Annotated in this window: 54 protein-coding genes and 4 pseudogenes (1 of these 58 only partly in view); 34 read left to right on the top strand and 24 right to left on the bottom strand. The window is 71.5% G+C overall.

Features of this window, described 5'->3' with window-relative positions; translation table 11 throughout:
- Positions 1-683 precede the first annotated feature (683 nt).
- The 4 genes from LNK82_RS36665 (at position 684) to LNK82_RS36680 (ending at position 6,010) form a co-directional block, all read left to right on the top strand.
- A complete protein-coding gene (locus LNK82_RS36665; RefSeq protein WP_230571533.1) occupies positions 684-2,519 on the top strand; it encodes a rhamnogalacturonan lyase in 1,836 nt (611 codons plus the stop codon).
- A 58-nt stretch (positions 2,520-2,577) separates the two neighbouring features.
- Positions 2,578-3,897, top strand: coding sequence for an RICIN domain-containing protein (locus LNK82_RS36670; protein WP_230571534.1), 1,320 nt, complete (start codon positions 2,578-2,580; stop codon positions 3,895-3,897).
- A gap of 224 nt (positions 3,898-4,121) precedes the next feature.
- Positions 4,122-5,513 carry an RICIN domain-containing protein gene (locus tag LNK82_RS36675; RefSeq protein ID WP_230571535.1) on the top strand — a complete coding sequence of 464 codons (1,392 nt, stop codon included), beginning with the start codon at positions 4,122-4,124 and terminating at the stop codon, positions 5,511-5,513.
- Between the two features lie 164 nt (positions 5,514-5,677).
- Positions 5,678-6,010: a prenyltransferase/squalene oxidase repeat-containing protein gene (locus LNK82_RS36680; RefSeq protein ID WP_230571536.1), complete on the top strand. Its 333-nt coding sequence runs from the start codon at positions 5,678-5,680 to the stop codon at positions 6,008-6,010.
- Between the two features lie 1,382 nt (positions 6,011-7,392).
- On the opposite strand, the gene LNK82_RS36685 is transcribed toward LNK82_RS36680, so the two are convergent.
- Positions 7,393-8,010: a hypothetical protein gene (locus tag LNK82_RS36685; protein ID WP_230571537.1), complete on the bottom strand. Its 618-nt coding sequence runs from the start codon at positions 8,008-8,010 to the stop codon at positions 7,393-7,395.
- 628 nt (positions 8,011-8,638) lie between these two features.
- Here LNK82_RS36685 and LNK82_RS36690 point away from each other — a divergent pair.
- Complete coding sequence (locus LNK82_RS36690; RefSeq protein WP_230571538.1) at positions 8,639-9,532, top strand: fibronectin type III domain-containing protein; 894 nt, start codon at positions 8,639-8,641, stop codon at positions 9,530-9,532.
- Between the two features lie 284 nt (positions 9,533-9,816).
- Here the strand turns inward: LNK82_RS36690 and LNK82_RS36695 are convergent, their stop codons facing one another.
- Positions 9,817-11,169 carry a cellulase family glycosylhydrolase gene (locus LNK82_RS36695; protein ID WP_230569108.1) on the bottom strand — a complete coding sequence of 451 codons (1,353 nt, stop codon included), beginning with the start codon at positions 11,167-11,169 and terminating at the stop codon, positions 9,817-9,819.
- A gap of 584 nt (positions 11,170-11,753) precedes the next feature.
- Between LNK82_RS36695 and LNK82_RS36700 the strand changes: the two genes are divergently transcribed.
- The 3 genes and pseudogenes from LNK82_RS36700 (at position 11,754) to LNK82_RS36705 (ending at position 13,442) form a co-directional block, all read left to right on the top strand.
- A complete protein-coding gene (locus LNK82_RS36700) occupies positions 11,754-12,887 on the top strand; it encodes an ROK family transcriptional regulator (RefSeq protein WP_230569107.1) in 1,134 nt (377 codons plus the stop codon).
- 30 nt (positions 12,888-12,917) lie between these two features.
- Positions 12,918-13,025, top strand: a pseudogene (locus LNK82_RS48660) (alpha-amylase family glycosyl hydrolase); the annotation flags it as partial.
- Positions 13,026-13,028: 3 nt separating this feature from the next.
- Positions 13,029-13,442: an alpha-amylase family protein gene (locus tag LNK82_RS36705; RefSeq protein ID WP_230569106.1), complete on the top strand. Its 414-nt coding sequence runs from the start codon at positions 13,029-13,031 to the stop codon at positions 13,440-13,442.
- Between the two features lie 11 nt (positions 13,443-13,453).
- Here LNK82_RS36705 and LNK82_RS36710 read toward each other — a convergent pair whose 3' ends face one another.
- Positions 13,454-14,425, bottom strand: coding sequence for an aldo/keto reductase (locus LNK82_RS36710; protein ID WP_230569105.1), 972 nt, complete (start codon positions 14,423-14,425; stop codon positions 13,454-13,456).
- A gap of 681 nt (positions 14,426-15,106) precedes the next feature.
- Between LNK82_RS36710 and LNK82_RS36715 the strand changes: the two genes are divergently transcribed.
- Both LNK82_RS36715 and LNK82_RS36720 read left to right on the top strand, forming a co-directional pair.
- Positions 15,107-15,934, top strand: a complete 828-nt coding sequence (locus LNK82_RS36715) for a DUF4097 family beta strand repeat-containing protein (RefSeq protein ID WP_230569104.1) — start codon at positions 15,107-15,109, stop codon at positions 15,932-15,934.
- A gap of 30 nt (positions 15,935-15,964) precedes the next feature.
- Positions 15,965-17,188 (top strand): serine hydrolase domain-containing protein, encoded by a 1,224-nt coding sequence (locus tag LNK82_RS36720; RefSeq protein WP_230569103.1) that lies wholly within the window; start codon positions 15,965-15,967, stop codon positions 17,186-17,188.
- Positions 17,189-17,338: 150 nt separating this feature from the next.
- Here the strand turns inward: LNK82_RS36720 and LNK82_RS36725 are convergent, their stop codons facing one another.
- The gene (locus tag LNK82_RS36725) at positions 17,339-17,815 is read right to left on the bottom strand and encodes a S8 family serine peptidase (protein ID WP_230569102.1); all 477 of its coding nucleotides are present in this window, start codon (positions 17,813-17,815) and stop codon (positions 17,339-17,341) included.
- Between the two features lie 130 nt (positions 17,816-17,945).
- Between LNK82_RS36725 and LNK82_RS36730 the strand changes: the two genes are divergently transcribed.
- Positions 17,946-19,847 carry a S9 family peptidase gene (locus LNK82_RS36730; RefSeq protein ID WP_230569101.1) on the top strand — a complete coding sequence of 634 codons (1,902 nt, stop codon included), beginning with the start codon at positions 17,946-17,948 and terminating at the stop codon, positions 19,845-19,847.
- 33 nt (positions 19,848-19,880) lie between these two features.
- On the opposite strand, the gene LNK82_RS47975 is transcribed toward LNK82_RS36730, so the two are convergent.
- Together LNK82_RS47975 and LNK82_RS36735 are read right to left on the bottom strand one after the other, a co-directional pair.
- Positions 19,881-20,243 carry an undecaprenyl diphosphate synthase family protein gene (locus LNK82_RS47975; protein WP_308257254.1) on the bottom strand — a complete coding sequence of 121 codons (363 nt, stop codon included), beginning with the start codon at positions 20,241-20,243 and terminating at the stop codon, positions 19,881-19,883.
- Complete coding sequence (locus tag LNK82_RS36735) at positions 20,149-20,706, bottom strand: undecaprenyl diphosphate synthase family protein (RefSeq protein ID WP_308257424.1); 558 nt, start codon at positions 20,704-20,706, stop codon at positions 20,149-20,151. Before LNK82_RS36735 ends, LNK82_RS47975 begins: the two co-directional genes overlap by 95 nt.
- 63 nt (positions 20,707-20,769) lie before the next feature.
- Here LNK82_RS36735 and LNK82_RS36740 point away from each other — a divergent pair, with 63 nt between their 5' ends.
- A complete protein-coding gene (locus tag LNK82_RS36740) occupies positions 20,770-21,723 on the top strand; it encodes a hypothetical protein (RefSeq protein WP_230569100.1) in 954 nt (317 codons plus the stop codon).
- Between the two features lie 98 nt (positions 21,724-21,821).
- On the opposite strand, the gene LNK82_RS47980 is transcribed toward LNK82_RS36740, so the two are convergent.
- Positions 21,822-22,031 (bottom strand): acyl carrier protein, encoded by a 210-nt coding sequence (locus LNK82_RS47980; RefSeq protein WP_230569099.1) that lies wholly within the window; start codon positions 22,029-22,031, stop codon positions 21,822-21,824.
- Between the two features lie 287 nt (positions 22,032-22,318).
- Between LNK82_RS47980 and LNK82_RS36750 the strand changes: the two genes are divergently transcribed.
- A complete protein-coding gene (locus LNK82_RS36750) occupies positions 22,319-23,020 on the top strand; it encodes a hypothetical protein (protein WP_230569098.1) in 702 nt (233 codons plus the stop codon).
- A 120-nt stretch (positions 23,021-23,140) separates the two neighbouring features.
- On the top strand, positions 23,141-23,611 hold the full coding sequence (locus LNK82_RS36755) for a cupin domain-containing protein (protein ID WP_230569097.1): 471 nt from the start codon (positions 23,141-23,143) through the stop codon (positions 23,609-23,611).
- A gap of 62 nt (positions 23,612-23,673) precedes the next feature.
- On the opposite strand, the gene LNK82_RS36760 is transcribed toward LNK82_RS36755, so the two are convergent.
- On the bottom strand, positions 23,674-24,804 hold the full coding sequence (locus tag LNK82_RS36760) for a CapA family protein (protein ID WP_308257253.1): 1,131 nt from the start codon (positions 24,802-24,804) through the stop codon (positions 23,674-23,676).
- A 312-nt stretch (positions 24,805-25,116) separates the two neighbouring features.
- On the opposite strand from LNK82_RS36760, the gene LNK82_RS36765 reads away from it, so the two are divergent.
- From LNK82_RS36765 to LNK82_RS47210, 8 genes are all read left to right on the top strand, one after another.
- A complete protein-coding gene (locus LNK82_RS36765; protein WP_230569096.1) occupies positions 25,117-25,326 on the top strand; it encodes a hypothetical protein in 210 nt (69 codons plus the stop codon).
- Positions 25,327-25,456: 130 nt separating this feature from the next.
- Positions 25,457-25,651, top strand: a complete 195-nt coding sequence (locus tag LNK82_RS36770) for a DUF1918 domain-containing protein (protein ID WP_230569095.1) — start codon at positions 25,457-25,459, stop codon at positions 25,649-25,651.
- 517 nt (positions 25,652-26,168) lie between these two features.
- Positions 26,169-27,482, top strand: a complete 1,314-nt coding sequence (locus LNK82_RS36775) for an extracellular catalytic domain type 1 short-chain-length polyhydroxyalkanoate depolymerase (RefSeq protein ID WP_230569094.1) — start codon at positions 26,169-26,171, stop codon at positions 27,480-27,482.
- Positions 27,483-27,609: 127 nt separating this feature from the next.
- Entirely contained in the window at positions 27,610-28,200 is a 591-nt protein-coding gene (locus tag LNK82_RS36780; RefSeq protein WP_230569093.1) for a hypothetical protein, read from the top strand.
- On the top strand, positions 28,197-28,577 hold the full coding sequence (locus tag LNK82_RS36785) for a hypothetical protein (RefSeq protein WP_230569092.1): 381 nt from the start codon (positions 28,197-28,199) through the stop codon (positions 28,575-28,577). The genes LNK82_RS36780 and LNK82_RS36785 overlap by 4 nt, the downstream gene beginning before the upstream one ends.
- Before the next feature lie 6 nt (positions 28,578-28,583).
- Positions 28,584-29,375, top strand: a complete 792-nt coding sequence (locus tag LNK82_RS36790; RefSeq protein ID WP_268996905.1) for a PrsW family glutamic-type intramembrane protease — start codon at positions 28,584-28,586, stop codon at positions 29,373-29,375.
- Positions 29,376-29,603: 228 nt separating this feature from the next.
- Entirely contained in the window at positions 29,604-30,650 is a 1,047-nt protein-coding gene (locus tag LNK82_RS36795) for a TerC/Alx family metal homeostasis membrane protein (RefSeq protein ID WP_268996904.1), read from the top strand.
- A 2-nt stretch (positions 30,651-30,652) separates the two neighbouring features.
- Positions 30,653-30,784 (top strand): hypothetical protein, encoded by a 132-nt coding sequence (locus tag LNK82_RS47210; protein ID WP_268996870.1) that lies wholly within the window; start codon positions 30,653-30,655, stop codon positions 30,782-30,784.
- A 24-nt stretch (positions 30,785-30,808) separates the two neighbouring features.
- Here LNK82_RS47210 and LNK82_RS36800 read toward each other — a convergent pair whose 3' ends face one another.
- The gene (locus LNK82_RS36800; protein WP_230569089.1) at positions 30,809-31,843 is read right to left on the bottom strand and encodes a family 43 glycosylhydrolase; all 1,035 of its coding nucleotides are present in this window, start codon (positions 31,841-31,843) and stop codon (positions 30,809-30,811) included.
- Positions 31,844-31,966: 123 nt separating this feature from the next.
- Here LNK82_RS36800 and LNK82_RS36805 point away from each other — a divergent pair, with 123 nt between their 5' ends.
- On the top strand, positions 31,967-33,112 hold the full coding sequence (locus LNK82_RS36805) for an acyl-CoA dehydrogenase family protein (RefSeq protein WP_230569088.1): 1,146 nt from the start codon (positions 31,967-31,969) through the stop codon (positions 33,110-33,112).
- Between the two features lie 56 nt (positions 33,113-33,168).
- Here LNK82_RS36805 and larE read toward each other — a convergent pair whose 3' ends face one another.
- The 8 genes from larE to LNK82_RS36845 are packed head-to-tail and all read right to left on the bottom strand — an operon-like array spanning position 33,169 to position 40,217.
- The gene (gene larE, locus LNK82_RS36810) at positions 33,169-33,978 is read right to left on the bottom strand and encodes an ATP-dependent sacrificial sulfur transferase LarE (protein WP_230569087.1); all 810 of its coding nucleotides are present in this window, start codon (positions 33,976-33,978) and stop codon (positions 33,169-33,171) included.
- Positions 33,978-35,126 (bottom strand): nickel pincer cofactor biosynthesis protein LarC, encoded by a 1,149-nt coding sequence (gene larC, locus LNK82_RS36815; RefSeq protein ID WP_230569086.1) that lies wholly within the window; start codon positions 35,124-35,126, stop codon positions 33,978-33,980. Before larC ends, larE begins: the two co-directional genes overlap by 1 nt.
- A complete protein-coding gene (gene larB / locus LNK82_RS36820) occupies positions 35,123-35,806 on the bottom strand; it encodes a nickel pincer cofactor biosynthesis protein LarB (RefSeq protein WP_230569085.1) in 684 nt (227 codons plus the stop codon). The genes larC and larB overlap by 4 nt, the downstream gene beginning before the upstream one ends.
- Positions 35,803-36,945 (bottom strand): glycerate kinase, encoded by a 1,143-nt coding sequence (locus LNK82_RS36825; protein ID WP_230569084.1) that lies wholly within the window; start codon positions 36,943-36,945, stop codon positions 35,803-35,805. Before LNK82_RS36825 ends, larB begins: the two co-directional genes overlap by 4 nt.
- Positions 36,942-38,225 carry a nickel-dependent lactate racemase gene (gene larA, locus LNK82_RS36830; protein WP_230569083.1) on the bottom strand — a complete coding sequence of 428 codons (1,284 nt, stop codon included), beginning with the start codon at positions 38,223-38,225 and terminating at the stop codon, positions 36,942-36,944. The genes LNK82_RS36825 and larA overlap by 4 nt, the downstream gene beginning before the upstream one ends.
- Entirely contained in the window at positions 38,225-39,073 is an 849-nt protein-coding gene (locus tag LNK82_RS36835; RefSeq protein WP_372470586.1) for an amidohydrolase family protein, read from the bottom strand. The genes larA and LNK82_RS36835 overlap by 1 nt, the downstream gene beginning before the upstream one ends.
- Positions 39,073-39,483, bottom strand: coding sequence for an aldo/keto reductase (locus LNK82_RS36840; RefSeq protein WP_230569081.1), 411 nt, complete (start codon positions 39,481-39,483; stop codon positions 39,073-39,075). The genes LNK82_RS36835 and LNK82_RS36840 overlap by 1 nt, the downstream gene beginning before the upstream one ends.
- 29 nt (positions 39,484-39,512) lie before the next feature.
- Complete coding sequence (locus LNK82_RS36845; RefSeq protein WP_230569080.1) at positions 39,513-40,217, bottom strand: FadR/GntR family transcriptional regulator; 705 nt, start codon at positions 40,215-40,217, stop codon at positions 39,513-39,515.
- Between the two features lie 269 nt (positions 40,218-40,486).
- On the opposite strand from LNK82_RS36845, the gene LNK82_RS36850 reads away from it, so the two are divergent.
- From LNK82_RS36850 to LNK82_RS36865, 4 genes are all read left to right on the top strand, one after another.
- On the top strand, positions 40,487-41,542 hold the full coding sequence (locus LNK82_RS36850) for a sugar ABC transporter substrate-binding protein (protein WP_230569079.1): 1,056 nt from the start codon (positions 40,487-40,489) through the stop codon (positions 41,540-41,542).
- Positions 41,543-41,561: 19 nt separating this feature from the next.
- The gene (locus LNK82_RS36855; protein ID WP_230569078.1) at positions 41,562-43,067 is read left to right on the top strand and encodes a sugar ABC transporter ATP-binding protein; all 1,506 of its coding nucleotides are present in this window, start codon (positions 41,562-41,564) and stop codon (positions 43,065-43,067) included.
- Positions 43,060-44,103 (top strand): ABC transporter permease, encoded by a 1,044-nt coding sequence (locus tag LNK82_RS36860; protein WP_230569077.1) that lies wholly within the window; start codon positions 43,060-43,062, stop codon positions 44,101-44,103. Before LNK82_RS36855 ends, LNK82_RS36860 begins: the two co-directional genes overlap by 8 nt.
- Positions 44,104-44,273: 170 nt before the next feature.
- Positions 44,274-45,092, top strand: a complete 819-nt coding sequence (locus tag LNK82_RS36865; protein ID WP_230569076.1) for a lipase family protein — start codon at positions 44,274-44,276, stop codon at positions 45,090-45,092.
- On the opposite strand, the gene LNK82_RS36870 is transcribed toward LNK82_RS36865, so the two are convergent.
- Complete coding sequence (locus tag LNK82_RS36870; RefSeq protein ID WP_230569075.1) at positions 45,049-46,647, bottom strand: M20/M25/M40 family metallo-hydrolase; 1,599 nt, start codon at positions 46,645-46,647, stop codon at positions 45,049-45,051. The genes LNK82_RS36865 and LNK82_RS36870 overlap by 44 nt on opposite strands.
- A gap of 65 nt (positions 46,648-46,712) precedes the next feature.
- Between LNK82_RS36870 and LNK82_RS36875 the strand changes: the two genes are divergently transcribed.
- The 3 genes from LNK82_RS36875 to LNK82_RS36885 all read left to right on the top strand — a co-directional run bounded on the left by LNK82_RS36875 (position 46,713) and on the right by LNK82_RS36885 (position 50,395).
- Positions 46,713-47,858 carry a YehQ family protein gene (locus tag LNK82_RS36875; protein ID WP_230569074.1) on the top strand — a complete coding sequence of 382 codons (1,146 nt, stop codon included), beginning with the start codon at positions 46,713-46,715 and terminating at the stop codon, positions 47,856-47,858.
- Between the two features lie 49 nt (positions 47,859-47,907).
- Entirely contained in the window at positions 47,908-48,348 is a 441-nt protein-coding gene (locus tag LNK82_RS36880) for a hypothetical protein (RefSeq protein WP_230569073.1), read from the top strand.
- A 214-nt stretch (positions 48,349-48,562) separates the two neighbouring features.
- Positions 48,563-50,395 carry a LamG-like jellyroll fold domain-containing protein gene (locus tag LNK82_RS36885; RefSeq protein WP_230569072.1) on the top strand — a complete coding sequence of 611 codons (1,833 nt, stop codon included), beginning with the start codon at positions 48,563-48,565 and terminating at the stop codon, positions 50,393-50,395.
- Positions 50,396-50,526: 131 nt separating this feature from the next.
- Here LNK82_RS36885 and LNK82_RS36890 read toward each other — a convergent pair whose 3' ends face one another.
- The 6 genes and pseudogenes from LNK82_RS36890 to LNK82_RS36905 all read right to left on the bottom strand — a co-directional run bounded on the left by LNK82_RS36890 (position 50,527) and on the right by LNK82_RS36905 (position 53,030).
- Positions 50,527-50,745, bottom strand: a complete 219-nt coding sequence (locus LNK82_RS36890; protein WP_230569112.1) for a DUF6071 family protein — start codon at positions 50,743-50,745, stop codon at positions 50,527-50,529.
- Positions 50,746-50,770: 25 nt separating this feature from the next.
- Positions 50,771-50,965: pseudogene (locus LNK82_RS48450) on the bottom strand (DUF6071 family protein); the annotation flags it as partial.
- 79 nt (positions 50,966-51,044) lie between these two features.
- Entirely contained in the window at positions 51,045-51,215 is a 171-nt protein-coding gene (locus LNK82_RS47215) for a carbamoyltransferase C-terminal domain-containing protein (RefSeq protein WP_308257252.1), read from the bottom strand.
- A gap of 118 nt (positions 51,216-51,333) precedes the next feature.
- Positions 51,334-51,519, bottom strand: a pseudogene (locus LNK82_RS48455) (carbamoyltransferase C-terminal domain-containing protein); the annotation flags it as partial.
- A 103-nt stretch (positions 51,520-51,622) separates the two neighbouring features.
- A pseudogene (locus LNK82_RS48460) lies at positions 51,623-52,060 on the bottom strand (carbamoyltransferase N-terminal domain-containing protein); the annotation flags it as partial.
- A gap of 88 nt (positions 52,061-52,148) precedes the next feature.
- Positions 52,149-53,030, bottom strand: coding sequence for a glycosyltransferase family 2 protein (locus LNK82_RS36905; RefSeq protein ID WP_504947827.1), 882 nt, complete (start codon positions 53,028-53,030; stop codon positions 52,149-52,151).
- A 324-nt stretch (positions 53,031-53,354) separates the two neighbouring features.
- Between LNK82_RS36905 and LNK82_RS36910 the strand changes: the two genes are divergently transcribed.
- The 4 genes from LNK82_RS36910 to LNK82_RS36925 form a co-directional block, all read left to right on the top strand.
- Positions 53,355-54,461 carry an S-adenosylmethionine:tRNA ribosyltransferase-isomerase gene (locus LNK82_RS36910; protein ID WP_230569070.1) on the top strand — a complete coding sequence of 369 codons (1,107 nt, stop codon included), beginning with the start codon at positions 53,355-53,357 and terminating at the stop codon, positions 54,459-54,461.
- A 22-nt stretch (positions 54,462-54,483) separates the two neighbouring features.
- Positions 54,484-55,584, top strand: a complete 1,101-nt coding sequence (locus LNK82_RS36915) for a hypothetical protein (protein WP_230569069.1) — start codon at positions 54,484-54,486, stop codon at positions 55,582-55,584.
- The gene (locus tag LNK82_RS36920) at positions 55,581-56,630 is read left to right on the top strand and encodes a polysaccharide pyruvyl transferase family protein (protein ID WP_230569068.1); all 1,050 of its coding nucleotides are present in this window, start codon (positions 55,581-55,583) and stop codon (positions 56,628-56,630) included. The genes LNK82_RS36915 and LNK82_RS36920 overlap by 4 nt, the downstream gene beginning before the upstream one ends.
- A 177-nt stretch (positions 56,631-56,807) precedes the next feature.
- On the top strand, positions 56,808-57,171 hold the 5' end (the start) of the coding sequence (locus LNK82_RS36925; RefSeq protein ID WP_230569067.1) for an ABC transporter ATP-binding protein. 407 nt of this gene lie beyond the right edge of the window; the window shows 364 of its 771 coding nt (coding positions 1-364); it begins with the start codon at positions 56,808-56,810; the stop codon falls past the right edge of the window.

The following is a 57,171-nucleotide window of genomic DNA, read 5'->3' on the forward strand; positions in this document are numbered from 1 at the left end:
GCTCGAACGATTCGCCCGGCAGCGCTCCCACGCGGGAAAGCGCTATCCAGTGGGTGGCCGTCCGACCGCCCCGGCCGCTCACGCGACCTGCTCAGATGATTGGGTCTGTTGGCACCGCTGACGTTCCGGCCACAAGCGGTGCTGGAGCCGACCGTACGAACGCGGCCGACCCGCTGTCAACAACCTCGGCGAAACAGTTTCGCGAGCAGGCAGGGCATCCCTCGAATGGCCCCTCGTCGAACGTTCGACGAACTACGCCGTTCGCCGTGGCGCCGCTCTGCCGTATGGCGCACCTCGCGGGAACGTGCACAGCGGCGTTCTCCTGTGGTGGCAACGAAATTGACGTGTTTACATATGTGATGCGGCCGGATACTGTGCACGTTCACAGTGCCTCTGGCGGCTGTCCCTGCCGCACCTCCCCCGGTCCCTGCCTGACAAGGAGCGCACCGCAGATGCCATGGAACCATCACGCCCCCGCCGATGGGCGACGCCGGGGCCGACCGGTCGGCAAGCCGAAGCCGGAGTCCAATCGAGACGGACACACCTCGACCTGAACCCTCGCCCTCCGCCCTCCGCCCTCCGCCCTCCGCCCTCCGCCCTCCGCCCTCCGCCCTCCGCCCTCCGCCCTCCGCCCTCCGCCCTCCGCCGCCGTGGGAAGCAACTCCGACGAACAGAAATCTGCCATGCACAGATCAAAGTCGATACGTGCACTGCTGGTCGTGACGTCATCTGTCCTCCTTGCGGGTGCTCTGACGTACCCGACCGCGGGGGCCGCACCCGACGCGTCGCAGGCCGAGAGACTGGACCGCGGGCTCATCAGCGTCCACACCGGAAAGGGCAACTTCCTCAGTTGGAGATTGGCGGCCGGTGACGCGCCGGGTACGGCCTTCAACGTCTACCGCGACGGTCTGAAGGTGACGTCCACGCCCATCACCCGCACGAACTTCCAGGACCACGGAGCGCCGGCCGGCACCCTCTACACGGTTCGCCCGGTGGTGCGCGGTGTCGAGCAGGCGGGCGCGGCTTCGGCGGGCGGCTCGCTGCGGATGTCGGCCCACGTCGGCGGCGAGATGGGTGTCACCGCGAGCACGAGGGACGTGCCGTTGCAGATCCCAGCCGGTGGTTCGACGCCGTCGGGCAGCTTCACCTACGAGGCCAACGACGGCAGCGTGGGCGACCTGGACGGTGACGGGCAGTACGAGATCGTGCTGAAGTGGAACCCGACCAACGCCAAGGACAACGCCCAGGCCGGCTACACGGGCAACACGATCATCGACGCCTACCGGCTGGACGGCACTCGGCTGTGGCGGATCGACCTCGGCCGCAACATCCGCTCGGGCGCGCACTACACCCAGTTCCAGGTGTTCGACTACGACGGCGACGGCAAGGCCGAAGTGGCCATGAAGACCGCCGACGGCACCCGTTCCGGCACCGGTCAGGTGATCGGCAACGCCGACGCGGACCACCGCAACTCCTCCGGGTACGTCCTGAGCGGGCCGGAGTTCCTCACCGTGTTCCGCGGCACCGACGGCGCGATCCTGGACACCGAGAACTACGTCCCGCCGCGCGGCAACGTCTCCGACTGGGGCGACAACTACGGCAACCGGTCCGACCGGTTCCTGGCCGGGACGGCCTATGTGGACGGTTCGCGGCCGAGCATCATCATGGCACGCGGTTACTACACCCGTGCGGTGGTCGTGGCGTGGGACTTCCGGAGCGGTCAGCTGACCCGGCGGTGGACCTACGACTCCGGCCGCGGTGGCGCGTACGGGCAGGGCAACCACAACCTGTCCGTCGCGGACGTCGACGCCGATGGCCGTGACGAGATCATCTACGGCTCGGCGACGATCGACGACAACGGCGCCCTCATGTACAGCACCGGCCTGGGTCACGGCGACGCCATGCACGTCAGCGACCTGGTGCCGAGCAGGCCCGGTCTGGAAGTGTTCAACGTGCACGAGTGGACCAGCTCGCCGGCGATGGACGTGCACGACGCGCGGACCGGCGCGTTCCTCTACCGCGCGCCGTCGTGCGGTTGTGACACCGGCCGCGGGGTCGCGGCGGACGTGTGGGCGGGCAACCCCGGCGCGGAGATCTGGTCCTCGTCGGTCGGCGGTCTGCGCAGCGCGGCGAACGGCAGCCAGGTCGCGGCCCGCAAGCCGGGCTCGCAGAACTTCGTGATCTGGTGGGACGGCGACGCGCAGCGCGAGCTGCTGGACGGCACCCAGATCTCCAAGTACGGCACGGGCGGCGACACCCGTCTGCTGACCGGCTCCGGCGTGTCGTCCAACAACGGCACCAAGTCCACGCCGGTGCTCCAGGCGGACATCCTCGGCGACTGGCGCGAGGAGGTCATCTGGCGCACCAGCGACAACCGCGCGTTGCGGATCTACTCCACCACCGACCCGACGAGCATCAGCCGCCCGTCGCTGATGCAGGACCGCCAGTACCGGGTGGCCGTCGCCTGGCAGAACACCGCCTACAACCAGCCGCCCCACCCCAGCTTCGCCACCCCGTGACGCCACGGACAGCCCTAGCCCGACACCCACGACCATCCCTGCGCTCAAGGAGTCGTCCATGACCATGCAACGGCGGAAGTTCCTCACCATCAGCGCGGCCGGTGCCGCGGGCGCCGGTCTGTCCCTGCTCGGCGTGGGCCAGGCGGGCGCCGCGCCGATCGGGTCCCTGGCCACGGCACCGACCACACCGTTCGCGGTCGGCGTGCGCCGGTACAACTGGACCCGCGGCAGCCGCCCCTGCACCACCTACGTCTACTACCCCGCCACCGGCACCGCCGGCGGCAACCCGATCACCGACGCACCCGTCGCCAACGGCGTCTTCCCCGTCTACAACATGACCCACGGCTACGGCAGCAGCCCGCAGAACTCCCTGTTCATCATCCGCGCCCTCGCCTCCGCCGGGTTCATCGTCCCCGCACCCCACTTCAACCACAACTTCACCGACGTCAACAACGGCAACACGTCCAAGGACGTCTCCCAGATCATCACCAACACCCTCGCCCTCAACACCAGCGGACCACTCGCCGGACACATCAACACCTCCATCGGCGTCGGCGTCTCCGGCCACTCACTGGGCGGCATGGTCACCCACGGCCTGCTCACCTCCTGGCCCGACAGCCGCATCATCTCCGCCAACCCCCAATCCTGCGTCGACATGGGCAACCCCTCCAGCACCGTCAACGCCAAGGTCCTGTTCGTCCACGGCGACCGCGACACCACCACCCAGTACTCCTCCGCACGCCAGGCCTACAACGAGATCACCTGGCCCAAGGCCTTCCTCACCTTCGTCGGCGGCAGCCACACCAGCTTCTGGAGCGACCAACGCTTCCCCCGCACCGTCGTCGACTGGGCCCGCTGGACCATGTACGGCGACACCGCCGCACGTGACCGCCTCCCCGCCGACGCCTCCGGCTCCAACACCAGGTGGGAAGCCCAACTCGGCAGCACCCCCACCCTGCCCGGCACCTACACCCTCACCGCGCAGCACAGCGGCAAGACCGCCGAGATCAACGCGGCCTCCACCGCCGCCGGCGCGGCACTCGTCCAACGAACCACCAGCGGCGCCACCAACCAGCACTTCGAGTTCGTGGACGCCGGCGGCGGCCACGTCCGCCTCAAGGCCCGCCACAGCGGCCTGTTCCTCCAGCCCACCGGCACCACCAACGGCGCCGACGTCGTCCAGCAAGCCGACTCCACCACCACCGCACAGCACTGGCGCGTCGTCGACCACGGCAGCAACGTCGTCAGCATCGTCAACCGCGACTCCGGCCTCGCCCTCGACGTCTGGGAGTACTCCACCGCCGACGGCGCCCGCATCTCCCTCTACACCTACAACGCCACCAGCCCCAACCAACGCTTCACCCGCCGCACCGTCTGATCCGAGACCCGACAGGGCACCGCTCGTGCAACGGCGCGAGCGGTGCTCCGTCAGGGCGCCGACAACCCTTCGCGACCACCCTGGACGGGTCCGATGACACAGTCCTCCCTCGATTCGACCCCACCGCGACGTCCGCACCGACGCCGCCTCGCATTCGCCCTCGTCGGCGCGCTGATCGCGAGCGGCGCCGCCGCGCTGGTCGCGGGACCGTCGGCGACGCGGCCGTGATCGACCCGGCGGGGTACTACCAGATCGTGTCGCGGCACAGCGGCAAGGCGGTCGACATCGCCGACCGGTCGACCGCCGACGGCGCCGCCGTCCAGCAGCGGACCCGCGCCGACCAGGCCAACCAGCAGTTCCAGTTCGTGGACGCCGGCGGCGGCTTCCACAAGCTCCGAGCCCGGCACAGCGGCAAGGTGGTGGACATCGCCTCCGCGTCCACGGCCAACGGCGCGAACGTCGTCCAGTGGACCGACGGCGGGGGCACCAACCAGCAGTTCCGGGTGGTCGACACGGACAGCGGGTACGTCAAACTCGTCAACCGCAACAGCGGCAAGGCGCTCGACGTGTGGGAGCAGTCCACCGCCGACGGCGCGCGGATCTCCCAGTACACCGATACGGGGTCGGCCAACCAGCAGTGGCAGCTGGTCCGGGTCGACACCGGGCCGGCGCCGAAGTACGCCGGCTACCTGTTCAGCTACTTCACCGGCGAGGGCACCTCGACCGGCGAGCAGGTGTACTTCGGGCTCAGCCAGGGCAACGATCCCACGCAGTGGCGGCAGCTCAACGGCGGGCGGCCCGTGCTGACCTCGACCGTGGGCGCCCGAGGCGTGCGAGACCCGTTCATCATCCGCTCGCCACAGGGCGACAAGTTCTACCAGATCGCCACCGACCTGCGGATCTACGGCAACGGCAACTGGGACCAGGTCCAGCGGACCGGCAGCAAGTCCATCGTCGTGTGGGAGTCCACCGACCTGGTGAACTGGAGCGCGCCGCGCCTGGCGCGCGTCTCCCCCGACACGGCCGGCAACACCTGGGCGCCGGAGGCGTACTACGACGAGGGCCTCGGCCAGTACGTCGTGTTCTGGGCGTCGAAGCTGTACTCCGCCGGCGACCCGAACCACACCGGCACCACCTACAACCGCATGATGTACGCCACCACGTCCGACTTCCGCACCTTCAGCGCCGCGCAGGTCTGGGTCGACAAGGGCTACTCGACCATCGACTCCACGCTCATCAAGCACAACGGCACCTACCACCGCTTCACGAAGGACGAGCGGAGCTCCTCGCAGTCCCCGTGCGGGAAGTTCATCCTCGCGGAGAAGTCGGCGACCATCCTCAACCGCAACTACTCGTTCGTCGCCGAATGCCTCGGCAACAACGCGCTCAACCAGGGCGAAGGACCGCTGGTCTTCAAGTCGAACACCGAGGAACGCTGGTACATGTTCATCGACGAGTACGGCGGTCGCGGCTACATCCCGTTCACGACCACCGACGTGAACACCCGGCAGTGGTCACCCGTCTCCGGCTACACGATGCCCGGCAGGCCGCGCCACGGCACCGTCCTGCCGGTCACCCAGGCCGAGTACGACCGGCTGCTGCAACGCTGGGCCTGAGCCGCCCCCGAGCAGCCCGTTCGCCGAACGGGGAAGCGAGCTGGAGCCGCTCGGTCCCCGTTCGGCGGCCGGGTGATACCCGGAGGTGACGCGTTTCGCGGAACGAGCGCACGACCCGATCCTGGGCAAGAGCTTGGTCGCCTACGCGATCAAGGACTGAGGCCATGGACCAGGAGACCGCGTGGACCATCGCCGCGACCCAACGAGCCGACGGTTCCATCCCCTGGGAACCCGGACGCCACGTCGACCCGTGGAACCACGTCGGAGCCGCGATGGGCATGGCGGTCACCGGACTGCGGCACGAGGCAGAAGCCGCCTACCCCTGGCTCGCCCGGACCCAGAACCCGGACGGCTCGTGGTTCGCCGCCTACCGGGATGGCCACGCGGCGGACCGTTCACGCGACACCAGCTTCAGCGCCTACGTCGCCGTCGGCCTACGTCACCACTGGCTCCTGGCCGGCGACGAGCGCTTCCTCACCCGGATGTGGCGGTCGTGAGCCGTGCCCTCGACTTCGTGCTGGGCCGTGCAAGCACCGGACGGACGGATACCTGGCGCCGCAACAAGTTCGGCATCGCCACCGACGAAGTGATGCTCGCCGGGTGCTCCAGCATCCACCAAGCCCTTCTGTGCGCCACCGACTTGGCTGTCGACCTCGGCCAGCCACCCACCCGCTGGCGCGCCGCAGCGCACCTGCTGAGTCAGGTGATCGCGAACTCGCCCGAGGCGTTCACCGTCAAGCCGCACGCCATGGACTGGTACTACCCGGTGCTCGGCGGCGTGCTCACCGAGGCGACGGCGTCAACGCGGGTCGCCGAAGGCTGGGACCGTTTCGTGGCACCCGGTCTCGGTGTGCGCTGCGTCCACGACCAGCCATGGGTCACCGGCGGGGAAACCGCTGAACTGGCCCTCACCCTCGCCACCCGCGGCCGACGCGACACCGCGCGTGAACTGCTCCGCGACACCGCCCCACTGCGGCACACCGACGGCTCTCGTACTGGACGGGCGACCAATACGCCAACCAGGTTCTGTGGCCTCAAGAACGCGCCACCTGGACCGCTGGAGCCATCCTCCTCGCACGCGCTGCGATCACAGACCAACCGGCCACCCAGCAGACCTTCACGACTTCGCTCCACCTCGACCCATCGACCGCCGACTTCGCACTGGACGATCCCGTACCACGACGAACACACCCCCTGCCGCCCGCATGAAGTCCGTCCACTAGGCGCGGCACGACCAAGCCCGACCCAGTCCGGCTCCTCGGCGCGCGACAGGCCCAATGCTCGCCGAGCGAGGTCGGACACCTCGAAGGCCCAACCCACAGGTCGGTGTTCCCGCACGACGCGCGCGATCGAACAACGCTACTTGTGCGCTACGTGCGCCGGTTCCGCATCGCGCGGATCGAACCGGCCCGCAAGAACGGCAATAGCGAGCCGAGCTGCGTCATCTTGGATGAGGTCCTGACCCAGCCCAGCGGGGACTTCTAGAAAGCCAACGTGTTGATGGAGGTCGCCAACTTGACCTCTATTGCTCCGAATGCGGCGCCGTCCATCAAGGCTGCGTGACGGGTCCGTCTCGACCTGGGCCCAGCAGGATCATCTCGGCAGGCATCCGCACCGGTCCGGACCAACTCCGCGCTTACCTGGTCCGTTGGCGGCAGCGGCGAGGGAGCAGTGGCGGAGCTTCAGCAGCCTGCTCCGTGTGGCTGACTGTTCCCCACGCGAGCGGCGACGCTTCCGATGAGTCCCCTCACTGCCGGGCGCACTCAGTCTTTCCTGCATGAGCGGGACGCCCATGAGAGCCGCACATCGCGGCGCGGCGTCTCTCGCGCACGGGAGGGCTGAATAAGACCACGTCTCACGTGGTCTTAGCCGGGCTACCTTACTGTTCAAGCAGTCTCTCCGCTCGCTCCAAGTATGGCATCGCCTCCCTGCCAGCACGCCCGTTGACCAGCTTGTAGACGTCAGTCGCGTTCTCCGGTCGAGCTTCGGCGAGTTCTCGCAAGTCCCTAATCAGGTGCTTGAGATGCCCCTCCACCCCAGTCCAACCGACGACGGGATCATCACGATTCCCGGCCCAGATGGAGTCCACTTCCAGCATGCAGTTGACCACCTGGAGACACAGCTCACCATCGATTTTCCTCCAATTTTCGAACACGAGCAGGAGCGCCTCTAGCACCACTTGGAGCATCTCCTCAGCCACGCCGAACTCATTGCGTTGTTCCAGCCAATCGACGTCTTTCGACAGAGAAGGCAGCGCATAAGCGATCTTCTGCTCTGCCTTCTCCGGCGTAGCCCCTCTGCGTCTGAGAGGGATCGCCACCATCCCGCTCAGCGCGTCCCAGGCTGCCCCATGTCCTCGAACGCTCCGATACCCCTCGTCGTAGACCTGGTATATCGGCAGCACCCGATTCAACGCCGCTACGACGAACACAGTGCGTCGATCCGATGGAAGCGCTGCGCACAGCTCCTTGACGACATCGTTTTCTTCAATCGACACCAATTGAGACTCCTGTCACCTGCACGTCATGACGGCCACTCAGCCGTGTTGGGCGAAGTAATAGTGGCACCTCGGCCTGTCAGGAATGCACGACAGGCCGGACAGAAAGGCCTACTTGCAGCAACCCCACGCGGTGCGAGCCCCAGATGGTCGGCTGCTAACACGGCCTTGACCTCGGCGTGCGCACCACCAGCTATCGACACCGCGAGGTTGCCGTCATCCACCACAGCCGGCCCCGTCGGATCGCCGCCCTCGTCGCGCACCACTCGGGAGCCCACGTCCCCGCCGAGGTCCTCGGAGTCCGCGAACACCTCGACGCCTACCCGCGCGAGCAGGAGCCGGTGGCGGACGCCCTGGCCCACGCCGACCAGACCCTGGACCGCCACGGCCCCGACGCCCTACGCCCGCGTGCACCACCTGCGCGCACCGCACCTGCTCGCCACCGCCACCAGGGTAGAAGCGCGGCTCGCCAACCCGGAGACGACGCCGCGAAGCCGACGAACTCCGCGCGATCAAGGGTGAGCCGCAGTCACTCCGCATGAACGCTGCGGCTGAATGGTCGAGACGCACCGGGCGTGACCCGCGGGACACTGTCCGCGGGCGGGTGAACACGGAGAGGACGCAAACCTTGCGCGCTAGGTGGAACGGACACCGCGTCACCGCCTTGTCCCTGGTCTCGGTCCTGGTGATCGCCGGGGCGCTGACGGGGGCCGCAGGGCCTGCGGCGGCGCAGACGACCGCGGTGCGGATGGACTACACCTGCACGACCTCCCCAGGGCCGAGCGTCGAGGTGACCGTGTGGGTCGTCGGAGGCCTGCCGGACGACGGCGCGGGGCCGAACAGCGTCTCCTACCTCAACCCCGCCTTCATCGACGTGGACCTGGACGTGCGCGAACTGCGCCCAGTGATCGCGTTGGCCGGCGGGGTGCGCGTGGACGGCGACAGCACGGCGGTGCTCGACGCGCACATCACCGGTGCGGAGGGGACGCAGACCACCCAGGTCCCGTTCACCTTCGCTCCGACGTGGGTGACGGACGTCCGAACGGCCGCGCTGCGGGCCAGGGGCGCCTTCCCGGTGCAGCGCTTCAGCACGGCGGGCTACTACGACCTGCACGTGGACGACCTGACGCTGGCACTGCGCCCCGAACGCGCCGACGGCACGCCTCTCGGCACGGTCACCGCGTCCTGCTCGCACGACCCGGCGCAGGACGACCTGCTGGGCACCGTGTGGTCGCAGTTCGCCGTCTTCGACGGGCCGCTGCGCCCGACCGGGCTGCGGGTGGTCTCGACGACCCCGACGTCCGTGACGCTGGCCTGGGAAGCTTCTTCCTGGTGGACCCCGACCCTGGGCTACGAGGTGTACCTGGACGGAGGCCACACCGGCCTGGTCACGGAGAAGCAGGTGACGCTGACCGGACTGACCCCCGACCGGCAACACCGGGCGAAAGTCGTCACCACGGACGTGCAGGGCAACCGGTCACCCATGAGCCAGGGCCTGATCTTCACCCTTCCGCGGGCCTGACCCACGCGACTTCGCGGATCACCGGGGTCCGCCGCTCGGCAGTCCCGGTGCCACGATTGTCGTGCCCGATCGCGTGTCGCATGTGGACGCTCTGGAAGACCACGCCCCAGCGGTTGCGGGCGACGCGCCGGGGCGCCCATGACGACCGACCCTCTGACGCGGCAGACCAGTGGTTCGGAGTCCCACAGGAGGCCACGGACACGGCAGTGGGGGGGGGGGGGGGGGGGGGGGGGGGGGGGGGCGGGCCGGCGCCCCCCCCCCCCCCCCCCACGGGTGTGACCGGGTCAGCTCGCGGTGCAGGAGGCGGTCGGGGCGCTGTTCGCGCCGCGCGACGAGGCCGTGAACCCGAACGAGGTGCTGCCGCCCGCGCCGAGGCTGCCGTTGTAGCCGGCGTTGCGGGCCGTCACGGTCGAGCCGCTGCTGGTGACGGTGGCGTTCCAGGCGTTGGTGATGGCCTGGCCGTCGGCGAAGGTCCAGGTGACGGTCCAGCCCTTGATCGCCGACGTCCCCGCCGTGATCCGGACCTCGCCCTGGAAGCCGCCCGGCCACTGGTTGGTGACCGTGTAGGCGGCGGTGCAGGCGAGTCCGCCGCCGGGCGTGGTGGTCGTGGTGGTGGTCGTCGTCGTGGTGGTCGTGGTGGTCGTGGTCGTGCCGCCGAAGATCGCGGCTTCCTTGGCGGTGGCCTTGATGCCGTTGGCGCCGTTGAAGATCCGCTGACCCCACGTGGTGAGCCGGGCGGGGTCGAAGGCGGTCGCCATGTCCAGGATCGGGTCGGAGTTGCCGCTCCACGACCAGGCCAGGTAGCCCAGGCCCCGCTTCTGCGCCTCGCTCAGGATCGTCTCGTGGTCGACCTCACCGCTCTTGAACTGCCAGCCGAACTCGCCGACGACCAGCGGCAGGCCCTTGCTCTGGAAGGCGTCGAAGTAGGAAGTGATGCTCGAGGCTGTGTTGTAGACGCTGTACATGTGGATGGAGAACACGGTGTTGCGGCGGGAGTCGGCGTTCCAGATGGTCTGGGCGTTGTCCCGCATGACGTTCTGCCAGTCCTGGCCCCAGTTCGGCCCGTCGACCATCAGCAGGTGCTCGAAACCGTTGGCCCGCAGCTTCTTCACCGCGTTCGCGGTCGCATCGGTCCACTGCGCGGCGTCGACGTTGCCGATCGGCTCGTTGCCGATGTTGATGACGACGTAGTCCTCCTGGCCCACCAGAGCGCTCTTCTGGCCGATCCAGTAGTTCGCCGCCTCGTCCAACGACGCCGCCGCGCCCTCCTCCCCGTACCCGGTGGTGTCGTGCACCTCCAGCACGCAGATCATCCGGTTGCGCTTGCACAGGTCGATCACGGCGGGCACGTCGGTGGACGGCCCCCACCGCTTCCCGGTGCCCAGCACCACGCGCACGGTGTTCGCGCCCAGCGCCTTGATGTCGGCGAACGAGTCGGTCTCGCCGGTGAACCAGACGTGCGGGTGGTTGACACCCCGCATCACGAACGGCTGCCCGCCGGCCTCCACGACCTTGGTCCCGCTGACGTGCAGGCCCACTGCCTCCGGGGCGGCTTCCTGGGCCTGTGACAGGGCGGTCGTCCCTAAGCCGGCGGCGACGAGCAGCGCGGCGACGGCCGCAGCGATCCTTGTTCTCATGGTCTTTCGACACCTCGTTGAGTCGATGACACTTGTCCGGTTTGTCTGCCCAGCTCAAGCCTCGTACAGGGTTCGACTGCTCCACGGTCCTGGGAGCGCTCCCAGAAGAGCTGTTGACAGTACGTCATTGCATGGCCGCAGCCCGGAGGTCCACCAGCTCGACCCGAGCCGTCGCGGCCCGGTCGCGGAACGGGGTGGCGCCTGACTGCGAACCGTATTAGTTTCTAGCTGGAACTTGTGCTCCCACACGGTACGTCCGCCATCGCCGAGAAGTCAACGCCTGCCCGTATAGGTCCCTGACCAGTAGTTTTGATCGCACTCACCACCAGCCACACCCAGGCGGGCGTGCCACGCGGGGCCGATGAACCCACACCCCTCCCCGCCGAACCGGAGGTGAACAGGTGAACCGATCGACGCGAGGACGCCCGCTCAAGTCACTCCCACTACGCAGGTGGTCGGTTCACCGAATATCACGCTTAGTAATGAACTCTGGTAACGCTCCCACACGCACGAGGAGTGGTTTCGTGACAACACCCCACGCGACGGCGAGCACCGCGCTCCGGGAGCCCCGGTATCGTCGGCCGGTGACCTCGGAAGCCGGCACCCGCACCACTCCCTCGTGGCCGGACCTGTCCTCCGTCGCCCGGGACGTCCTGCTGGAGGTGCTGGTCCACGGGCCGCTGTCCCGGGCCGAGATCGCCGACCGGCTGCACCTGTCCCGGCCGACCCTCACCCGCGTGACCAGGTCATTGATGCTCGAAGGGCTTCTGGTGCAGGGCGACAACCGGCCGCACCCCTCGGCCGGTCGGCCCTCCGAGATGCTCCACGTGCGGGGCGGGGCACACCACTTCCTCGGCGTGAAGCTGACCGCCGAACGGCTCTACGCCACGATGACCGACCTGACCACGACTGCGGTCGCCGCCACCCACGAGCCGCTGCGCTCCCCCGACCCCGACGACGTGGTCGCCCAGATCGCCGACGTGGCCACGCGCTTCCCCCTCGCGACCGGCGTGGGGGTGACGCTGGGCGGGATCGCCCTCGACGGTGTGGTGGTGCGCGACGAGCACCTCGGCTGGACCGACGTGCCGCTCAAGGCCGCGGTAACCCGGGCCACCGGCGTCCCCACCGCGGTCGGCAACGACGTGCAGGCGCTCACCGCGGCGCAGCACTGGTTCGGTCCCGGCGCCGGACTGCGGTCCATGGCGGTCATCACCGTCGGCGCGGGCGTCGGCACCGGGCTGATCCTCAACGGCGGCCTCGTCGAAGGCGCGCACGGCCTGCCGCCCTGCTTCAGCCACACCCTCGTCGACGCACGCGGACCGCTGTGCGGCTGCGGCCGGCGCGGGTGCGTCTCCGCCTACCTGCTGACGCACGTGATACTGCGACGCCTGACCGGTCGCCCCACCTACGAAGAGGCACTCGACCGGGCCCGCGCGGGAGACCCGCAGGCGCGGCAGGTGTTCGACGAGGCCGGCTACGCGCTCGGCGTGCTCATCGGCACCGTCGCCAACGCCGTCGACCCGCAGAAGGTCCTGCTCACCGGCGAGGGCCTGCCGCTGTACGAGGTCTCGACGCAACTGGTGCACGACGGCATCGAGGACACCTTCGACGACGACCCGGCGTTGGTGGAGCTGGACGTGCAGCCGTTCGACCACAGCGAGTGGGCCAGGTCCGGCGCCGCTCTGGCCATCAAGGCGACGATCACCGGCACGGTCTGACGTCCGAGATCGGGCAGCGGCACTACCCACCTGTACCCGCAGAGCTTCGCGGACTCCGGCCGTGCCGGCGCCGACGGGATCGGCGACCTCGCCGAGATCACCGCCCGGCTCGACTACCTGCGGTGGCTGGGCGTCGGCGCCGTGTGGCTCGACGTCGTCGCCGGGCACACCTCCGACCAGCACCCCTGGTTCCGGGCGTCCGCCGACGACCCGGACGACGACCGGTACGTGTGGAGCGACGTCCCCGTCGAGGGCTTCGTGCCCGGCTCGGGGCGGCGCGGCGGCTCCTACCTGCCGAACTTCTTCCCCGTGCGGCCCGCGCTCAACTTCGGCTACGCGCGCACCGACCCCGACGAGCCGTGGCGCGCCCCGGTCGAAGCCGACGGGCCGCGGGCCAACCGCGCCGCGCTGCGGGAGATCATGGCGCACTGGTTCGACCTGGGGGTCGCCGGGTTCCGCGTCGACATGGCGGCGTCGCTCGTCAAGGACGACCCCGGCCTCGTGGAGACGGGCCGGCTGTGGCGCGAGAGCTGCGACTGGCTCGACGCCACCTAAGCCCCGGCGGTTCACCGGCCGGCGGCCCACAGGCCTTCCGGCACCGGTTCCCGGATCCGGTCCGCGGCGGCACGGACGTGGTCGACCGCGCCGAGCCCGGTGACCACGGACGCGACGGCAGGGTGTCGCAACGGGAACGCCATGGCCGCGTGCGGCAGCGTGGTCCCGTGCCGCTCGCACGTCCCGGCCCACGACCGGGCCACCGCGAGCACGTCGGCCGGCGCCGGCCCGTAGTCGAAGTAGGCGTCGTCCGGCGGCCAGGGCCGAGCCAGGAGACCGGAGTTGTAGGGAGCGGCGGCCAGGACCGACACCCCGCGTTCCGCACACGCGTCGAGCAGGGGCGCCGCCGTTCGATCCACGAGGGTCCAACGGCCGGCCACCATGATGACGTCGACGTCGGTCTCCCGGACCGCCCGCAGCGGCGCCTGCCACTGGTTCATCCCCAAGCCGACCGCCCGCACGACCCCTTGCTCGCGCAGCGCGACCAGGGCGGGAACGGCTTCGGTCAGCGCTTGGTCGACGTGGTCGTCGGGATCGTGGACGAGCACGATGTCGATCCGGTCGACACCCAGGCGCCGCAGGCTGGCGTCGATGCTGCGCAGCACCCCGTCGGCGCTGTAGTCGCGGACGCGGACCTGGTCGTCCGGCACGTCGAACCCACCGTGCGCCAGGTCCGAGCCCGTGGGCGCGGGATTCGGCTCCAGCAGCCGTCCGACCTTCGTGGAGATGACGTAGTCGTCGCGCGGCCGGCCGGCCAACGCGGCGCCGAGCCGCCGTTCGGACAGGCCGAGCCCGTAGTGGGGCGCGGTGTCGAAGTACCGCACCCCTTCCGCCCAGGCCGCCTCGATGACGGCGTGGGCCACGTCGTCCGGTCGAGCCCGGTAGAGGTTGCCGATCGGCGCGGCGCCGAACCCCAACTCGGTCACGGTGACGCCGGTGGTCCCGAGTGGACGTCGCGGCAGTTCCCGGGTGTCACCGCTCATCGCCGCACCCCCGCACGGCGGAGGGTGCGCATCTCGTCCGCGGCCGAGCCGGCGGCACGCCCGGCGCCGGCAACTCGACCTGTGCGGTCGAGCGCGGCGGTGGTCGGACAACTCGTTCGCTGCAACTGCGCTCCTCGGTTTCGACTGTTGACATCGATCGCAGAGCCGGACAACTTCGGCGACCGCGCGCACCCCCCGCTCATACATCCGATCTATGGTCGGTATGTATACGCATCCGCGCTGCAACGCACAAGACACCCTGCCGCATACCGGCCGACACGCATCTCGTTACCCCAGAGGACTAGTCAGCGTCTTGTTGATCTCACACCGACGACCAGGCCGGGCGGTCGACCTCACAGGCGTCCACCCCCGTTCGACGGGAATACCTCCAAGGTCTGGTCCGCCGGCGGCGTTCCGGCGCAAGCTGGACCTCGACCCCGTTCCGGCACCAAGCCGGAACCCGGGATCTGGAACAACAGGTCGTAGCCCTCGGCGGCACCGTCCACGTCGGCGACAGCTGACAGAGCGCGATGTGCCGGGCGGTGGCGCTGTCATCGCCACCGGGCCGCGGACAGGACAGTGTCAGCGCCGTGGCTGCACGGTGTCAGCGCGGCCGGTGATCGTATCCCCATCGAACGGCCCGACCACCCCGGACGGGCCACTCACCAGGGGAGATGCGACATGCCCAGCTTCACCACGCCGGCACCCGTCACCGCCGCGCTGACCACCGCCGGCGCCCACGTCCGGGTCACCGCCGGCGACCGCGCCGACACCGTCGTGCACGTCGAGCCGCTCGACAGCGCGAACAAGACCGACGTCAAGGTCGCGGAACGCACCAAGATCGACTTCACCGACGGCACGCTGTCGATCAAGACCACCAAGTCCGGCGACAAGACCGGCTCGGTCGCCATCACCGTCGAGCTGCCCGCCGGCTCCGCACTGGTCCTGAACACCGCGTGGAGCGACGTGCGCGCCACCGGCCCACTCGGCGCCTGCGAGCTCAACACCGCCTCCGGCCACGTCCTCCTCGACCGGGTCGCCGCGCTGCGCGGCAACCTCGGCGGCGGCACGGTCCAGGTCGACCACGTCGCGGGCGCCGTCGACGTCGACGGCGGCACGGCGGGCCTGCGGCTGGGCGAGGTCGACGGCACCGTCCGCTACCAGGGCACGACCGGCGAGGTCTGGATCGGCCACGCCCGCTCCGACATCGACCTCGGCGGCTCCAACGGCGCCTTCACCGTCGACCACGCGGACGGCAGCGTCACCGCCCGCGCCGCCAACTGCCCCATCCGCATCGGCCACGTCACCCGCGGCCAGGTCGAACTCGCCAACGCCTCCGGCGGCATCGAGATCGGCGTCCCCGACGACGCCACCGCCGAAGTGGACGCCAACAGCACCAAGGGCGTCGTGCGCAACACCCTGCCCGCACCGACCAACCCCACCGACACCGTCAAGATCCACGCCCGCACCCGGCTCGACGACATCGTCATCCACCGCGCCACGGCCTGAACCCCGACCCACCAGGAAGGACCAATCACCATGAACACCACCTACGAGCAGGTCGAGCAGGGCTGGGGCAAGGTCGCCGACGTCTTCCGCGCGAACTTCGCGGACGGCGGCGAGGTCGGAGCGGCGTGCACCGTCTACGTCGGCGGACGACCGGTGGTCGACCTGCGCGACGGCCTGGCCGACCGCGAGACCAACCGCCCGTGGACCGGGGACACGATCGTCCAGGTCGCGTCCACCACGAAGGGCGCCGCCGCCATCTGCGCCCACATGCTGGTCCAACGCGGCGAGCTGGACCTCGACGCCCCGGTGACCAGGTACTGGCCGGAGTTCGGCGCGAACGGCAAGGCCGACATCCCGGTCCGCTGGCTGCTCTCGCACCAGGTCGGCCTGCCGATCGTGGACGGGCCGCTGACGTTCGAGCAGGCGTGCGCCTGGGACCCGGTCATCCGCGCGCTCGAAGCGCAGGCGCCGCTGTGGCAGCCGGGCACCGAGCACGTCTACCACAGCATGACCTACGGGTTCCTCGTCGGCGAGGTCGTCCGCCGGGTCACCGGCAAGTCACTCGGCACGTACTTCGCCGACGAGGTCGCCGCCCCGCTCGGCCTCGACGCCTGGATCGGGCTGCCCGAGGAGCACGAGGACCGCGTCGCCACCCTCCACTACGCCGCACCGTTCAGCGTGGAGGAACTGCTCGCCGGGATGATCGCCACGACCGGGCTGGACGCCGACACGGTCACCGCCTGGGTCCAGGCCGTCTGGGGCGCGGACTCGGTCCAGGCCCGCGCCGGCGAGGTCGGCGGCGCCTTCGACAACACCTCCGCCTACTTCACCACCCGTGCTTGGCGCGCCGCCGAGTTCCCGGCCGCGAACATGGTCGCCGACGCGCACTCGATCGCCCGCATGTACGCGGCCACGGTCAGCGACGTCGACGGCGTGCGGCTGCTCGACCCGGCGACCGTCGAGCGGGCGACGGAGGTCCAGACCGGCGGGACCCGCATGCACGGCCTGCCCGCGGGCCTGGAGATCCCGGCCGACCGCTCCTTCAACATGTCCCTCGGTTTCTGGCGGTCCTGCCCGCCGATGCCGATGCTCGGCCCGGGGTCGTTCGGCCACCCCGGCTCCGGCGGGTCGATCGGCTTCGCCGACCCGGACGCCGGTGTCGGCTTCGCCTACGTCACCAACCTGTGGAACTTCCGCCCCGACGACCCGCGCGCGGCCGACCTGGCCAAGGCCGTCCGCGACTGCCTCCGGTGACGCCGAGGCGGTGAGATCACCAGACGGCTCCCACCGGCGACGGCCTCCGCGGGTGCGCAGACCATGCGGAGGCCGTCTCCCAGGTGGCGACAGCGCCGGCCGCGACCGGTCACGAGCCGGCCGGTCACGACCGGTTCGGGTCGAACCCGCTCACCTGACCCGGACCGTCGTGATCGGGGAGTCGCACCCGATGAACGCCGTCGACCCGGCGTGGACCCACCGGTACTCGGTGGTGGAGTCGCTGCGGCCACCGGCGTCGAGCACCTTGACCGGCATCGCGCGGGCGGTCCAGGCCGCACCGGCGATACCGATCCCGTTGCCGGTGTTCGCCGCGGCGATCCCGGCCGTCATCGTGCCGTGGCCGTGGTCGTCCGAGTCGGCGCCGGCCGCGATCTCCACGCCGGTCAGGGCGTTGTAGCCGGTGACCGTCACACCTCGCAGATCGTCGTGCAGCCCGTTGACGCCGGTGTCCAGCACCGCGGCCACCTGACCGGTCGAGCCTTTGTTGACGTCCCAAGCCTGTCCCAGCCGAACCGTGTCCGAACAGGACAGTTGGTGGCTCGCGAAGAACGGGTCTCCGGGCGTGGCCGTGGTACGCCGCTCGTAGTCGAGCGAAACCTCGGCCACCGCCGGGTCCTGCCGCAGCTCGCGCAGCAGGTCCTGGGCGTCCCCTTCGCCGACCGCTGCCTTGTCGGGTCGCTGCGATCCCGGAAAGCGCTCCGGCTCGGCGTCCGCGAGAGGGCGGCAGACTGATCACATGACGGATCTGACCGCCGAACACGTGGTTGATGGTCGCGCACCGCAGACCCCAGCCCTTGCCCCGAACGGGAAGCTGCTCTGCTACGTCCTCGCTCCCACCAGCCGGACCGGTGACCACCTCGACACCGAACTCCGGCTCGTCGACACCGACGGCGCCGCCGCGTCGCGCCGGGCGACCACCGACACCGCAACGGAGTCCCGACCACGCTGGTCCGCGGACTCGGGCACGGTGTTCTTCCGGTCCGACCGCGCGGACCGCGGCACCTCGCAGGTGCACCGGCTCACCCTCGCCTCCGGCGCGGTGACCGCGGTGACCCACTGGCGCGCCGGCATCATCGACCACCTGCCGCTCGCGGACCCCGACCTGGTCGCCCTGCTCGCCCAGGACGAACCCACCGAACAGGACATGCGCCGCGCCCGGGACCGCGACGACGCCGTTGTGGTCGGCGAACGCGAACCGCGGGCCCGACTGCGCCTGCTCGACCTGCACACCGGCCAGGTCACGACGCCGGCTGTGTTCGGCGACCGGCACGTCGTGGAACTGCGGCAACGACCCGACGGCGGCCCGCTCGCCGTGCTCACCCAGGCCGGCAGCGACCACGACTACGGCCCTCGCACCGGCCGCCTGCACCTGTTCGACCCCACGACCGGGGCCACCGTGGACCTCGGCGCGGTCGGGGCGGACGCACGGTCGCTGGCCTGGTGGCCTGGCGAGGACGGCTGGCACCTGGGCTACCTCGCCCTCACCCCGCCGTCGCTGCAAGCCGGCACCGCCGTGTTCGACCTGGCCGTGGACAGCCGCGTCCTGCGCAACCGGACGTCCGGCCTCCCGATGTGCCCCACCGAACTGCACCAGACCGATACCGCTCCACTGGTCGTGTTCGCCGACGGCCTGAACACGACCCTGGCCCGGCTCGAGCCGACCGGTCCCACGACCTTGTCGCAGCACCCCGGCCGCCTCGACGACCTCACCACCACACCCGCCGGCGAGCAGATCGGGGCTCTGACCGGCACCCGGTACGAGCCCGCCAACGTCCACGTCGGGCCACCGACCGGGCCGCTGCGAAAGATCACCGACACCCGTCCGGAACTGAACGGCACCGCTCTGGGGACCCAACGACCGCTGGCCTACCGCGCCGCCGACGGCCTCGACCTCGACGGCCTGCTCGTGCTGCCAGTCGGGAGAACCGCCTCGGACGGCCCGTTCCCGCTCGTCACGATCGTGCACGGAGGCCCGTACGACCGCTACGCCGATCGTCTCCAGCTGTTCTGGTTCCCCAGCGCGCAGTGGCTGGCCACCGCCGGCTACGCGGTGTTCCTGCCCAACCCGCGCGGGGGCCAGGGTCACGGCCACCGGTTCGCCCTCAGCGTGGCGGGCCGGGTCGGGCAGGAGGAGTGGACCGACATCCTGACCGGCATCGACCTGCTCGTCACCGAGGGCGTCGCCGACCCGGATCGGCTGGGCATCGCCGGCGGGAGCCACGGCGGGTTCATGTCCGCCTGGGCCGTGGGCCAGACCGACCGGTTCCGCGCCGCGCTGGTCCTCGCCGGGGTCGTCGACTGGGGCATGCTCGCCGCGACCGGCGAGCACGGCCAGTTCGAAGCGGCGCTCGGCGGCAGCACGGGGTGGTCCGGCATCGGTCCGCATCCGCACGACGCCGTCAGTCCGATCTCCTTCGCCGGTCGCATTCGCACGCCGGTGCTCATCCTGCACGGCGCGGAGGACACCAACGTGCCCCTCGGCCAGTCCGTGTACCTCCACCGGGCGCTGCGCCACTTCGGCGTCGAGCACGAGTTCGTGATCTACCCGAGGGAGGGGCACTCGATCCGGGAACGCCACCACCAACTGGACGTCCTGCACCGGACCCGCACGTGGTTCGGCCGCTGGCTCCGGCCCTGACCGAGGGCGCGTGGCCCACCCCTCGCCGGCAGCTCACGGACGAGGTTTCGCACATCGTGAGGGGCGTGGCTGGGAACCCCGCCGCACCGCGTAAGAGCGCAATGCGCGCAGGAAGTCCACTTGCCGGAAAGCGGGCCAGTAGACGTCGCAGAAGTGCAACCGGGAATCGGCGGCCTGCCACAACAGGAAACCGGAGAGCCGGCGTTCGCCGCTGGTCCGGATGACGAGGTCGGGGTCCGGCCTGCCGGCGGGGTCGAGGTGGGCGGTGATGTCCTCGACGGTGAGCGTGGCGGCCAGTTCCTCAACGGTGACACGGCGTTCGGCGGCCTGGTCGAGCAGCGAGCGGACCGCGTCGACGATCTCCTCGCGGCCGTCGTAGCCGACCGCGACCGTCAAACTCCGAGTCGGTCGCACGCTCCAACGTCATGTCCCGCGCCCTCTTGAGCGCGTGCGCGGTCGAGTCGGGGAGGAGGTTGAGCCGCCCGGTCACGTTCAGGCGCCACCTCTCCGACCGCGCCACCACCCGGTCGACCACGACCCGTTCGACGACCTCCATCAGGAAGGCCGTCTCCTCCGAACCGCGCTTGCGCAGGTTGTCGCTCGACGCGACGAACACGGTCACATACCGGATGCCGAGGTCGGCGCACCACCCCAGGACGGTCTCCAGGTGCTCACCGCCGTGCAGGTGACCGATGCTGGGGTTCGCGTAACCCCGTTCGCGGGCCCAGCGACGATTCCCGTCCATGATGAGCGCGACGTGGCGGGGAAGCAGACCGCTCGCCACCTGACGGCGCAGCCGTCGAGCGTACAAAGACTCGACCAGTCCCACGGGGCGAAGGTACACCGGTCGAACCTGCATCCGCCGGGACCGTTCGGCGCGCGGGACCCAACCGGGCCCTTCCCACCTGGGATGATCTCGGTCATGAGCACCAACGCGGAACGCGACCGGGCGAGCCTTCGGCGGCGGGTGGAGGTGTTGACGCTGCCGGTCGTGCCGCTTCGACGGCACGGCTTCGTGAGGCCGGCGGACCCCACCGCGACGACGTGGGAGCCCGAGGCGGTGAGCGTGGGTCCCGACGGCACGGCCTTCGCCGTGTGGCCGTACCGCGACGGCGGCAAGCGGAAGCAGGTGACCTGGCACGTCGGCGGCCGGCGGAGGGTCGTCGGCGCGATCGAGGTGGAGACGGACCTGCGGGTGAGTTTCGTGCAGCCGCTGCCCGACGAGCGCGTTCTCCTGGCGGCTGCACGGGCCAAGCCCGGCGCGGTCAACGCGGAGGTGTGGACCAGCGGCGGCGAGCTTGAGCACAGCGGATACATCGGTGACGCCATCGAGGAGCTGCTGACCACGCCCGCGGGCAAGGTTTGGGTCGGGTACTTCGACGAAGCGATGGGCGGGAGTGGTCCGGAAGGGCACGGGCTCGCCCGCTTCAGGGACGATCTGACCACCGAGTGGCTCTACCCGTTCGATGCCGGTCTGCCCTACATCTCCGACTGCTACTCGCTCAACGTCGACGGTGAGACCGCCTACTTCTGCCCCTACAACAAGTTCCACATCCTGTCCGCCGTCGGCACCGCGGTGACCGATTGGGGACCCTCCCCGTACAGGTCGGCCCACCAGCTGCTGCGACGCGGTCCGGACCTCGCCCTCCTCCGCGGCTCGGGTCCCGAGTACGACGTCGCGACGCTGCTGCGGATCTGCCAGGACGGGGTACGTCAGCAAGGCGGGCGTTGCCGTCTGGTCCTGCCCGACGGCTTGGAGGCCCGCGGACTGCGTTACACCGGCAGAGGCGATGTGCTGCACGCCTTCCTCGGATCGACCTGGTACTCCATCGACTTGGACATGCTGAGCGCGGCAGCGAGCCAAGGCCGCGCATAACCGACCCACCCCGAAACGCACAGGAGACCTGCTCGGTGCCGCGAGTACCGGCGGCGGCCGGCGCGGGTGCGGCCACCGCTGGTCCCGGTGCGCGAGTGCTACCCCAACGACGAGTCGATGTGCCCGGCCAGTTCGGCGGGCGACGGGTGCGCCCATACCTCCGCGGGGGTCAGGGAGATGTCCAGGTCCACGTGGAGTCTGCGGGTGAGGGCGACGGCGAGCAGCGAGTCCAGCCCGAGATCGGTGAACTTCGCGTGCGCCGTGACGGCCGAGGGCTGGGTGCCGAGCAGTGCGGCGAGCGCGTGCACCACGGCCTCCGACCGCGAGCACCACCCCGGCGGCGTCGGAGCCGAGGGCGGGCGGACCCCGTCGCCCCGATGCCGGTACGCGGTGCCGCGCCCGCGCCGTAACGCCCTGCCCTCCGCTGCGACACCCCTTGTGCAGGGGTTCATCTCATCGAGGAGGTGGCGCGATGCCGTTCTCGCGCCGCACTGCCACCGCACTGGCCGTCGTGCTGATCGCTTCCGGTTGCCGACATTCGGATCCAGGGCCGACCACTACCGGCGACGCCCCTCCCACGACCTTCCCGGCGACCGTGACCGTGCCGACGGCGTCCACCGCGGGCCGCTATTGCGCCCCGATCCCGGTCCAGGCCCCCTGGTCGTTGTTCGTCACGGCGTGTCGGCGCCTGAACGGCGACGTCGAGGTCACCAACGGCTCCAAAGTGGTCCTGCTCGTCTCCGCACCGACCGCCCGGGTCACCGTCACGCAACCGGTGCACGACGACCTGGCCGGAGCGGTGAGAGCGGACCTGGCCCGCACGTCGTTGCCCGCGCCGGGCTGGACGCTGCTGCCCTCACTGGCGAAGGCCGAGGTGAGCACCACGCCCGCGAGCCCCTCGACGGGGGTCGAGATCTTCCTGGACCACGCCACGAGGGACACCTTCCAGGCGTACGCGACCGATCTGCTGGCCGAGTGGGTGCAGGACAAGCTCACCTGGCACGGGGTGAAACTGCGCGAGTCCCTCAAGTCCTGCGCACAAGCGGTCGAGTCGACGTGGACGCGGAACGAGGCGCAAGGACAGCCGCGGACCGCGATCCACCTGTTCCTCATCACCACCGCTCAGGCCGGCACCGCCTGCACCGGCTTCGTCAAGGACGTCGACGAGCTGACCAACAAGCACCTGCCGCCCCAGACGATCACGCAGGAGATGCTGGACGTGACCAAGCGCCTGCCCTCGACGGTCGTGGACGACGCGTTGGCCGGCCTGCGGCGTCTCGTGCTCGCCGTGCGCTGACGACCGACCTCGCGCCAGTGGTGTCGTGGACCACTTCGCAGTCCGACCCGGAACAGGCACGCGAACTTTCCTGTTCGAACAGGTAACTGGCTGACGTGCGGTCGGAGGAGGAGCGGTTCGATGAGCATGGTGCACCTGGCACAGCCCGGGGAACAGCAGCAACTGGAGTGGATCGGCGGCAGCACGTTCTCCGTCCTGCTCGACAGCGCGGCCACCGGCGGACAGCTCACGGTCGGCCGGTTCGCCGCCGAGAAGGGCGAAGCGCCACCGTTCCACCTGCACACCAGGGAAGACGAGATCTTCATGCTGATCTCCGGCACCGCGCTGGTGTGGTCGGGCGACGAGGACGCGGTCGAACTGGAGGAGGGCGGCATCATCTACCTGCCCCGCAACGTGCCCCACGGCTACCGCATCACCTCCGACCACGCCGACCTGCTGATGATCGCCACCCCCGGTGGCCTCGAAGGCATGTTCCGCATGGCCGGGCGGGACCTGTCCACCCCGAGGCCGGCAGGCTTCGAGCTGTCACCCGAGCTGATGGCCAAGGCGGCCGACGAGTTCGGCCAAGTCGTCCTCGGCCCACCGCGCTGAGCGCGTGAACGTCGCGACAGATCCGGTGCAACACTCTCTATTGTGGACAGTCGCCGACTCGGTCAGGAACGTCGGCCTGGCGGTTTCTGCTCGCTGATTTCCATGCGCAGGTCGAGCATGCCCTCTCGCAGGTCGACCCGTGACCCGAACGGGTGGCTGATTCGGTCGAGGACCGAACGCAGGTGGTCGGTGCCGGCACGGTCGGTGTGGTGGAGGCGCATCCGGTGGACGCGCATCGGGGCCATCCGCAGCCCGACCAGGTGGCCCGTGTCCGGCCGGACCGCGGCGAAGTACAGCAGGCGCAGGTCGTCGCGGTACTCCTCGTGGCCCGTGATGCCTTCGTAGTCGTTGATGAGGTCGCCGCAGCCGTACAGGATCAGCTTGCCGTGGTAGACCTCGATCGGGCGCGGGTGGTGAGAGGAGTGGCCGTGCACGATGTCCACCCCGCCGTCGACGAGAGCGTGCGCGAAGTCGACGTCCGAGTCGGGAACGTCGTAGCCCCAGTTGGATCCCCAGTGCAGCGAGGCCACGACGACGTCACCGGGACGCTTGATCAGGCACACGCGCGTGGTGACGTCGAGGGCCACGTCCTCGGACACGTCCGGTAGCAGGTTGACCCCGGCCCGGTTCCGGGTGGCAGCCCAACTGTGCGGGATTCCGCTGGATCCCGCCCCGAGCGAGAAGAAGACGACCCGGCTCCCGCGACCGGCGGGCAGGACTGCCGGGTGCTCCGCCTCGCTCGCGGTGCGTCCCGCGCCCGCCACCGCGATCCCGGCGCCGGTCAGCGCGTCGAGCGTGTCGACCAGTCCGCGCCGACCGAAGTCGAGCACGTGGTTGTTGGCCAGCGCGCAGGCGTCGGGTCGGGCCGCGGTCAGGCACGGCACGTTCCCCGGACTCATCCGGTAGTGCAACTGCTTGGCGACGTCCCTCTCGCCGTCACCCGTGACGCTGGTCTCCAGGTTGATCAACCGGACGTCCGGCGCCTCCCGGTCCAGCACGTGCAGGGCGTCTCCCCACGGCCACGCGAAGTCGACCGGGCGGGGGATCGGACCGTTCTCCTGCTCCGCCAACGCCACGTAGGTCCGCGCGTCCCGGACGTACGGCTCGTGCAGCCGTGGGTCGCCCGGGTGCGGCAGGATCTGGTCGACCCCGCGGCCGGTCATCACGTCACCGCACAGGAACACCGTCACCACCGGGTCGATGGTCCGCCCGGATCCGGGAGATCACCACTTCCGACGCCCGCTCGGCACCCGTGTGCACGGCCCCGGAAACGGGTAGCCGACCAAGCGTGCCGGAGAAGGCCGGGCGTCAGCCGGCCGAACGGAGGTGATCCGGCCATGCGACGACATCATCGGTTCGCCCTCGCGGCGACGGCCGCGGTCCTCACCGCGACGGCCTGCGGGGCGCCTCCTGCGGAAGACGTCCGACCACCCGTGCCACCTTCCGCACCCACCACCGCACCGACCTCCACGCCGACCCGGACTCCGACCCGTGACCGCGCCGACGTGACGGTGACCGGCGTCGTCCGGACCGGTGTGGAGGCCGGCTGCCTGGTGCTGGACGCCGACACCGAGGACTACCTGCTCCTCGGCGGCGACCGCGCCCTGCTGCGGCCCGGCCTCACGGTCCAGGTGCGCGGAACGCCCAAGCCGGGCATACCCACGACCTGCCAGCAGGGCGTTCCCCTCGAAGTGCACGAAGTCCGACCGCCCTGAGGCGGCGCACGCCTGCCCACCAGTCGCGTCACGGCAAGTGATCCCCGTTCGTGTCGCACATTCCCCCGGAGGCTCGAGACGGTCCGTTCAGGGGTGTCCCATGCTGGAAGCGGGCTGAGGAGGATGTGCCATGCGGGCAGGCGTCGGTGACGAGCTGGTGGTGCACGGCAAGGTCGTCGGGCAGCACGACCGCACCGCCGAGATCCTCGAAGTGCTGGGCAAGGACGGCGAGCCGCCCTACCGGGTGCGGTTCGAGGACGGGCACGAAACCGTCATCCTGCCCAGTCCCGACGCCGTCGTGCGCCACGTGAAGGGCGAAGCGTGAGACGGCGGCGCAGGCTTAGCCCGTGAGCTCGTCCAGCAGCATGGCGCTCATGCCGCCGTGCCCGTAGCCGGGCGACCCTTGGTGCGCGATGTCCGGCGGGGACGTCGGTGCGGCCCTGGTCGGTGGTTGTCGGGAATGGGCTGGTCACGGGTGGGTTCATCGCGTTTCCCGGACGAAGATGGGCTTGAGCAGCCGTCGGGGTAGCGCGTCGGGCAGGTCTGCCCGGGTCGAGGACGTGGGAGACGACCCGCGCGGGCCGCGGGACCACCTCGAATCCGAAATGGACTGTCCACAACCGACTCTCCTCGTTACGCGAATCGGCCGCCCCACGCTGCTCCACAGGGGTGAACCCGCTCGCAACCGACGCTAATGAGACGGGCAGAACGTTCCGGGTCTTGCCGGTTCGAACTGTTTCGCTCGATACTGCGTAACATTTCACCACCCCCGACACCGACGTCGGGAGGCGGGCAGCGCGCAGCGGACCCCGTCTCCTGCTCACCTGCGAGGAAACGGTCCGATGAACCTGAAGAAGTGGGTACCCGGCGCCATCCTGGCGGTCGCGGGGGCGATGGTCGCGGCGTTGGTGGCGTTCGCCGCACCGCAGGCGTCGGCCGCGAGCCTGACCCAGGTGACGAACTTCGGCACCAACCCGACCAACCTGCAGATGCACCTGTACGTGCCGGACCGGGTGGCGGCCAAACCCGGGATCCTGCTGGCGATCCACTACTGCGGCGGGTCCGGGCCGGGGTTCCACTCCCAGACCCAGTACGCGTCCCTGGCCGACCGGTACGGCTTCGTCGTGATCTACCCGACGGTGACCCGCAGCAGCAAGTGCTGGGACGTGTCCTCGGCGGCGGCGCTGCGCCGGGGCGGTGGCAGCGACCCGGTCGGGCTGATGGCGATGGTCGACTACGTCAAGCAGCGCCACAACGCCGACCCCGGCCGCATCTTCGCCACCGGCACCTCCTCCGGCGCGATGATGACCAACGTGCTGCTCGGCGTGTACCCCGACGTGTTCAACGCCGGCGCCTCGTTCGCGGGCGTGCCGTTCGCGTGCTTCGCCACCACCAACGGCTCGGAGTGGAACAGCCAGTGCTCCAGCGGCCAGTCGATCAAGACACCGCAGCAGTGGGGCGACCTGGTGCGCGCCGCCTACCCCGGCTACACCGGGCCCAGGCCGAGGATGCAGATCTGGCACGGGACCAACGACGACACCCTGCGCTACCCCAACTTCGGCGAACAGGTCAAGCAGTGGACCAACGTCCACGGCCTGAGCCAGACGCCGACGTTCACCGACACACCGCAGTCCGGCTACACCCGCACCCGCTACGGCAGCACCGGGGGCATGGCGCCGGTCGAGGCCATCAGCATGCAGGGCGTCACCCACAACATCCCCGTCGACGCGGCCCAGGTCATCCGCTTCTTCGGTCTCGACGGCACCCCGCCCACCAGCACGACTACGACTACGACGACCAGCACCACGACCACCACGACCACGACGCCGCAGCCCGGTGACGGGTGCCGGGTCGCCTACACCGTGAGCGCCTGGAACACCGGCCTGACCGCGTCGATCACCGTCACCAACACCGGCAGCACGGCGGTCAACGGCTGGAGCCTCGCCTTCACCCTCCCCGGCGGGCAGACCATCACCAGCGGCTGGAGCGCCACCTACGCGCCGACCACCGGCGCGGTGACCGCCCGCAACGTCTCGTACAACACCGCCATCGCGCCCGGCACGTCGGTGACCCTGGGCTTCCAGGCCAACCACACCGGCAACACCGGCGAACCGTCCTCGTTCACCCTCAACGGGGCGGCCTGCGCCGTCGCCTGAACCCCACGACGTTCGGGTTGACGGCGACCGGCCTCGGATCGGGCTCCGGCCTCTCGTCATGCGGGTGGCAGTCGCCCGTGCACATACTCGTCCGGGCTCGGATCGGCTCGACCGCGGAGGTGGCGGCGTGATCGGTACCGGAGGAGCGGGACTCCCCGACTTGCCCCGTCGCGAGCCGTACCGGACGTGGTGGGGGTCGTTGATCGTGGTCGCGGCGATCCTGGTGCTGGTCGGCACGCTGGTGCTGGTCGACGACCACACCTCGGGGGCCGAGCCGATCGCGCCGGGGACGACCATCGAGGTCGGCCAGGGGGTCACCTACGTGCCCGCGGACGGGTGGTCGCTCATCCGCGAGGGCACCACGCCGGGCAGCCGGTCGCAGGTGGCCGGGCAGGGCGCGACGTTCTCGGTGAACGTGGGCGAGTGGGACGGGACGGCCGCGGCGGAGGTCGAGCGGACCAAGCGGAGCATCACCGCCGACCGCTCGATCCGGCTGACCGGCGACGAGAGCTCGTTCCACTCCGCCGGCGGGCTGACCGGTGTCGCGCTGTCCTACGCCGGTCCGCACCTGCGGGGTCGGGCGTGGGTCGTGGTGGACGAGCGGGCCGACCTGTCGGTGGTCGCCTACGGTCCCAGCGCGGTGGAGACCTACCAGCGGACCGCCGGCCAGGTCGACGAGATGCTCGACAGCGTCCGGATGACGGGAGCACGCCCGTGACCCACGTCAGGCCCACCCCGGGCGTCCTGGCCCCGGTCGGTGTCGACAGCTTCTTCCAGCCCCGGCGCGTGGCGTTCTGGGTGATGGTGTTCTTCACCGCCAACGGCCTGTTCTTCGAAGCCACCCAGCTGCTCACCGCTTACCGCATCGTGCCCGTCGCGGTGCTGTTCGGCGTCGTGGTGTGGACCCTCTACACCATCCCGGTGCTGCTGTTCTTCCGGTCGCTGGACCTGTTCGAGCAGCATCCGCCGCTGGGCTACGTGCTGGCGTTCGCCTGGGGCGGCTTCGCCGCGACCTACCTCGCCGTCACCGCCAACGGCGCCGTCTTCTCGCTGGCGGCCAAGCTGGGCGGGCCGCAGTTCGGGGCCGACTGGTGAGCCGCCCTGGCCGGTCCGAGCGTCGAGGAGCCCCTCAAGTACTTCGGCGTGGTCCTGCTGGTGCTGGTGGCCCGCAACCAGTTCCCCACCGCGCTGTCCGTGGTCGCCGCCGGCGCGATGGTCGGCCTGGGCTTCCAGGTCCTGGAGGACCTGTCCTACTCGATCAACACCGCCATCGCGTTCCCGATCGACAACCAGTTCGCGCCCATCGGCGCCATGCTGGGCACCCGAGGGATCCTCAGCGGGATCTGGAGCCACGCGATGTACACGTCCATCTCGGCGTTCGGCATCGGCTACTTCCTGACCCGGCGGCACCGGCCGTTCGCCCGACGCCTGGCCGTGGCCGCGGCGGCGTTCGCGGTGGCGTGGTCGCTGCACTTCTTCTGGAACTCGCCGGCGTTCACCGACCTCGGGTTCGTCCCCGCGATGATCGTCAAGGCCGTCCCGGTCGCCGTCGTCGGCTACCTGATCTGGTGGCTCGCGGGCAAGGAGGAAGGTTCCTACCTGAAGGTGCTGGCCGACCACTTCGTCGCCGACGACCTCATCACGCCCGAGGAGCGCGCCGACCTGCCGTCCCTGCGACGCCGCCGCCACGCCCGCACGCAGCTGAAGAAGGCCCGGGGACGCCGGGCCGCCAAGGCGCTGCGCGAACTGCAACGCGAGCAGGTGCGCCTGGTCATGTACCACGGCCGCCACGGCGCCGGCGCCGAGCTCCTCGACCACGAGTACGCCGTGCACCGCGCCCGCGCCCGGCTCGACGCGCTGACGCACGGCGCGGACGGCCCTGGAGCGGCGTAGGACCGAGGTGGCGGGCCGGCCCGGACAGCCGTACCCGATCGAGCGATACCGTCCACCTTTACCGGGGCTTTACTCGCTGACCGTACGGGCTGATACTGAGCGTCGAGGGGAGTACTTCCCAAGCGCCTACCCGGTCAGTACGGACACCTCGGTCGATGTCCCCGGGAGGCCGCCCCGCCGGGGTGAAGGAGACCTCGAACACCGACTGTTCGGGGAGGTCCGGTGCCCCTGTCAGCAGCGGTTCCGCCGAGCCCGGCGCCGGATGTCGTCGGCTCACCGGGCCTGTGGTTGGTCAGCATCGCGGTCCTGGTGGCGCTGCTGCTCGCCGACTTCGCGGTCACCCACCGCCCGCACGAGGTCTCGATGCGGGAAGCCGTCGGCTGGTCGGCGTTCTACCTGTCCCTGCCGGTCGTGTTCGCGGCCTGGCTGTGGAGCGCCGCCGGCAGTGACCGCGCCCTGGAGTTCATGACGGGGTTCGTGGTCGAGAAATCCTTGTCGGTGGACAACCTGTTCGTGTTCATGCTGCTGCTCGCCGTCTTCGCCGTCCCCTCCGACGTGCAGCAGCGCGTCCTGCTCTTCGGCATCGTCGGCGCGTTGGTGCTGCGCGGCGTGTTCATCGCCGCCGGCGCGGCCATGCTGGCTGCCGGGACTTGGGCGTTCCTGGTGTTCGGGCTCATCCTGTTCGCCTCGGCGGTGAAGATCCTCCACGAGGCGCTCACCGGTAGCGTCGTCGTGCACGAGGTCTCCGGGATGCGGTCGGTCCGGCTGTTGCGGCGGCTGATGCCCGTCACCGACGACTACCGCGGCACCCGCCTCACGGTGCGCGAACACGGCCGACGCGCGCTCACGCCGCTGGCCGTCGTCGTGGTCGCCGTCTTCGCCACCGACATGGTCTTCGCCGTGGACTCCGTGCCCGCGGTCTACGGCATCACCGACGACCCCTACCTGGTGTTCGCCACGAACGCGTTCGCCCTGCTCGGCCTGCGCGCCCTGTACTTCGTGCTGCACACCGCCCTGGCCAAGCTCGTCCACCTCAACCACGGGCTGGCCGTCATCCTCGCGTTCATCGGGACGAAGCTCGTGCTGCACTGGGCGCACGGCATCTGGCCGGGCGTGCCCGAGATCCCCACCCCCGTGTCCCTGGCGGTGATCATCGGTGTGCTCGGGACCGTCGTCCTGACCAGCCTGCGCTCCCGACGCCGTGCCGAGCGCCACCACCGCGCCAAGCCCTCCGCTCACCAGCCGAGCGCGAAGGCCACCACACCACAGGACTGACCATGCTCTTCGAGTGGCTCTTCGACGTGCTCATCACCACCCTGATCACCGTGCTCGTCCTCGTCTCACTGGTGATCACGTGCGCCGCCCTGAACCCACCGCGCGGACCGCACCCGCCACCCCGGCCCCGCTGACCGCTCGCCGACGAGGCGCCCGGGTCAGCGGTGGTCCTCGATCCGCCACTCGTCGTACCAGTCGACGACCGGCAGGTCGCCGTCGAACCGGACGGGCAGCCAGACGTAGTCGGCGACGGACGTGTCGAAGTCCGTCCCGCTGAAGGCGGCGTCGGACTCGACCGGTTCGCCTGCGAAGAGCCGCCGGAACACGTCGGGAGCCCGCTGGGCCACCTCGGCGGTGACGTCGGGCAACCACCGGTCGGCGAGGGCGATGTACAGGTCCTCCTTGGCCGGGTGCTTGAAGACCGAACTGATCTGCGACCGGAACGACGTCGCCGCGGGGTCCGCGGGGTGCGGGTCGCCGAGCACGGTCCACGGCCCGTGGTAGGTGTCCGCCACCGCCACTTCCGAGCGGTTCGGGTAGTAGCCGGTGGTCCCCGAGGTGAACAGGTAGTGCCGCCCGTCGCGCTCGAAGTGCGCCGGCGCTTCCCGGACCTCGGGCGGCCGGCGGCGCGGGAAGTGGGTCGAGTAGTACCCCGTCACGTCGGTGAGGTCCTCGGTGAGGTCCGCGCAGATCAGCTCGCTGTGCACCCGCTCGAAGTAGTAGTAGCCCTTGCCGTCGGGCGCGACGACGAGGTCGAAGTCGCCCGCGCTCATCCCCAGCGGCCGCAGGCCGGTGCGCACGATCTCGTAAGGGCCCAGGACGTGGTCGGCGACGAGCACCGTCGACGTCTGGACGGCGCCCATGATCTTCAGCCAGCACACGAACTTGCCGGTGCGCTCGTCGCGGACGATGTGCGGCCGGTCCACCATCCGCGCGGGGTGCAGCGGCGAGCCGGGGTCGTCCTCGACCGGCGGGATGACGAGGCCCTCGTCGGTCCAGTTGTAGAGGTCCGTCGACGAGTAGCACCGGACGCCCCAGTGCCAGACGCCGTTGCCCGGCTTGGTCTTCTCCTTGTTCTCGCCGTACCAGTAGAAGGTGCCGTCGAGGTGCAGGACCGAGCCGCCGTGGGCCTGGATCCGGTTGCCGTCGGTGTCCAACCAGACCTGACCGGGTCTGATCGAGGTGTAGGCCATCTGCCGTCCTCCGTCGAGGGGTGACGGGTCCCGTGGCACCGTCGTCCTCCGGTCTACGGAACCAAGGGGCGCATCGTCAACAGTGGCCGACGAGTCCGGGTCGATGCGGGAGGATCTGCACCCATGACCATGCCGATGCCCGACGACCACCCACTCGGCCCGCCCCCGGACGAGCAGTCGTGGGTCCGGGTCGCCACCGAACTGGCCACCGGTTTCGCCGCCACCACCGACGAGTTCGACCGGACCGCGCACCTGCCGGTCGCGAACCTGCGGGCACTGCACGCCGCCGGTCTCGACCAGGCCACCCTGCCGCGGGAGTGGGGCGGGCAGTCGCTCAGCTACCGCACGGTCGGCGCGATCCTGCGGGTCCTCAGCGCGGCGGACCCGTCCACCGCCTGCGTGTGGCTCATGCACATCGGCGCCGCCGAAGGCCTCGTGCGCCACTCCACCCCCGACGTGGCCCGGTACTACGCCGACGAGCTCATCGCGGGACGCCGCTTCGCCAACGCCCTGTCCGAACCCTCGGGCGGCAACCAGTTCCTCACACCCCAGCAGGTCGCCGAACCCGTCGACGGCGGGTACCGGCTCACGGGCGCGAAGCGGTTCGTGTCCGGCTGCGAGATCGCCGACCACTTCCTCGTCAACGCGCTCGTGGACGGGCAACCGACGCTGTTCGGGCTCGAACCCGACCACACCGTGACCTTCGAACCACAGGACACCCTGGGACTGCGCGCCACCCGCAGCCAGCTCGTGGGGCTGAACGGCACCGTGCTCCGCTCCGACCGGCGGTGCCCACCGTCCCCCCGGCCCAAGCCCAACCACATCGCCGCGGGGCTGGCGTGGCTCTCACTCGGCATCGCCGACACCGCGCTGGACACGCTCATCCGCTACGCGCGCACCCGGACCCTGCCGTCCACCGGCCAACCCCTGGCGGCCGAGCAGCGCCTCCAGTTCGAGGTCGCCGACGCCGTGCTCCGGCTCGAAGCCGCCGCGCTGGTCGCCCACCACACCGCCTGGCTCGCCGACCAGGACTCGCCACTCTTCCTGCCCTCCGCGATGCGCGCGAAGCCCACGGCGAACCAGGTCGCCCGCGACGTCGCGCAACTGTGCCTCCAGGTCGGTGGCGGGTCCGGCTTCGTCGCCACCTCGCCGATCCAGCGGATCTTCCGCGACGCGCAGGCCGGCTGGCTGATGGCCCACTCGGTGGAGTTCTGCCTCAACCACATCGGAGCCGACGCCATGCTCGCGCCGCGCGACCAGCCCGAGTAGGCCCTCCCCCGACTCCCGCGCCGGCGACGTCAGCTCCCGGACCGGGGTCGGCGGGCTCACTCGTGGTTGAGCACGCCCGACCGGAACACCGCCAGTTCGACGCCCTCGAACCCCGCCGCTCGCACGACCTCGGTGAGCGCGGGGCCGATGCCGGGCCGGTCGACCAGGTCCGGGTCGAGCTCGACCCGCCCGACGTCACCGAGGTCGCGCACGCGCAGGTCCCAGCTCGGTGTCCCCGCGCTCACCAGCCACGCCCGAACCGCCGCCTCGGCGCGTTCCACCCGCGCCAGGCGCGAGGGGGTGATCGCCACGCCGTAGCGCACCCGGCTCGCCAGGCACGGCATCGCCGGCTTGTCCCAGGTGGACAGCGCCCAGTGGCGGCTCACCGCGCGGACGTCGGCCTTGGTCATCCCGAGGTCGCGCAACGGGGTGCGCACGCCGATCTCGTCGCCCGCGCGGATGCCCGGCCGGAACGGATCGCGCGCGTCGTCGGCGTTCACCCCGGTCGCCACCGAGGCCAGGCCGTGCTCGCGGGCGACGGCGGTGATGGTGTCGAGCACGGTGGACTTGCAGAAGTAGCAGCGGTCCCGGCCGTTCGCCGCGTACGCGGGGTTGTCCAGCTCCGCGGTCCCCGGCGTGACGTGGCGGACGCCGAGGCCTTCGGCGAACGCGACCGCGGCCGCCAGCTCCACGGCGGCCAGGCTCGCGGAGTCGGCGGTGACGGCGAGCACCGCGTCGGGTCCCAGGGCGCGCGCGGCGGCGGCGAGCACGAGCGCGGAGTCCACGCCGCCGGAGAAGGCGACGGCGACCGGGCCGATGCCGGTCAGGTGCGCCACGAGCCGGGCGGCGGTGGTGCCGGTGTCCATCAGTGCTCCTCTGGGCTTTCGGCGGCCAGGGCGAGCACGGTGCGCAGCGGCAGGCCCGTCCGCCGGGCGACGGCGACGGCGTCGTCGTACTCCGGCTTGCCGTGGTGTGGTCCGTGCTTGCGGCGCACCGGCATCCCGTGGACGTGGACGGTGTCGGTGGTCCGGGGCAGCGCGGTGCGCCGCACGCCGGTCCGCCGCACGCCGAGGCTGCCCGTCTCCACCAGCATCCGCCGTTCGATCCCGTCCGCGGACTCCGGTGTCGCCAACGCGTGCAGCACGTGACCCGGTCGGCCCTTCTTCATCGTGGCCGGGGTGATCCAGCTGTCCAGCGCGCCCGAGTCCAGCAGCAGGGCGACGACGTGCCCGAGGACCTCGCCGGTGACGTCGTCGAGGTTGGTCTCCAGCACCACCAGGTCGCGCACCTGCGCGGCCTCCCGGTCACCGAGCCGGACCACGGCCACGTTCGGCCGGTCGGGCAGCGTCCTGGTGCCGACGCCGTACCCGGTGGCCGCCAGGCGCATCTCCGGCACGGGACCGTAGTCGGCGCCGATCGCGAGCAGCAGCGCCGCGGCGGTCGGCGTCACGGTCTCACCGGACAGGGTCGTGCCCACGACCTTCGCGCCCCGCAGCAGCGCCGAGGTCGCCGGCGCCGGGCACGGCAGCACCCCGTGCGCCGTGCGGACCGACCCGGCGCCGATCGGCAACGCCTCGCAGTGCACGGCCCGCACGTCCAACGCGTGCAGCGCGGCGGCCACGCCGACCACGTCGACGAGGGTGTCGTGACCGCCGAGCTCGTGCAGGTGCACCTGGTCGGGGTCCTCGCCGTGCAGGCGTCCCTCGACCTCGGCGATGGCCCGCAGCGCGGCGACCGCGGTGTCGGCGACCTCCCGTTCGCGCACCCTGGACGCCATGGCGATCAGCTCGCCCGCCTTGCGGCTCGTCGCGTCGTCGGACACCGACACGACGGCCCGGCGACCGGTGAGCCCGTGCGTGAGCACCGGGTCGACGGTGAGGTCCCAGCCGGTCAGGCCGGTGTCGGCGACGGCAGCCCGGATCGCGGCCGGCGGTGCGCCCGCGTCCACCAGCGCGGCCAGCAGCATGTCACCGGCCAGCCCGGTGAACGGCGAGATCAAGCACACCTTGCTCACGTCGTCCTCCGCCCCACCACGCGGGCGAGCCGGAACGCGGCCATCGCGGCGCCGAAGCCCGAGTCGATGTTCACCACGGTGATGCCCGCCGCGCAGGACGCGTGCATGGCCAGCAACGCGGTGATGCCCTCCAGCCCGGCGCCGTAACCGGTCGAGGTGGGCACGGCCACCACCGGGCACGCGACCAGACCGCCGATCGCGCTCGCCAACGCGCCTTCCATGCCCGCGACCACGATGACGGTGTCCGCGGCCCGCAGCCGGTGCTGCTCGGCCAGCAGCCGGTGCAGCCCGGCCACACCGACATCGGTGACGGTGGTGACGCCGAGGCCCACGGCGGTCGCGACGGCGGCGGCCTCCCGCGCCACCGGCAGGTCGGCCGTGCCCGCCGCGGCGACGACCACGTCGAACCCGGTCGGCGCGGCCGGGCGCCAGGTCAGCAGGCGCGCCTCGCGGTCGTGGGCGCCGTCGGGCACGGCGGCCAGCACGGACGCCGCCGCGTCGGGTTCCACCCGCGTGGCCAGCACCGGACCGTCGTTGTGCCGCAACAACGTCCGCACGATCCCGCTGATCTGCTCGGGCGTCTTCCCGCTGCCGTAGATCACCTCGGGCAGCCCTTGGCGTGCTTCGCGATCCACGTCGACCCTGGCGAAGCCGAGGTCGACCGCACCCGGTCCGGTCATGGTCGCACTCCCTGCGTGACGGTGGAGGGCGCGTGCGCGAGGAGCTCGCTCCCGATCGCCCTGAGCAGCGCGGGCGCCTGTCGCATCGCCGTGTCCACGTCGCCCGCGCGCTCCAGCAGCGACCAGGCGGCGACCACGCCGACCTCGCGCAGCCGTTCGGCGGTGAGCCGCACCTCGCCGGCGACCACCACGACCGGCACGCCGTGCCGCCGTGCCGCCTCGGCCACGCCGATAGGCGCCTTGCCCCGCAGGCTCTGCTCGTCGAACCGGCCTTCGCCGACCACGACGAGCGAGGCCTCGCGCAACGCGTCCTCGACGCCGATCGCGCGCAGCACGAAGTCGGCACCCGACGTGCGCCGGGCGTCGAGGGCGGCCAGCGCCGCGAACCCGGCGCCACCGGCCGCGCCCGCGCCGGGTTCCCCGCTCAGGTCCCGCCCGATCTCCTCCGCCACGACGGCGGCGAACCGACGGAGCCCTCGCTCCAGCACCGCCACGTCCCGGGGTGTCGCGCCCTTCTGCGGCGCGAACACCGCGGCGGCGCCGTTCGGCCCGGTCAGCGGGTTGTCCACGTCGGAGGCCAACGTCACCCGCGCGAGCGCCAGCCTCGGGTCCAGCCCGGACAGGTCGACGCGCGCCGCGCCGGTCAACGCCGCGCCGCCGGGGCCGATCGGCTCGCCCGAGGCGCCGGTGACGCGTGCGCCCAGGGCGCGCAGCAGGCCCGCTCCCCCGTCCGTCGTGGCACTGCCGCCCACGGCGAGCACGATGTCGCGACAGCCGCGGTCGAGCGCGGCGCGGATCAGCTCGCCGGTGCCGCAGGTGTCCGCGGTGAGCGGCGCGAGCCAGCCGTCGGGCAGCACGTCCAACCCGCTGGCCTGGGCCAGCTCGACCACCGCGCGTTCACCCCGCACCGCGAACGCGGCCCGCACCGGTTCGCCCGTGGGCCCGGTGACCTCGACGCGCACCTCCTCGTAGCCGGCGCGCACCAACGCCGCCACGGTGCCCTCGCCGCCGTCGGCGACGGGCATCGCCACCGCCCGGCCGCCCGCGTCCGCCACGCCGTCGACGACGTGCCCGCAGGCCTGCTCGGCGGTGAGGGAACCCCGGAACTTGTCCAGGCAGACCAGGACCGTCCCGTTCACCGGTGCGGCCCGTCGACGTAGGGGATCGTCTGCGGGCCTTCGGGCAGCACGCACAGCCGGGCGTCGGGTCCGGCGGCGGCCAGGGCTTCGGCGACGGTCGCGGAGATGTCCGAGGTCTGCCGCAGGTGGGCGGTGGCCAGCTCGGCGTCGCTGAGGTGGGACGTGTGCATGACGACCCGGCAATCGGCCTGGATGCGCGCCTGGATCTGGACCTGCCACTGGTCGGGCACGGTGACCGGCCTCGCGGAGATCTCCGCGAGCAGCGCCTCGGGCGACGCGGCCGAGGCCAGCACCTCGCGGTAGGAGCCGTGGTCGGGGAAGCCGTCCCGGCACTCCGCGGCGCACACGATCGTGCCGCCCGGCTTGACCACCTGGTAGGCGGCCGACATGCCCTTCACCGACTGGTAGAGGTTCTGGTCGAGCGGATAGCCGGAGTTGGTGGTCACCACGACGTCGAACGGCCGCGGCACGGGCCGCATGGCGACCTCGCGGGCGGTGCGCACCGCCTCGGCGTGCATGGCGAGGAGGTCTCCGCCGAACGCGGCGACGACCTCCTTGTCCTGGTTGAGGACCACGTCGAAGCCGAACGTCACGCCAGTGGCGTCCGCGATGGCGCGCACGTCGTCGTGCACCGGGTTGCCCTCGACGATCCCCCACGTCGCCCGCGGGTCGCCGATCCGGCGGGCGTCGTGCAGCACGAGCACCGTTTCCAGCGCCGCCAGGCCCGGCGCGACGAGCTTCGGGCCACCCGAGAAGCCGGCGAAGAAGTGCGGCTCCACGAAACCGGTGGTGATGCGCACGTCGGCGTCGACCCACTCGCTGTTGAGCCACACGGGCACGTCCGCGCCGAACTCGCCCACCCACGTCAGGCCGCCGCGGTCACGGGCGTCGTGGTTGACGATCCGCACCGAGTCGACCACCTCGTCGCCGAACATCCGGCGCAGCTCGGCGTCCGTGTTGCCCCGGTGCGTCCCCGTGGCGACCAGCACCACGACGTCGTCGAGGTCGACCAGGCCGTCCAGCTCCTCCAGGATGGCCGGGATCATCAGCTCCCGGGGCTGCGGACGCGTCCCGTCGCAGGCGGAGATCGCCACGGTCTGCCCGGGGCGCACGCGTTCCCGCAGCGGCGGGCCCGCGACCGGCGTCCGCAGCGCGCGGCGGAGGATCTCCCGCGGCGCTTCGGTGGCCTGGCGGTGCCTCGGTGTCACCACGGTGGTCACCTCCGGGTCGACCCGCAGGTCGAGCCCGGTCTCGCCGTAGGCCAGTCGCACGGTGCGCATCAGTTGTCCCCCAACCGGTAGGCGCGGACGGCGGTGCCGCCGAAGAGCTGGTCCCGCTCCGCGGCGGAACAGGAGTCGAGGAGTTCGGCGGCGGTGGCGAACACCCGGTCGTAGTCGGCGGCCAGCAGGCAGACCGGCCAGTCGGAGCCGACCATGAGCCGGTCGGGGCCGAACGCCTCCAGCGCGACGTCGACGTAGGGCCGCAGGTCCGCCGCCGTCCACCGCGACCAGTCCGCCTCGGTGACCAGGCCAGACACCTTGGCCACCACGTTGGGTTCGGCGGCCAGCGCCGACAGCCGGGTCGCCCAGGGCTGGAGCACCCGACCGGCGATGTCCGGCTTCGACAGGTGGTCCAGCACGAACACCAGGTCCGGCACCGCCCGGACGGCGTCCAGCGCCGCCGTCAGCTGGTGCGGCCGGGTCAGCAGGTCGTAGGCGAGCCCGGCGTCGCGCACCGCGCGCAACCCGGCCAGCACGTCGGGGCGCACCAGCCAGTCCGGGTCGGGCTCGGACTGCACCAGGTGCCGAACGCCCACGAGCCGGTCCCCGCCCGGTCCGCGGCGCAGCCGGTCCAGCTGCTCGGCCACGTCGGGCGCGGTGAGGTCGACCCACCCCACGACGCCCGCCACGAGGTCGGAGAGCTCGGCCAGGGCCAGGAACTCCGCCGTCTCGGCGACGTCGGGGAGCACCTGGACCAGGACGGTGGCGTCCACCCCGGCGCGTTCGGTGGCCGCACGCAGGTCCACCGGCCCGAAGTCACGGCGGATCGGCGCCAGGGTCGGCTCGTCGAGCCAGTCCTGCGGCCGGGCGGAGAGGTCCCACAAGTGGTGGTGGGCATCGATCCGGATCACTGCGCTCGCTCCTGCTCCAGCGCGTCGAGTTCCGACCACGGCGCCTCGGTGATCCCGGTGGCGGCGTGCACGGCGTTCTCGGCGATTTCTCGTGGGTTCCGGGCGCCGACGACGACGCCGGTCACTGCCGGGTGCCGCAGCGGGAAGCGCGGTGCGGCGGCGGCCAAGGGTACGCCGTGCGCGGCGCGGCGCTCGGCCCGGACGAGGGCCTGCCGGCGCACCTCGTCCGGGGTGGGCGCGTCGTCGTGGGAGGCGCCGGTGGCCGGGCCGGCGAGGATGCCGCCGGTGAAGGCGCCCACCTGCCACCCCTGGCCCGGGAAGGCGCCGTCGACGTCGGCGGTCGACGGGGCCGGGTCGCGGGCGTCGGGCCGCTCGTGAGCCGTCGGGCCCACGCGCAGGAACTCCATCGGGTTCTCCTCGGTGTGCGGCGTCGGCGTCAGCCGGCGGGCGGGGCGTCGCCGTCCCGGTCCACGTGCTCGCGCAACCACCGCTCGGTGGTGGTGATGTGCACGAGGGCGGCGGCCTGGGCGAGCACGGCGTCGCGGTCGACCAGCGCGTGGTAGATGGCCTCGTGCTCGGCGAGGGTTCGGCTCGCCGCGTTGTCGTCGACCAGTCCGCGCCACACCCTGGCCCGCACCGTGCGACCGGAGATGCCTTCCAGCAGGGTCGTCAGCGTCGCGTTGCCGGTGGCGGCGACGACGGCCCGGTGGAAGGCGGCGTCGTGCTGGTTGAGCAGCTCCACGTCGTCGCGGGCGGCGCGCATCGCGCGAAGGTGCTCCTCGACCACGGCGAGCTCCGAGGCGTTGATCCGGGTGGCCGCGAGCCCGGTGGCGACCGGTTCGAACAGCCGCCGCACCTCGGTGAGCTCCAACAACGTGTCGCCGTGGAGCAGCTCCACCGCGGACGCGATGCTCCCGAGCAGCACCTCCGGCTCCAGGCTGGTCACGTAGGTGCCGTCGCCCCGCCGGATCTCCAGCACGCGTGCGACCACGAGCGCCTTGACCGCCTCCCGCATCAGGTTCCGGGACAGTCCCAGCTCGGCGGCCAACTGCTGCTCGGGAGGGAGCTTCGACCCCGGTGACAGGTCACCCGACTGGATCAGGTCCCTGATGCGGTCGATGGCCTTGTCGGTCAGTGACATCGGTGGCTCTCCCCGGACGTGGCGTGCGCGCTGGGAGGCTAGCAATACATCCTATCTCTACGAAAGACATTGGACGTCTCGGAAAACTGGCCGAACTTCGGACACCGCCGTTGAACAGGTGAATTCAACAATTTCGGACCGAGTCGGCCGTCAGCTCTAGACACCAATACCTCGGACGACCTATAAATCGATCCCATGTCCGGTGGTCGTCCGCCCTCCCACCTGACGGTCCCTCGAGGTTTCCCACAGCATCGCCGCTAGGAGAACCCGTGAAGAGCACCAACCGCACGATCGCCTCTTTCGGGGCGGTCGCCGCCCTGACCGCCGCCCTCGCCGCCTGCGGCGACACGAACGCGGGGTCCACCGGGCCCGTGGTGGGCGTCGACTACCCCCGCTCCGACACCGACTTCTGGAACTCCTACATCAAGTACAGCCCCCAGTTCGCCGAGGAACTCGGGCTCGACCTCAAGACCACCAACTCCCAGAACGACGTCGCCAAGCTCACCGCCAACGCCCAGACCTTCATCAGCCAGGGCGTCAAGGGCGTCGCGATGGCGCCGCAGGACACCGCGGCCATCGCGCCCACGCTGGAGCAGTTGGAGGCGAAGAAGATCCCGGTCGTCACCGTGGACACCCGCCCCGACACCGGCAACGTGTTCATGGTGGTCCGGGCCGACAACCGCGCGTACGGCGAGAAGGCCTGCCGGTTCCTCGGCGCCAAGCTCGGCGGCACGGGCAAGGTCGTGATGCTGCAAGGCGATCTCGCCTCGATCAACGGCCGCGACCGGACCGAGGCGTTCAACGACTGCATGAAGGCCGAGTACCCCGGCATCACGGTCTTCGGCGAGGCCACGAACTGGGACGGCGCGGTCGCCGCGCAGAAGCTCCAGACCGACCTCACCGCCCACCCCGACATCAAGGGCGTCTACATGCAGTCCAGCTTCGCCCTCGCCGGCACCCTCCAGGTGCTCGCGCAGAAGGACCTGCTGGTGGGGCCGGAGGATCCCAAGCACGTGTTCGTCGTCTCCAACGACGGCATCCCCGAGGAGCTCCGCAACATCGCCGAGGGCAAGATCGACGCCACCGTCTCCCAGCCGGCCGACCTCTACGCCAAGTACGCCCTGCACTACCTCAAGGCCGCGATCGACGGCAAGACCTTCGCGCCCGGCAAGACCGACCACGACAGCACCATCATCCAGGTCCGCGAAGGCCTGCTGGAGGACCAGCTCTCCGCTCCCCTGGTGACCGCCGACGGCGGCACCTACGACGGCGTTCCGAGCCTCAAGAGCGACGACCAGTCGCTGTGGGGCAACAAGCTCGGCTGAGCGGAGGGCGAGACGCGAGATGGCTGTGACCGCACCCGTGGCCGAGGCGACGGGTATCACGAAGCGATTCGGGTCGACGGTGGCCCTGCACGAGGCCGCCATCAGGATCGAAGCCGGGCAGACCCACGCCCTGGTCGGGCGCAACGGGGCGGGCAAGTCGACGCTGGTGTCCATCCTCACCGGACTCCAGGCCCCCGACGAGGGCGAGGTGCGGTTCGGCGGCGAACCCGCACCGCGGCTCGCCGACCGCGACGCCTGGCGGCAGCGGGTGGCGTGCGTCTACCAGAAGTCCACGATCATCCCCGAGCTGACCGTCGCGGAGAACCTGTTCCTCAACCGGCACGACCACGGCCGCGGCGGGCTGATCAGCTGGAAGACGGTGCACGGCAGGGCACGGGAGCTGCTGGACACCTGGTCGGTCGACGTCGACGCGCGCACCCCCGCGAGGGAGCTCGACGTCGAACAGCGGCAGTTCGTGGAGATCGCGAGGGCGCTGTCGTTCGGGGCCCGCTTCATCATCCTCGACGAGCCCACCGCCCAGCTCGACGGGGCCGCGATCAGCCGGCTGTTCACCCGGATCACCGACCTCCAGCGACAGGGCGTCACCTTCCTGTTCATCAGCCACCACCTCCAGGAGGTCTACGAGATCTGCGACGTGGTGACGGTGTTCCGCGACGCCAGGCACATCCTCACGGCGGCGGTCGACGAGCTGCCCCGCGCGGAACTGGTCGCCGCCATGACCGGTGAGGCCGCGGGTGAGGCGCGCGGCGTGCGCCGTGGCCCGTCACCGGACGCCGCGGACGTGCTCGTGGCGGACGGCGTGTCCCTGCCCGGCGCGTACGAGGACGTGTCGTTCCGCGTCCGCGCCGGGGAGGTCGTCGGTCTCGCCGGCGCGGCGAGCAGCGGCCGCATCGAGATCGCCGAAACGGTCGTGGGGTTGCGCGCGGCCGCCCGCGGCTCCGTGGAGATCGCGGGCTCCCGGCCACGGCCGGGCAGCGTGCCCGCCGCCCTGAAGGCGGGGGCCGGGTTCGTCCCGCAGGACCGGCACCACCAAGGTCTCGTGCCGCAGATGTCCGTGGCGGACAACGGGACCCTGACCATCCCGGAACGGCTCGGGCGCAACGGGTTCATCGACGGTCGCCGCCGTGACGGCCTCGCCGCGGCCATGATCGAGAACCTGGCGATCAAGACACCCGGGCCGGAGCTGCCGGTCTCCGGTCTGTCCGGCGGCAACCAGCAGAAGGTCGTCATGGCGCGCGCCCTGGCAGGCGACCCGGAGCTGCTGGTGCTGATCAACCCGACCGCCGGCGTCGACGTGCGGTCCAAGGAGTTCCTCCTCGGCAAGGTCGAGGAGATCGCCGAGTCCGGCGCCGGCGTGCTCATCGCCTCCGACGAGCTCGACGACCTGCGCCTGTGCGACCGGGTCCTGGTGGTGTTCCAGGGCCGCGTGGTCGCCGAGATGCCCGGCGGCTGGCACGACCACCAGCTCGTGGCCGCGATGGAAGGAGTGGACCTCGATGCCTGAGAGCAAGACCGCCGCGGTCACCGGGACGGGCTCGACCGGCGGGGGCCCGTCGGTCCGGCCCGCGGGCAGGCGACGGATCGCCTTCGCCCGCCTGCGCGACCTGGCGCTCATCCCCGCCATCATCGCGATCGCCGTCGTCGGCCAACTGGTCAGCCCGGTGTTCCTGCAACCCGACAACCTGATCAACATCCTGCAGACGATGTCGGAGATCGCCGTCCTGGTCCTGGCCCAGACCCTGGTCCTGATCGTCAAGAAGATGGACCTCTCGCTGGAGTCCACCGTCGGCCTCGCGCCCGGGGTCGCCGCGTGGCTCACGGTGCCGGTCGGCACCGGTCACGGGCTGGGCCTGGTGCCGGGCGGCTGGTCGGTGCCCGTCACGCTGGCCGTCGGCGTCCTGGTCGGCGTGGTCAACGCGCTGTTCATCATCCGGTTCGGGCTCAACGGCTTCATCGTGACGCTCGGCATGCTGATCGTGCTGCGCGGCATCCTCACCGGCATCTCCGGCGGCCAGACCTTCTTCCGCCTCCCGGAGTCGATGCTCTACCTCGGCACCACGCAGTGGTTCGGCGTGCCCGTGTCGGTGTGGCTGTGCCTGGTCCTGTTCGCCATCGGCATCGTGGTCCTCGGCTTCACCAGCTTCGGCCGGTCCCTCTACGCGATCGGCGGCAACGTCGACGCGGCCAAGGCCGCCGGCATCCGCACCGACCGCGTGCTCTGGATCGTCATCGTCACCGCGAGCCTGCTCGCCGCCCTCGGCGGCCTGCTGCTGTCCGGCCGACTGGCCTCGGTCGCCTCGGCGCAGGGCAACGGCTACATCTTCACCGTCTTCGCCGCCGCCGTCATCGGCGGCATCAGCCTCAACGGCGGCAAGGGCACCGTGTTCGGCGCCTTCACCGGCATCCTCCTGCTGTTCATGATCCAGAACGTGCTCACCCTCGGCGGCGTCCCGGCGCAGTGGATCGGCGCCCTCAACGGCGCCATCATCCTCATCGCCCTGGCGGTGTCCCGCGTGACCGGGGGCAAGGCACAGGATTAGCGCCCGACCGACCTGCTCGGAGGGAGTTGTGGCCAGGACGGGTGAGAGGGCGCCTCGGTGGGGTGAAGGGCGGGGTGTGCGGTGGTGGGAGCGGCGGCGGCGCGGGTAGGCATGAAGCGCGGGCGGGGTCATGGCCGCCTTGCGACAGCTTGTCTTCATGAGGAGTGACGATGTCCGCGCCGACGCTGAACCACCGGGCCACCGGGTACGACGCCCGCCAGGCGTACTGCATGGCCGAGGCCGCCCAGCTGGCCTACCAGGACCGCGAACAGATCGAGGCCACGGCCGCGGAGTGGGGGTTCGACCGGGTCCGCCACCACCACTCGACGTTCTCCCCGCCGTTCGCGATCAGCGACACCCAGGCGTACACGATGGCCGGTCCGACGATGATCGTGACCGCGTTCCGCGGCACGGAGCCCGCGCAGCTGCGCGACTGGCTGTCGGACACGACCACGCCACCGTGGCCCGGTCCGGCGCGCACCGGTCTGGTCCACTACGGATTCGCCGAGGCGCTGCGCGCGGTGATGCCGTCCGTGCTCGCGGCGGTGGAGGAGCTGCGCGACGACGAGCAGACGGTGTGGTTCACCGGGCACAGCCTCGGCGGTGGCCTGGCCATGCTGGCCGCGGCCTGGCTGCACTTCGAGGACCCGCGGCTCTCGGCCCAGGGCGTCTACACCTTCGGCCAGCCCCGCACCTGCGACCGGGCCCTGGCCGACGCCTACGACAAGGCCTTGGCCGGACGCACGTTCCGGGTGGTCAACAACAACGACGTGGTCGCGCAGGTCCCGCCGGAGCCGGTGTTCCACCACGTCGCGGCCCTGCGCTACATCGACTCCTCCGGCCGGGTCCGCGAGTCCATGCCCGTGGTGTCCAACCTGCTCGACCGCGGCAAGGGTCTCGCCGCCGACCCGTTCGCGCCGGCCAGTGACGGGATGCGGGACCACCTCATGAAGGCGTACGTGGCCGCCTTGGAGAAGAACCTCCCCTAGGGCCCGGGTCGTCCGACAGGGCGGCCAGCCGGTGGGTCAGCAGGCCGGACATGGCGCGCACGCCATGGCCGATCGCCCGTTCGTCGGCGGCGAAGTCGGGCGCGTGCGGCGCGCCGTTGATCCCCGACTCCTCGTCCGCGACGCCGAGGTAGAACTGCGCGCCCGGCGCCTCGTCGAGGAACAGCGCGAAGTCCTCGCAGTTGAACGGCCAGGACGCCCGGCCCCACAGGACGGACTCCGGCCCCAGCGCCGCGCCCAGGTACCGACCGGCGGCCGTGCTGAGCTCCGCCGAGTTCACCAGGGCGGGGAACGGGTCGCCCGCGAACTCGACGTGCCCGCCCGCGGCCGTCGCGATCCGCTCGACCCGGGCGCGCAGCTCCCGGTTGCGCTCCTGCGGCCAGACCCGCAGCAGCACGGTGACGGCGGGCCGCGCGTCGGGCGTCTGCCCGGTCCACTGGGAGACGGACACGGACTCCTGGATCGACGCGGCGGCGCCGGGTTCCAGCAACGCGGTGAAGTGGGCGTGGTAGGCGGCGACGCTCCGCGGGAACTCGACGGTGCCGAGCTCCGCCACCTCGGCCGCGACGGCGGCGAGGGCCGCGTCGTCACCGCCCGGGAGCACCACCTGGAGGTGGTCGAGCCCGGGCAGGCCGTATCCGGGGGACACCGCGATGGTGCCGGAGGGGAACGGACTGCAGTGCAGCGCGTAGAACTCGCGCGGCGCGAGCCGTTGCACCAAGCCGGTGCCCAGCATCGCGCGTGCGCCGCGCAAGGGCTCCTCGGCCGGCTGGAAGACGAACACCAGCCGGCCGCGCACCTGCTCGGAGCGCCGAGCCAGGTCCCGGGCGACGCCGACGCCGATGGCGGTGTGCAGGTCGTGCCCGCACAGGTGCGCGACGCCGGGGACGCGCGAGGCGAAGCCCTCGTCGAACACCCGGCCCGACGGCGGGATGGGCAGCACGTTCCGCCGCGCGTCGACGGCGTCCATGTCCGCCCGGTAGGCCACCGTGGGGCCGGCCGCGGCACCGTCGAGCACCGCGACGACCCCGTGCCCGCCGACGCCGGTCGTCACCTCCAGCCCGGCCGCGCGCAGCTGCTCGGCGACCAGCCCGGCCGTCTCCCGCTCCTCGCCGGCGAGTTCGGGACGGCGGTGGATCTCCCGGCGGAGCTCGATCAGCTCGGCGTCAAGGCTCGTCACCGGTAGATCTTGCGCACAACCGTTGGTTCCGCGCACCACCATTTCGTCGTCACCGCGCCGTGCCGGACAGGGCCGGAGCCGACCGTGCGGCGGTCTCCGCCGCCAGTCGGCGGTCGCGGAGCTCGCGGCCCACACCGACGACGACCGAGCGCAACGCCGCGGCCCACGACCGGACGGGACGAACATCTGCTGCCTGAGCCGGGCGGTGCGCTGGTTCTTCGTGATGAACGGGCGCAACCCGGCCTCCCAGGCGTCCAGGGCGGCGTCGAGGTCGTCGGGGTGCTCCCGCAGCGCCGTGCCCAGCGCGGCGCCGCCGCGGAGCGAGGACGTGGCGCCCATGCCCGAGTAGAGGTGCATGCACCACGCCGCATCCCCCACCAGGACGACCCGCGGTCGACCGCGACGAGGCGACGGCGCTGGCGGTGTGGGCGTTCCGCGAGGCGGACGCGCGGGGCGCCGACACCGTCGACGTGGGCGGCTCCCCCACCACCGCGGCGGACCTGACCGCGGTGGCGGACCTGCTCGCCCAGCTCGACGCGTACCGCCGGCGCGGCGCCGACTACGAGGCGGAGCGGTTCGCCGGGCTGCTCACCGAACTGCACGCGCGGACGACCGCGAACGGTCCCCGTGCCGAGGTCCTCGGTCCCGACGAACCCGCCGAGACGCCACTGCGCAAGGTCCGGCTGACGGCGCTGGGCGCGCGGCCGCGCTCAGAGTCCACCGCGGACGTCTACTTCGCCTCGGGCGACGTGGTCCTGGTGCAGCACGCCACTCCCCTGCGCGCCGCGCAGCACCTGGCCACGTCGAACGTGGTCTCCGAGTCGGCGACGCGCAGCGCGAGCCGAGCGGTGACGGTGAAGACCAACCGGGTCGCCAAGACCTCGCTCACCCCCGTCGGCACGGCCTGGGACGACCTGCCGCGGGCTCTGGTGGTCGACGACTACGCCGCGGCCGCGGAACGGTTGGCCGAGCTGCCGCCGCGCCAGGTCCGCGCGAGGGTCGAGGCCGAACCGGTCCGCGCGGTCCGCGTCGCCGAGGTGTCCGACCTGGCCTACGACCCGGCCGCACAACGCCTCACCGCCACGCTGCACGACTCCACCGGCGCCTCGTGCGTGCTGGAGGCGGCGCACCGCGCCGTGGCGCCGCGGTCGCTCGACGCGCTGGCGGCGGCGTTGCGCGCCGGCCCGACCACGATCACCGGCTCCGTCCGCCGCCACCGCGGCACGCTGGTCGTCGACCCGCTGGCCGTCCACACCCGGGCCGGCGTGGTCGTTGTGGACTTGGCGACGGACACGACCCCGCAGCCGCTGCCGCCGGGCGTCACGACGGCGGATCCGTTGAGCGCGAGCGTGGGCGGCGCGCTGACCGTGCTGGCCGACGCCTCGCACCGAGGCCTGGGCCACCTGACCGACAGCCTGCTCGCCCGCGTGCGCGAGGCCGGCGCCCACCTGCACGGCACGGGCCTGCGCGCGGCGGCGGCCCTCGTCACGGCGTTCGCCGACACCCCGTCCGCGACCACCTGGTTCAAGGCCCACCTGAGGCTGCTGGTCACGGCCGATGCCCGCTGACAGTGCGGCTGGGCGGCGGCGTCGGCGGGCGGCAGGCTAGGTTGCCCCGGTGAGCCTCCTCGATGACGTGGCCGAGCGCGACGGCTGGCGGTGCTGGGTGTGCGACGAACCGGTCGACCCCGACATGTCGGTGAACGACTCGCGCGGGCCGAGCGTCGACAGCCGGACCGCCGACCGGAAGGCCAAGGTCGCCGAACGGCTCGCGCACCGCGGGTGCAACACCCGCAAGGGCGCGGTCGCCGCGGTCATCCCCTGGCCGGACCGCCTGCACGTGGCCGAACCGGCGCCGCTGATCACCGTGGCCGGGAGGCTGGAGCGCAAGGGCGGTCGCGAGGTGGTGGCCCGTTGCCCGACCGGGCCGGACGCCCGGGAGGCAGCGGACTGGCTGGTGGACCGGTTCTCCCGACTGGCGCCGGGGCTGCCGGTGACCGCCACGGTCGAGGCGGGCGGCGGTCAGTTCCTCGTGGTCCTGGCCACCGGCCGCCGCTGACCGGGCGCGCCCGGCCGCCACTGACCGGGCCCCACTGACCGGCCGCTGCTGACCGGCGCGACCGAGCGCACCCCCGCCGTCGAGCGGGTCCACCGGCGACCGGGCCCTTCCCCAATGGTTCAACCACTGTGCGCGGAGTGTTCCCGCGCACGTCGGCGCCGTGGAACGCGACCCGACGAGGCTTCTCGCCACCCACCGGCAGAGAGGCACCTTCATGGCGGAGAACCGAGTCGGACGGCGCGCACTGCTCCAGGCCGCGGTCGTGGCGCCTGCCGCCGCGATGGCACCCGCGGTGCTCTCACCCCTCGCGCACGGTGACGAGCGCGACGAGCGCAAGGCGGCCCGACCGGACACCGCCGACCCCCGCTTCACCATCGCGGTGCTGCCCGACACCCAGTACCTGCTCGACGAGGGTGGCTCGGACCCCGAGCCGGTGCGCGTGGCGTTGCGCGAGGTGGCGCGCCGCCGTGACGCGAACGTGGTGTTCCTGACCCAGCTCGGCGACGTGACCGAACACGGCACGGAGACCGAGGTGCGGCTGGCCGACTCGGTGTTCACCGACGGCGTCCCCTACAGCGTGCTGGCGGGCAACCACGACGTGCCGGGCAACACCGACGACCGGCGCGGGCCGACGCCGTTCTCCAGGGTGTTCGGGCCGGAGCGGTTCCGCCGCATGCCGACCTTCGGCGGGTTCGCCCCGGACGGCTACAACAGCTACCACGTCCTCCGCGCCGGCGGGCGGCAGTGGCTGGTGCTCGCGCTGGACTGGCGGGTGTCGGACCAGGGGATCGAGTGGGCGCAGGGTGTGCTGGACCGGCACCGGTCGCTGCCCGCCATCCTCACCACGCACGACCTCGTCGCGGGCAGCCCGGACGCGCAGCTCTCCGCGCACGGCAGGCACCTGTGGGACAACCTGATCCGCCGCAACGACCAGGTCTTCCTCACCCTCAACGGGCACTACTGGCCGTCCGGCCGCACCACCCTGGTCAACGACCACGGCCACGACGTGCACCTGCACCTGACCAACTACCAGGACCGCTACTACGGCGGCGCGGGCATGGTCCGGTTCTACACGTTCGACCTCTCGCGCGACGTCATCGACGTGGAGACGTTCTCGCCGTGGCTGCTGGACCGCGACGGCGACACGCGGCCCGAGTCGGAGACCGCGAGGCTGACCGGCGACACCGACCGGTTCACCGTGGAGATCGACTTCCGGGAGCGGTTCGCGGGCTTCGCGCCGCCCGTCGTGCCGCCGGCGCGTCCGGCGAGCGCCGTCGTCACGCGCGACACGGTGGCGTACTGGCGGTTCGACGCGGCCGGGTTCCCGGCGGGCGAAGGTCCCGTGCCGGCGGGCGCGGTGGCGCGGGACCTCACCGGCCGCGGCAACGACCTCACCGTCACGCGGCTGCACGGGAGCGGCCCGGACGTGCTGACCTGGTCGACCGAGCACCACGACGACCAGCCCGCGCACGCGAGCCTGCGCTTCGACGGCGGCAAGGACCCCGACCGCGGCGCGGTGCTGCGCACGTCCGACACCGCACCGCTCAACGCCATGCGGTTCGAGGCGGGCTACACCATCGAGACGTTCTTCAAGCTGCCCGACCCGCTCGTCGGCGACCACGCGTGGATGGGCCTGCTCAGCTGGGAAGGCCGCGCCGGCGACGCGGGCAAGACCAGCGGCTGGTCCGACGACGAGCCGACGTGCAGCCTCAACCTGTCCGGTGAGCGGTTCCTCCAGTTCGTGGTCTACCCGGTGCCCGTCGACGCCGACCCCACGTCGTGGAGCCACGCCGTGCCGGTCGGTCGGTGGACGCACGTCGCCGTGGTCAACGACGGTCGCCACACCAGGATGTACGTCGACGGCGCGAAGATCGCCCGCAACGCCGCCGAGGAGTCACGCGGCATCTCGACCCTGGGCAGGCCGTTCGCGCTCGGCGGCACCCAGTTCGCGCTGCGCTACGGCCAGGGCTTCCACGGCTGGATCGGCGACACGCGGATCACCGCGAAGGGCCTGCGGCCCGACCAGTTCCTGACCGCGCGACGGTGATCGTCGCCGAGCGCGTGCCCCGCTTCGAGGGGGTGCTACACAGGCCAGGTTCGCGACCGGGACAGCCGCGAAGTACGCGTGACCGGCCTCCAAGGGGTGCCCGCCGGGGCCGAACTCGAACTTCTTCCAGGTCACGCCGTTGATCGAATTGCCCTTGCTCGCGACCTCGTCCCGAAGACCGACGTCGGGTCGAGCTGACGGCACAGCTCCACGGCTTCGCCCGGCATCCTCGACGGCAGGACGTCCCACGAGAAGGTGTACCTGGGCACCGCGCCGCGCAGGCGGAGGCAGGAGTCCAGCAGGACCCAGTCGGTCAGCAGATTGATCGTGCCGCCCCGCTCGCTCGACATGGATCGGAAGTGGGTCATGCCCGTGCCGGAGGTGGTACTCACTGCGGTAGACGCAGGTCCACATGCACAGGACCAGGGTCTCCTCGACCGGCACGCCGAACTCGCGGCACACCCGGTCGAGGTTGCCGACCGTGGTCCGGGCGATCCGGCGGTTCGACCCTCCGTCACACGCCAGGTTCGCGAGCGGGTGCCCAACCGGGAGGCGAGCACCGCGGGCCACGCGCTCGTGCCGGGATCCCGCAATTCCTGGCCGCGGGTGCAGCTGCAGCCGTTCGCCACGAGGAGTCCGATCATGACCGTCACAGCACCTCGATCCCCTCGCGCCGGCCGAACGCCGACGCGTGCTCCCAGGAGTTCACCAGCGGTTCGCCCCGCGAGTTCAGGCTCGTGTTGAGCAGCATCGGGCACCCGGTTTCCAGCTCCCACTCGTGCAGCACCCGGTAGAGCAGCGGGTGCTGCTCCCGGGTCACCGTCTGCACCCGGTTGGTGCCGTCGGCGTGCACGACGGCCGGGAACCTCCCCGGGTCCCTTGCACCGCGCGGTGAACCACATGTACGGCGTCGCCGGGACCGGCATCTCGAAGAACTCCGCCGTGCGTTCCTCCCGGATCACCGGCGCGAACGGGCGGAACTTCTCCCGCCCCTTCACCTCGTTGACGCGGTCCTTCATCCGCCTGGTCCGCGGGTCCGCCGGGATCGACCGGTTGCCCAGCGCGCGGGCCGAACTCGGCACGCCCGTTCGCCACCGCGAGGACCCCGTCCGCCTTGAGCCCATCGACGACCTCGTGGGGATCGAGCGCCCGCCGGATCTCGGTGCCCAGGGAGGGCCCGGACCACGTCACCGGTTCCCGCGTGGTGGCCGCGACGGCGCCCAGGCTCGACCCGGCGTCACCGGGGTTGGGGAAGATCCACACGTGGTCGAAGTCGCCGGTCGCGCAGATCCTGGAGTTGGCGACGCAGTTCAGCGCCACGCCGCCCATCAGCACCAGGTTGCGGCTGCCGGTCTCGCGGCGCGCCCACCGCGCCGCGCCCGGCAGCACCTCCTCCGTGACGGCCTGGACGCCGGCCGCGAGGTCCTCGGGCAGCGCCTCGGGCATCCAGTCGCCGATGCCTCGGTGCACGTTGGCGCGCAACCGGAAACCCGGTTCGTCGATCGCGATCCACTCGGCCCGGAGGTGGTCGGTGTACCGGGGCTCGCCGAAGGCGGCCATCCCCATGGTGGTGTACTCGTCCTCGTTCGGGCGCAGGCCGCAGCGCCGGGTGAAGGCGCTGTACAGCAGCCCGAGGCTGTGCGGGTAGCGACGGCGGAACAGCACGTCCAGCCCGTCGCGCGCGGTGCACTTCGAGATGGTGAACGTCGGTCACCGGTTCCCTCCTCCGTCGAGACGACCACCTCCCGGACGGCTATGGGCACCACACCCGCTGCTCCGCGCTGCCGAGCAGCCTGCCGAGCCGCCACGCGAACCGGCACACCCAGGGTCCGCGATCCGATGAGGCGAGGACCGGGGCGCGCCGGACGAGCTTGAGCCAGTCCGCCAGTGCGCTGCTCGTCCCGCTCGCGCGCATCCCGTGCTCGCGGAAGTCCTTGAGCAGCTTCGCGTCGCCCCGCCCGTAGCCCACCTGCTGCCTGGCGAGCGACCACATCCGGTCCCGCAATCGGTAGCGCATCACCGCGTCCGGCGCGAAGGCCACGGAGCACCCCATCAGCTGGGCTCGGACGCTGAACTCGACGTCGTCCCCGCCGCCGGCGGTGTAGCTCTCGTCGAACCCGCCCAACGCCCGGAACACCTCGGTCCGCACGCCCATGTTCGCGCCCACCGCGTAGGGCAGGAAGCTCATGACGACCGGTAGCCGGTCCGCGGGGTGGGGCGACCTGGACGTGCGGACGCGTTCGCTGTTCAGCGCGGTGCTGTCGAGGTACCCGCCGACCACGTCGGCCCGCGACGCGGCCCGCGCCATGGCGGCAAGCCAGCCGGTGGTCGCCGCGTCGTCCGCGTCGCAGTACAGCAGCAGCTCGCCGTTCGCGGCCCGGGCGCCCGCGTTGCGCGCGCCGTTGACCCCGGGCGGCTCGTGGCGCACCACCCGCAGGTCGGGCAGCCGGTGCGCCCACCGGGCGACGACGTCGGCGGTCCCGTCCGTGGACCCGTTGTCCACGACCACCACCTCCCACGGCCCCTCGTGGTCCTGTTCGGACAGGGCGGCCAGCTGGCTTTCCACGACGGCCGCCGCGTTGCGCACGGGCACGATCACGCTGACGGACGGTGTGGAAGCGGAACCCGACGCCACGGAGCACCACCGCTTTCCCAGAGTGGGTGGACCGGAATTGCCGACGGCACCCGAAAAGTACTGCCGCGCCGGTCGACGCGGCAAGGCGATGTCCTGGGAATGACCGGAAGTGCCCTCCAACGGGCCCGATGGTCGCGACCGTGGGTAATCACGCGTGATCGGTGCACAGCACGACAATCCACGGACGACACGATGGTGGCCCTTTCTTACCTCCTGTCGGGGAATTGAGCGGCGCGGACGGCGGAACGCATACTGTCATGGCCCGGAAAAGGGTCGCCCATTTCATTTCGGCACGACCGCGGGACTCAGCTGGAGGACGAGACGATGACCGAGGTCGTGGAGCGGACGGCGGACTACGAGTTCGAACTGCCGCAGGAACTGATCGCGCAGGAACCACCCGAGGCGCGAGGCGGCGAGCGCACCGACGCCCGCCTGGCCGTGCTGCACCGCGGCAGCGGACAGGTGGACCACCGCCACTTCTCGAACCTGGGCGAGTACCTGCGCGCCGGGGACGTCCTGGTGCTCAACAACGCGCGGGTGGTCCCGTCGCTGCTCGAAGGTGTCGACGCCGGCGGTGAGCCGGTGGCGGTGAGCCTGCACTCCCCCGTCGAGGACGGCACGTGGCACTGCCTGGTCGCGCCCACGGCGGCTTGCGCGCCGGGAGCGGAGTTCCGCCTGGGCGGGGACGGCGACATCACGGTGCGCCTCCTGCACGAGGCCGACGCCGGCGTGTGGCGGGCGGCGGTCGACCCGCCCGACGCCGAGTCGTTGCAGCGGGCGGCGGAGATGATCTGCCCCGGCTACCTCGACCGCGCGCCGCTGGACCCGGAGCAGTACCAGACCGTCTACGCCTCCCGGCCCGGCGCCGTGCTGCTCCCCTCGGCGGGCCGGCACTTCACGCCGGAGATGCTCGACGGGCTGCGCGCCGCCGGGGTGGCCGTGGCGGAGGTGACCCTCTACCTGGCCGCCCGGAGCCGGTACTTCGTGCGGATGATGGTGCGCCGCAAGGCGGTGCGCGAAGGCCTGCCGGTGCGCGAGGACCTCGACGACCCGTCCACCGGGTTCGACCTGCCCCGGGCGGAACGCTACGAGGTGTCGTCGGACACCGCCGACCTGATCAACCGGTGTCGACGCGACGGTGGCCGGGTGGTGGTCTGCGGCACGTCGGCGATGCGCACCCTGGAGACGGTCGCCGACAGCCGGGGACGGCTGTGGCCCCAGACCGGTTTCACCCAGCTCACGATCATGCCGGGGCACGTGTTCCGGGCCTGTGACGCGTTCATGACCAACCTGCACCGGCCGAAGAGCTCGGAGCTGCTGCTGACCGCCGCGTTCGCCGGGCGGGAGGCCCTGCTGAAGGCCTACCGGGACGACCTCATCGCCAACGGCTACCTGTTCCACGAGTTCGGCGACTCCATGCTGATCGTCTGATGGTCCGAGGGGAGGCGCGACCGTGATCATCGATGACGTCGTCCGCGATCGGACGCCGGACGGCTGGCGGTTGTCGGCGGCGGTGGACTCGGCCCTCACGCCGGGCGGCCAACGCCTGCACTTCACCGTGCACGGCGGCGAACCGGAGTGGATGCCGCCGGTGGGGGACGCCTTCCTCGCCGCGCTGATGATGCCCGCGATGGCGCTGAAGGAGGACGTGCACGTCCACGCACCCGTCTCACGCCGCCTGTTCCGTTCGGCGTCCACCATCACCGACCTCTACACCGCCTGGTGGCCGCACCTGCACCCGGTCGACCTGCGCGCCCCCGTCGCCACCCGTGGGGGCGGCGACGCGGTCGGGCTGTTCTTCACCGCCGGGGTGGACTCGTTCTACAGCCTCCTCAAGGACATCGGCAGGTCCGCGGCTCCGGACTGGGAACCTGTGACCCACCTGCTGTTCGCCAACTTCGAGCGGAAGGCGGGCAGCCGTTACGAGCACCTGCTGGAGAGGTTGCGGCACGTGGCGGCGCGCACGGGCAAGCAACTGCTCGTGATCGACACCAACGTCCGGTCGACGTGCGAGCCCACCGCCTTCTGGCCGGAGTACCACGGTGCGGCGCTGGCCTCGGTCGCGTTGAGCCTGCAGGGCTTGCTGGGACGCTGTCTGATCGCCTCCAGCGACCAGTACCGGTACCTGCCACCCCTGGGCTCGCACCCCCTGCTGGACCACCTGTTCTCCACCGAGGGCTTGGAGATCGTCCACGACGGCGCCGAGGCGACCCGCGCCGAGAAGGTCATCCGGATGGCGGGCGACGGCGATCCGGCCCTGGACGACCTCTGCGTCTGCTGGAAGAGCGAACCCGGCCACAACTGCGGGCAGTGCCAGAAGTGCCTGGGCACCATGGTCGCGCTCGAGCTCGCGGGCGCGTCGGGACGGTGCCCGACCCTGCCGGCGGCGCTGGACCTGGAGCTGGTCCGCGCGGTGCCGATGCCCGACGAGCCCGGCCGGGACACGATGCGCTCGCTGGCGCAGGACGCCGAGAACCGGGGACGGCAGGACATCGCCGACGCCCTGCGGGAAGGGCTGCGTCGCGCGGGCGATCACCGGCAGGTGGCCGGGTGACCGCGGAGGTCGTCCGGGAAGTCCCCGCACGGCGTCGAGCGCGGCTGCGGAGCGAGATCACCCGAGTCCTCTCGGCGCTGCTCGCACCCGGCACGCCGTGCGCGCTGGTGGACTTCCCCCTCTACGCCAACGTCGGCGACAGCGCCATCTGGTCGGGGGAACGCGCGGTGCTGCGCGAACTGGGCGTGCCGGTGGCCTACACCTGCGACGAGCGATCGTTCCGGCGGGAGGACCTGCTCACCGTCGTGCCCGAGGGCGTGATCCTGCTGCAGGGCGGCGGCAACCTCGGCGACCTGTGGCCCGAGCGCCAGCGCTTCCGGGAACACGTCATCCGGTCCTTCCCCCGGCACCGGATCGTGCAACTGCCCCAGTCGATCTGCTTCCGGGACGAGGAGAACCTCCGCCGGGCGCGGGACGTCTTCGACGCCCACCCCGACCTCACCCTCCTGGTGCGCGACCGGCACAGCCTCCAACTGGCCCGAACCCACTTCGCCGCGACGAGCCTGCTGTGCCCCGACATGGTCTTCACGCTGCCCACGCCCGCCACGACGGGCCACCGGGCGCACGACGTGGTGTGGCTGGCCCGGTCCGATCACGAGGCCACCGGTCTCCCCCGGCCCGCGCCACGCGGCAGGACGCTGCACACCGACTGGGCGGACGAACTCGGTGCGGCCCCGGCCTGGCGGCTGCGGCGGGAAGCCGCCGGACGGCGACTGCGAGCCGCGGTGCACGCGGTGCACGCGCGTCCCGGCCCGGAGTCGGCGTCCGCCGTCGCCGCCGCCCACGACGAGCTCGCGGCGCTCCAGCTCACCCGGGGGATCGACCTGCTGGCCGGCGACGTCGTCGTCACCGACCGCCTGCACGGGCACCTGCTGTGCCTGCTGCTCGACCGGCCCCACGTGCTGCTGGCCGATCGCTACGACAAGATCGAGAACACTTGGCGCACGTGGACCAGCGGCTGGCCGGGGGTGCGCTGGGCGGGCAGCCCGGACGAAGCCGTCGAGCAGGCACGTGCCCTCGCCACGACCGCCGGCGCGCGCAAGTAGATCCCTGGTCGCCTCGTCACCGGCAACCGCGAGGACGGCCCCGCTGTGCCTGCGCGAGCCGTGCGACTTGCACCCGGCACCACTACTCGGCTTTACTAGGTACCGGTAGTCAGCACCACCGAGTAGCGGTCGGGCTTCCCCCGAGCGCGCCGAAGCCGAGCCCCGGGAGACCTGCCCATGACGACCCGCCCCACCGTCGAACCCGCCATCCGAGTGCGAGGCCTCGAGAAGTCGTACAAGTCGCTGCACGTGTTGCGCGGCGTGGACTTCGACGTGGCGCGAGGCAGCATCTTCGCCCTGCTCGGCTCGAACGGAGCGGGCAAGACCACCGCCGTGAAGATCCTGTCCACGTTGCTCAAGGCCGACGCGGGCACGGCGAGCGTGCACGGCTTCGACGTCGCCACCCGGGCCGCCGACGTCCGGGAGTCGATCAGCCTCACCGGGCAGTTCGCCGCCGTCGACGAGATCCTCAGCGGCCGGGAGAACCTCGTCCTGATCGCCCGGCTGCGTCACCTCGAGGACCCGGGCAGGATCGCGGACG

It is taken from the genome of Saccharothrix luteola (assembly GCF_020859565.1).
In the GTDB taxonomy this organism is placed as follows: Bacteria; Actinomycetota; Actinomycetes; order Mycobacteriales; family Pseudonocardiaceae; genus Actinosynnema; species Actinosynnema luteola.

Excerpts from the sequence above, each read along its gene's own strand:
- LNK82_RS36665 (WP_230571533.1), top strand. The coding sequence starts at position 684 with ATGCACAGATCAAAGTCGATACGTGCACTGCTGGTCGTGACGTCATCT.
- LNK82_RS36670 (WP_230571534.1), top strand. The coding sequence starts at position 2,578 with ATGACCATGCAACGGCGGAAGTTCCTCACCATCAGCGCGGCCGGTGCC.
- LNK82_RS36680 (WP_230571536.1), top strand. The coding sequence starts at position 5,678 with ATGGACCAGGAGACCGCGTGGACCATCGCCGCGACCCAACGAGCCGAC.
- LNK82_RS36695 (WP_230569108.1), bottom strand. The coding sequence starts at position 11,169 with ATGAGAACAAGGATCGCTGCGGCCGTCGCCGCGCTGCTCGTCGCCGCC.
- LNK82_RS36710 (WP_230569105.1), bottom strand. The coding sequence starts at position 14,425 with ATGAGCGGTGACACCCGGGAACTGCCGCGACGTCCACTCGGGACCACC.
- LNK82_RS36715 (WP_230569104.1), top strand. The coding sequence starts at position 15,107 with ATGCCCAGCTTCACCACGCCGGCACCCGTCACCGCCGCGCTGACCACC.
- LNK82_RS36720 (WP_230569103.1), top strand. The coding sequence starts at position 15,965 with ATGAACACCACCTACGAGCAGGTCGAGCAGGGCTGGGGCAAGGTCGCC.
- LNK82_RS36730 (WP_230569101.1), top strand. The coding sequence starts at position 17,946 with ATGACGGATCTGACCGCCGAACACGTGGTTGATGGTCGCGCACCGCAG.
- LNK82_RS36735 (WP_308257424.1), bottom strand. The coding sequence starts at position 20,706 with ATGCAGGTTCGACCGGTGTACCTTCGCCCCGTGGGACTGGTCGAGTCT.
- LNK82_RS36740 (WP_230569100.1), top strand. The coding sequence starts at position 20,770 with ATGAGCACCAACGCGGAACGCGACCGGGCGAGCCTTCGGCGGCGGGTG.
- LNK82_RS36755 (WP_230569097.1), top strand. The coding sequence starts at position 23,141 with ATGAGCATGGTGCACCTGGCACAGCCCGGGGAACAGCAGCAACTGGAG.
- LNK82_RS36770 (WP_230569095.1), top strand. The coding sequence starts at position 25,457 with ATGCGGGCAGGCGTCGGTGACGAGCTGGTGGTGCACGGCAAGGTCGTC.
- LNK82_RS36775 (WP_230569094.1), top strand. The coding sequence starts at position 26,169 with ATGAACCTGAAGAAGTGGGTACCCGGCGCCATCCTGGCGGTCGCGGGG.
- LNK82_RS47210 (WP_268996870.1), top strand. The coding sequence starts at position 30,653 with ATGCTCTTCGAGTGGCTCTTCGACGTGCTCATCACCACCCTGATCACC.
- LNK82_RS36800 (WP_230569089.1), bottom strand. The coding sequence starts at position 31,843 with ATGGCCTACACCTCGATCAGACCCGGTCAGGTCTGGTTGGACACCGAC.
- LNK82_RS36805 (WP_230569088.1), top strand. The coding sequence starts at position 31,967 with ATGACCATGCCGATGCCCGACGACCACCCACTCGGCCCGCCCCCGGAC.
- larE (WP_230569087.1), bottom strand. The coding sequence starts at position 33,978 with ATGGACACCGGCACCACCGCCGCCCGGCTCGTGGCGCACCTGACCGGC.
- larB (WP_230569085.1), bottom strand. The coding sequence starts at position 35,806 with ATGACCGGACCGGGTGCGGTCGACCTCGGCTTCGCCAGGGTCGACGTG.
- larA (WP_230569083.1), bottom strand. The coding sequence starts at position 38,225 with ATGCGCACCGTGCGACTGGCCTACGGCGAGACCGGGCTCGACCTGCGG.
- LNK82_RS36840 (WP_230569081.1), bottom strand. The coding sequence starts at position 39,483 with ATGGAGTTCCTGCGCGTGGGCCCGACGGCTCACGAGCGGCCCGACGCC.
- LNK82_RS36845 (WP_230569080.1), bottom strand. The coding sequence starts at position 40,217 with ATGTCACTGACCGACAAGGCCATCGACCGCATCAGGGACCTGATCCAG.
- LNK82_RS36855 (WP_230569078.1), top strand. The coding sequence starts at position 41,562 with ATGGCTGTGACCGCACCCGTGGCCGAGGCGACGGGTATCACGAAGCGA.
- LNK82_RS36860 (WP_230569077.1), top strand. The coding sequence starts at position 43,060 with ATGCCTGAGAGCAAGACCGCCGCGGTCACCGGGACGGGCTCGACCGGC.
- LNK82_RS36865 (WP_230569076.1), top strand. The coding sequence starts at position 44,274 with ATGTCCGCGCCGACGCTGAACCACCGGGCCACCGGGTACGACGCCCGC.
- LNK82_RS36870 (WP_230569075.1), bottom strand. The coding sequence starts at position 46,647 with ATGCACCTCTACTCGGGCATGGGCGCCACGTCCTCGCTCCGCGGCGGC.
- LNK82_RS36885 (WP_230569072.1), top strand. The coding sequence starts at position 48,563 with ATGGCGGAGAACCGAGTCGGACGGCGCGCACTGCTCCAGGCCGCGGTC.
- LNK82_RS36890 (WP_230569112.1), bottom strand. The coding sequence starts at position 50,745 with ATGTCGAGCGAGCGGGGCGGCACGATCAATCTGCTGACCGACTGGGTC.
- LNK82_RS36910 (WP_230569070.1), top strand. The coding sequence starts at position 53,355 with ATGACCGAGGTCGTGGAGCGGACGGCGGACTACGAGTTCGAACTGCCG.